This is a genomic window from Bradyrhizobium sp. CCGB20, from assembly GCF_024199855.1.
Taxonomy (GTDB): Bacteria; Pseudomonadota; Alphaproteobacteria; order Rhizobiales; family Xanthobacteraceae; genus Bradyrhizobium.
The window spans coordinates 3,878,673-3,935,282 of sequence record NZ_JANADN010000001.1; the positions used below are offsets into that span (position 1 = coordinate 3,878,673).

The following is a 56,610-nucleotide window of genomic DNA, read 5'->3' on the forward strand; positions in this document are numbered from 1 at the left end:
TGTGCAGTATCGGGACATCACATCGGAAGGGCTGTTGCGCGCCAGCTCCTTCAAAGGACTTAGTCGCAAATAGGAACGGTGGCTGCCGGACGACGTTTTGTCGTCATGTATATGGGCAGCATGATCGAGGACTCGTTCAACATTGCCTGGGGCTTCCTTGAGAGGTCAGGGGAGCTTGGCGAAGTTGATGCATGCACGAGCTTTCTGGTTCGGTTCATTGAAGAGGAGATCAGAGGCGGCGAGCGTCGACCCATGATGATCGTCAATCGCGCGATCGACGCGTATCGCGCCAAGGCTCTGAGAGCTGCATCGGTTGAAAAGGCGCGGAGCCTTTGGATTGCCTGATAAGGCTGCCGTCGTGTGTAAGAGGCGCGCGCTGTGCTTGCGACGAGAGCGAGGCCCGCGCGCACTTTTCTCACGGGGGTTGACGTGAACAACGAAGAGCGTGCGTCGCTGCTCTTCCTTGTCGATCTCGGGATAGCGGTGTCGCTAGCCGGACTCATCGTGACAATCCTGATGTTCGTAGTAGGATCGATATGACCAATCCTAAATGTCCGGTCTGCTTCGGCATTGGCTTCGTATGTGAAAACCATCCGCAGCGGGCATGGAGCGAGATATTCGGCTGTCCGTGCGGAGCCGGCATGCTTTGCAAATGCAATCACGGTGACAGAGTCGAGCCTGTCGCGAGCGGCGTACTGGTCGAGATCATGGAGAATCCGACCACCAAGCATCGACTCCGTTGACGCGGGTTCGCCAAACAATCTCCTGGAGCGTAAGGCCACCAACGGAGGCCTTATTTTTCTTCCAAGGCGCGAATATCGTCCAGGAGCTCCGCCTCGATCTCCCGAATGTGCTCCGCCGTCGGGCCTTGCGCAAAGTCCTTGGCGAGCTTTCGGCAGCGCTCCAGGCGCTCTCGCAATATCCACGCGTCCCGCTCTCGGTTCATGGGATACAGATTAGCCATCGTTACACCTTCCGAAGGTCCAAAAGTGCACTGCCGATTAGGTGAAACTGTAGCGGCCTTACATCAAGCCCCACGTTGCGCGGAATTGTCTCAGGCCGCGCCGCGCAGGGGAAGTGCGAGTTGTTCTTCGAGAGAGCGCGTGCTGTTCGCATTGATGAAAGCTCGCAGCGCTGGTGAGACTTCCAGCCCTTGACTGCCGACGCGTTGCGCGAGCTCGTCGGCAAGGTCCGACGTCGCATCCCTGGATCTGCCTTCGATCGCGTTGAACGCAACGATACGAATGGGATAGGCGTAATTGCCGGACAGAATGTCCCGGATGATCGTCTCCCGGTCGGTGTCATCCTCATCCGTCTCGCGCCAGGCGCAGCCTGCACGCGCGCCGAAGTCCTCCAGCACCAGATAGATATCGCGGTCGAGCCGATCAGCCGGGACAATCGAGGGCGATGGACGCATACACTACTCCGATACTACGTGGCGGAGAGACGGCCCCGGCTGCAGGTGGGTACAAGGGTTAGTTCGGGGCCGCTCCGCCAGCTCGGCGGCGAGCCGGCGACGACTCAAATGTCAGCGCGCCAATGTCGTTCCTTTTGGGCGCGAGGCGCTCGCTAAAGAAACGGTCCCAGCACCCCTACATGCCGGGACCGTTGGAGGCCTTGGCGGTATGAGGATCGCCAAGCACCTCGAGCCTAGGAAAAGTAGGCAATCTGTTCTGTTCACTTTTGAACATTGGCCATAGGGTTCTGTTGGCGGGACCGGAGTAGCTGCAATGAAAGATATGCAGGCTCAGTTGGAAAAGCGCCGCAAAGATGCGGCCGAGTGTGCGCTGATCCGAGATCTGGCGACCGATCGAAAGAAGCGAGAACTGTTTACTTGGCTGGCAGATCACCTGAGCGTGCTCGCCGCCGAGGTCGAGCGTGCGGTTGCGGAGCGCATGAAACGCAAACAGGTGAATATTTCTCCACACCCACGAGCGGCAGTCGCTCGCGCTCGTTTGTTACAGGTCGCAAAAAAAATGGCCCCAGCACAACTAGATGCCGGAGCCATTGGAAGCCTTGGCGGTTAAGGGGGCGCCAAGGTGTACAAAATGTCTAGGAAGATTCGGCAATCAGGTCTGTATGCCTTCCGACATAGGCGGCGCCACTTGTGCCGCACTGCACACCAAGAACCACAATGCCGATAAAGCTTCTCGTTCAGGTTGACATTTGATGTTGCGGGAACTTCCGGCACTTCGCTACATTGGTGCTGCCCAATCGTAAGCTGTCGTCGGATTCGAGGATCTGTCGTTGAACCGGGAATTGAAGGAATTCCGCCGGCTCGAACGTGCGTGCAGAAAGCACGCAGCGATTGCTTCATTCGAACTTGAGCGCGAGGGTCTTCTCAAGGTGGCCGAGGATTACCGGAAAGCTATCGAAGCTTTGCAGCGCCATTCCACCGCGGACACTCGCCCGTAAATTGCCAAGGAAGGCCCCGCCACCGTGAACCGGCGAGCGCTGTCACAGGCCTGTGGCACGACCATTGCTCAATTGAAACCAACTGGGATTTCAGGGCTCAGTTTGAGGATAAATGCTGCCGGGACGTGTATTTCGAGCCCGGCAGCGTTCTAATTTGAGACGAATGGAACACCCGCCGGCGGGAATCGGCGGTAATGAGGCTCCGCCGACTTTAGCTAGGAACCTCCGCGCTGAGCGCCGAACCGGAGTCCGATTCGCGAAGGAAGTCCGCCTCGGTCGCAGCGCGTTCCCGCGGAGAGGCCCTCTCTACCGGGCGAGAAGATCCTCGCCAGACGGAAGCAGCTTACATACGTGCCGCTCTCGTGGAGTATCAGCCAACCACGATCAACTGCGTACCGAATGCCGGCACCGAACTCGCTGCCGCTAGCCTTCAGCGTGAAAGGGAAGGGTGCGTTGATGCGCTCGATATAGATGCGGCCGTCCTGGATCGCCTCGATGCTCGCGGCGAGCTCGACGAGCTTCCGCGCGGCCGCCTCCGGGGCGGCGTAGGGGCGCTCAGCGGTAAACTTTGTCACGCGGTGCGAGGCCCAATGCTCGAAGAGTTTGCGTGCAGCGTGGTGCGATCCCCAGTGATCGCTTCCACGTAGTCGTCAATCGCATCAATTAGCGGGGGCGTATGGCCGAGCGTCCACTTCTATATGAGATAGGTGCGAAGCCGATCCAACTCGACGAGTTCAGCTTTGACAGCCTCAGTCCGAGCAGCTTCACTGCGCTGCCGTTCGCGCCCTTCGTGCCATACCTTCGCGGCCGCTCTATTCTCAGCTTTGGTCATGCCGCAAAGATAGCGGCGAGTCGGCGCGCCTGAACAGCCGCAGGGTCTTGTGGGATACGGGTGCGTCGGTCGCAACTGGTTGGTCAATACACTCAATAGTTCGGATGAATGAGCTTTGCTCTAATTTCGAAATACCGAAAATTGCGCTTGTGCCGTCGGGCAAAACAGGAGTTTATAGGCCGCTGGCTCTAACGGTTTGAGAGGAACCAGCCATGGCGGATGAAGTGGAAGGCACTTCCGAGCTGTCGAAGATTGCCAAGCTCAACGGAGACTTCCGGAAGAATTACGGCCTATTGCTTGGCGCGATTCTGTATCTGCGCTCGATCAGCGCGACGCGCAGGGCTTCCCACTGGGGAGGACTAATCGTGGCCCTTGCGACAGCCGTTCTGACCTGGATGGCGAAGAAGTATGGATGGACATGGAGCCCATCATGAAGACGTGAATTTGTCGATCTGGCCGGGCCGTTCTAGGTTGCACGAGCGCGATGCGTTGGAGCCTCGGTCGATGGTCAATGCACTCGTTCCGCACAAAATCTGGCTGCCAAAGGCACAGCGGGCACGTCGTGCAGCCCAGTATGTTAGGATGTCGACCGACTACCAGGAATATTCAATCGTGAATCAGATGGCGGCAATCGCCGCGTACGCGCAGAGATCCGAGTTGGAGATCGTGCGGACCTACCGTGACGACGCCAAAAGCGGGCTTCATATCAAGAATAGAAAGGGTCTCTTAGATCTGATCGACGACGTTCAGTGTGGGCGCGCGGACTTTGGCTACATACTTGTCTACGACGTCAGCCGTTGGGGGCGTTTCCAGGACATCGATGAGAGCGCCTATTATGAGTTCTTGTGCAAGCGTAACGGTGTGCGCGTTGAGTACTGTGCAGAGCTGTTCAAGAACGACAGCAGCTTTGTTTCGAGCATGGCGAAAAACCTAAAGCGAGGCATGGCGGCCGAATGGAGCAGGGAACGATCCGAAAAGGTTTACGCTGGAGCATGCCACGTGGCTCGAATGGGTTTTCGTTTAGGAGGACGCCCCGGCATCGGTCTGCGCAGGGAGTTGATTGATTCGACCGGACGCTCCCGCGGCGTGATGCAAAACGGTGAAAGAAAATTCCTCCAAACAGATCGAGTCATTCTACGGCCAGGACCGCCGGAGGAGGTCGAATTAGTCCGCTCGATCTTCCGGCAATTTGTGATCGATCAGAGGGGGGAGACCAAAATAGCGCGGCGGCTAAATACCGCCGGCATCAAGTGCCCAACAGGCCGCCCCTGGTCTGAAGGGATTATCCGTTACATGCTAGCGAACGAGAACTATATCGGCAATTTGCTTTACGACCGGCATACATGTCGACTTCGAGAGTACAACAAACCAAACCCACCCGAGCGCTGGATACGCAAAGTCGGTGCGTTCGAGTCCGTCATTAGTCCCGAGCTGTTCGCGAAAGCGCGGGCGATTATCGCTGCTCGTAAGAGTACCAAAGGGCTCTCTAACGAAGAGATGCTAAAGCGACTTAGGCTTTTGTTGAAGAAAAAGGGGCGGCTTAGCAGCGAAGTCATACGAGATGCGCCAGGCGTACCGAGCCCTGGTCTTTTTCTTTTTCGCTTTGGTTCCTTGCGGAATGCATATCGATTGATTGGCTATGTCTCGTCCCGAGATTGTCAGTACATCGACTCGCGCGAAGATCGTCATGCCATGATTGAAGAGCACGCTGTGAAACTCGGAGCAGCTCTAGCAGTTTTGGGTGAAGACATCAGGTACGATCAAGTCCATAGAACCCTGGCGATACGAGGTCTCCTCGTTTCGTTGCGCGTAGCCCGCAGTACTCACGACGGCAACGAAAGGCACTCTCCGACTTGGACGGTCGAGCACGGCCAACATTTGCCTCCTGGAGTAATCGTCGGCATCAGGCTCGACGCCTCAAATCTCGCGGTGCGCGACTACTTTTTGATGCCTGCATCGAAACTTGTCGATCGCCTAAGGTTCACCGAAATGAGCGCCAAACGTTACGGCCTGCGCTGGTTTAGCTCAGTCGACGACATCGTTCCGGCGATCAAGAGGCACCTCGGAGCCACTGAACGTAAGGCGAAGGGAAATGATCGAATTGGCTCCTCTCCGGGCGAGAGTGAATAGGCATTGAATGAGGAGCCGGTGCTTGGCTCGGATGGTGCCCCGGTGGCCGGGGCGCCACGTCCCGCCCTGAAAAGGGAACACCTAGTTATTGCTTCCAGATGTTTCTGGTGGTGTTAGTGCTGAAGCATATACCATGGTCAGCGCTGAGCGGCGGTGTCCTTAGGATCGAAGCCGACGACGACAGCCGAAAGTCCTTGCCCGCGCTGAGGCCGGTATCGGCCAGCGTGTTCGACACAATTGAGATTGCCGGTCCGCACAGCGTTTCGCAGGTGTAATCGGCGAGAATCCAGACGGTCGGAGCGCCTCCGAGCCAATGCTGCAATGGCGCGCTGCGCTCGTTCAGGTCGCTCATCGGAGTTTGCAGGGGCAGCTGCGCATTAAGGCGAGGCGCAAGGACAACCTGTTCAAGCTGCGAGCTGGAAAGGCCCGCCTGGGCGGGGAGCGGCATCGCGACCAACCTCGTGAGCGTCAAAAGCCATCCAGCGATCTGCCCGCGGGGCTGCCTTGTGGGTTTGTAGATCCAGCACGGGAAATGCAAGATGTGCCTCATATCCTGCAATCATTGGAACGAACCGGCGCGCTAGGTAATGGTTCCAAGGCGCCGCATCTCAGGATCGACGGAGCCTCGAGCCGGTTATCTGTTCGAAGGCATTGGCAGCAAATCATGGACGACAAGGTTTACAAGCTGGAGCAGGGCGCCAGGCAATCGGCTACCGGATCTGTCAGGGTGCGCGGTGCGCGCGAGCACAATCTCAAGAACGTCGATGTGGATATCCCGCGTGATGCGCTGGTGGTGTTCACCGGCGTCTCCGGCTCGGGAAAATCGTCGCTGGCCTTCGGGACGCTGTATGCGGAGGCGCAGCGGCGGTATCTGGAATCCGTGTCGCCCTACGCCCGCCGCCTGTTCCACCAGATGGCCGTGCCTGAGGTCGACGAGGTCGAGGGGCTGCCGCCGGCGGTGGCGCTCCAGCAGCAGCGGGGATCTCCGACCACGCGGTCCAGCGTCGGCAGCGTCACGACGCTGTCGAACCTGTTTCGGATGCTCTATTCGCGCGCCGGTGATTATCCAAAGTCGCAGCCCCTGCTGTACGCCGAGTCCTTCTCGCCCAATTCGGCGGAAGGGGCCTGTCCGAAGTGTCATGGCCTAGGCCGCGTCTACGACGTGACCGAATGCTCGATGGTGCCCGACGATACGCTCACGATCCGTGAGCGCGCTGTCGCGGCTTGGCCAACGGCATGGCACGGCCAGAACCTGCGCGATATCCTGACAACGCTGGGCTATGACATTGATACGCCTTGGCGCGAGCTTCCCAGGAAGGACCGCAACTGGATCCTGTTTACCGACGAGCAGCCCACGGTTCCGGTCTATGCGGGCTATGACCTCAAGGAGGTCCAGCGGGCGCTGCGGCGGAAGGAGGAGCCGAGCTACCAGGGCACCTTCACCGGCGCCAAGCGCTATGTGATGGAGACGTTCGCCAACACGACCAGTGCAATGATGAAGAAGCGCGTCTCGCAATTCATGCTGAGCACCGAGTGTTCGGCTTGTCACGGCAAGCGCCTGAAGCCGGAGGCGCTGTCCGTCAAATTTGCCGGCATGGATATCGCCGACATGGCGCGCGTTCCGTTGAAGCAATTGGCGGCGCTGATGCGGCCTTATTGCGAGGGCAAGGCCGGCCGGCAGGACGCGCACCCGGAGAAGACGATCGTCGTGCGACGGATCGCGCAGGACCTGGGCGCGCGGCTTGGTGTGCTGCTCGATCTCGGTCTCGGCTATCTCACGATGGAGCGGAGCACGCCGACCTTGTCTCCGGGCGAGCTTCAGCGTCTGCGCCTGGCGACGCAGGTCCGCTCCAACCTGTTTGGCGTGGTCTATGTGCTCGACGAGCCGTCTGCCGGTCTCCATCCCTCCGACACTGAGGCGCTGCTCCGCGCGCTCGACCGGCTGAAGGCGGCCGGAAATTCACTTTTCGTCGTCGAGCATGAGCTGGACGTCGTGCGCCACGCCGATTGGATTGTTGATGTCGGACCCGATGCCGGCAGGCATGGCGGCGAAATCCTCTACAGTGGCCCCATTGACGGATTGAAAGCCGTCGAAAGATCGCGCACCGCAAAATACTTGTTCGGCCAGGCCGTTCCGCCGCAGCGGCGGCAGCGCTCGCCGCAAGGATGGCTCAAGCTGAGCGATGTCACGCGGAACAATCTCAGGGGGATCGACGTCGCATTCCCGCTGGGTGTGCTGACAACGGTCACCGGCGTGTCCGGCTCAGGCAAGTCCAGCCTGGTCAGCCAGTTCCTCGTCGAGGCGCTGAGTGGGCATTTTGGACAGTCGCATGCGACCGACGAAGACGGCAAAGACGTTCTTGAACGCGCGCCGGTCGAGACCTCGAGTGGCAAGATCACCGAAGGGCTCGATCGCCTGAAACGGCTGGTGGTCGTGGACCAGAAGCCGATCGGACGGACCCCTCGTTCCAATCTGGCGACCTACACCGGTCTGTTCGACGATGTGCGAAAGCTGTTCGCGCAGACGAAAGATGCGCGCCGGCGCCGCTTCGATGCCGGGCGATTCTCCTTCAACCTGCCGAAGGGCCGCTGCCCGAATTGTCAGGGAGAGGGCTTTGTCTGTGTCGAATTGCTGTTCCTGCCGAGCGTCTATGCGCCGTGTCCGGAGTGCCAGGGCGCGCGCTATAACAGGGAGACGCTCCAGATCAAGCTCAACGGAAAGTCGATCGCCGACGTGCTTGAAATGACCGTCGATGCGGCCCATGCGTTCTTCGCAGACAACGCCCACATCGCGAGGTCGCTCGATGTGGTCCGGCAGGTCGGGCTTGGATATATCCGCCTCGGTCAGCCCGCGACCGAGCTGTCCGGCGGCGAGGCGCAGCGGGTCAAGCTTGCCGCCGAGCTGCAACGCACCCAGCGCGCGGGAAGCATCTACATCCTCGATGAGCCGACCACGGGTCTGCATCCCTCGGATGTCGAGAAGCTGACTGTCCAGTTGGATGGGTTGGTGGAGGCGGGGAGCACCGTGATCGTCGTGGAGCATGACATGAGCGTTGTCGCGGCGAGCGATTGGATGATCGACATCGGGCCGGGCGCCGGCGACGAGGGCGGTCAAGTCGTCGCAGCCGGACCGCCGGCGGAGATCGCGCGACGTAAGTCGAGCCGCACGGCGCCCTATCTCGCGCGGGCGCTGGACGAACATCGGTTGCGATCATGAGCAGCAAGTCGGAGGTCGCCGAAATCCGGGATGCCGTGCACCTTTGCATCGACATGCAAAATATCTTTGCACCGGGCGGCCTCTGGGAAACTCCCTGGATGGAGCGGGTCTTGCCCGCGATCGCATCGATCGTGTCGCGCTACCAGATGAGAACCGTCTTCACGCGTTTTATCACCCCCCAGACACCCGAGGATCGACCCGGGCAGTGGCAAAGTTATTTTCGGCGTTGGCAGCTGGCCACGCGCGGCCAACTCCCGCCGTTCGCTCTCGACCTGGTGCCCGCGCTGGCGCGCTATGTTCCGCCGGTCCGCATCATCGACAATCCCGCCTATTCCGCGTTCAGCAATCCTGCCCTGGCAAGCCTGCTCATCGAAAAGGGCGTAAGCACCGTCGTCGTCACGGGCGCCGAGACCGATGTCTGCGTGCTCTCGACGGCGCTGAGCGCGGTCGATCTCGGCTTCAGGGTGGTCATCGTGGAGGATGCACTGTGCAGCTCGTCCGACATCGGGCATGACGCGCTGATGACGATGTATCGCACCCGCTTCTACGGTCAGGTTGATCTGGTCACGGCGGATGAACTGACAGAGTATTTGCCCGAATGACTACACGACCGGCTGCTTGTCCTTGCGTAGCTTTTCGATCACTGCGCGGTCGATGTTCAAGTGAGCCGCAACCAGCTCGGGCGGGGTTAGCGCCATCCATTGCGCGAGCGAGATATCCATGAAGCGGGGTGACTTGAAGAGTTCGAGGAAGCGCAGCGGTTCGTCGCCGGTGTTCTCGATGAAATGGCTCATCGACATCGGGACGTAACCGACGTCGCCGGCCCGGTAGTCGAAGGTTCGCGCCCTCGCTTCCGCCGCGAACACGGTCATCCGCGCCTGACCGGAGATGTAATATTGCCATTCGTCGGCGTTCGGATGCCAGTGCAGCTCCCGCATGTGGCCGGGATTGACCTCGACCAGCGCTGCCGCCACGTCCGTCGAGATCTTGAAGTTGCGGGTATCAGCGATGCGGACGTTGCCGCCAGGCGATTGCGTCGGCGGCTGCTGCGTCAGATGGAACACCATGTCGAGCGGAACGGCGCCGAGCGCGTCGTGCACCGCGTCTGTCTCGAGCTGCGGAGGCGGCGGCTCGGCCTGAAAGATGAAGCGCTCCTGCTTGGGAAGCTGATCGAGCGCCTTGGCGTCGATGGAAAGGTTCCTGGCCAACACGCCGGGGTCATTGTGAGCAAAGAGATCGGTGATCGCAAACGTGCTGTCCTCGGAGAACTCACCATCTGGAAACGCCAGCAGGAATTCGCAGCCATCGTCCGGCAGTCCCTGGATCGAGTGGGGAATGCCTGATGGAAAATACCAGAGGTCACCAGGACCGACATCGGCGATGAAATTGTGGCCATCATTGTCGACCGCTGTGATGCGGGCTTTGCCGGCCAGCATGAACGCCCATTCGGCCTGCTTGTGCCAGTGCAGCTCGCGAACACCGCCCGCTGTCAGGCGCATGTTCACGCCGGCCATCGTGGTCGAGATCGCCAGCTCGCGCTGCGTAACCTCGCGCGACCAGCCGCCGGTGCGGATCTTCATATGCGCGTCTGCAAATGAGAACCGCAGGTTCGGCACCGAGCCGTGGTCGGTGGAGGGTGGCCGCAATATGTCCGGGTTCTGCAATTCCCGCTCCGGGTTGCGCGGGCCCACGATCGTGGCGCCCTTGTCGCCGATGACGGGCTCGTTGCGCGGTTGGGCCGAGGCGGCTGCGGTGGCGCCGAGCGCGGCCGCAGCAGCGAGCAGGCTACGCCGGTTGGTCGTGTTCATGAGACGCTCCCGCTTAGCCGCATGTCAGCACGACCTTGCCGGCCGTATGACCGCGCTCCACGGTCGCCAGCGCCTGTGCAGCCTGCTCGAGCGGGAAGGTGGCCTGAATGTGCGGCTTCAGCTTGCCCGCATCGGCCAGCCTTCCGATTTCGGCCAGCTCTTCGCCATCGGGCTCGACCGTGTAGCGCATGGCCGTGACGCCAAGCGCCTTGGCGCGGTCCTCCGAGGGCGCGGTCAACGTCGAGACCAGACGCTCGCCTTTCCTGAGCAGCGCCCAGGAGCGCTCGCGAGTCTCGCCGTCGATCAAGTCGAAGACCATATCGACATCCTTGGCAACCTCCTCGAAGCGCTGCGTTTTGTAGTCGATCACCACGTCGGCCCCGAGCGATCGCGCGAAGTCGACGTGCTCGGTCGAGACGGTCGTTAGCACGCGAGCACCCATGGCCTTGGCGAGCTGGATTGCGAAATGGCCGACCCCGCCGGAGCCGCCATGGATCAACACCGTCTCGCCTGCCTTGAGCTTGCCGCGTCGAAACAGGCCTTGGTAGGCCGTCTGCCCGGCCAACGGGATGGCCGCCGCCTGAACATGATCCAGCCCCACGGGCATGTCGGCAACCGCGCGTTCGTCCAGGACGACGCGCTCGGCGTAACCGCCGCCGAATACGGGGACCATGCCGAAGACGGCGTCGCCCGGTCGAAAGCGTGTTACTTGCGCGCCGCAGGTCTCCACAACTCCGGAAACGTCCCGTCCTGGCGTATAGGGCAGGCGGTCCTTCTTCACTGAGGGATATTTGCCAGACCTGATCTTGAAATCGACGGGATTGATGCTCGCTGCGCGGACCGAGACCAGGATCTGGCGCGCGTCGGGGCCCGACTGTTCGAGCCGTTCTACGCAAAGATCCCCGCCAAATTGGTGAAATCGAACCTTGATGAATTCTGCCATGACGGCTGACGCTGCAACGAAGAGAGAGTTCCTAATTTTGCGCGCGCGGCGGGAGGCGGAATTTTCACATAGCCTAATGCGAAAAGCAGATGACCGGGTAAAATCCTCGTTAGGTAGAGGGTTACGATAGCGATGGATCGCGTCGAAGGGGTTTTGCAATCACATGGATGATTCTGAGCTGACCGGTTGGGACGCCATACTTAGGCGCGTGGCGCTGCCGTATCTTGCGATTATCGTCTGCATCGCGCTCGCGGTTTGGCTGACTTGGCGCCATTTGATCTAGGCCATGTACCTATGAACCACAGGCAATGTCCCGCTTTGAGCCGATCCCGACCTCTCTTGCGCGGTCGCAGAAAATGACGCGATGGCCAGAAGCGGAAGTCAGTCCGTCGATGAATGAAAGGGCCGCCAACTGAGGCGGCCTTAAGGATAGACGCTCACAAGCACTCCGGCGACGAAGATCACAAAGCCAACGATGGCGACGCCAAGGCAAACGCGCGCGTAAACTGACTGAGTTTTCTTGAAACGGCGCCGATGCTTGACCATGGCACGCTCCTTCGTTTGAGGAAGGTGGGAGCGCTGTGATGGCGTTCTCATCACCGATGAATACTTGGGGCCGAGCGCGCATTGCCGCAAAGCGAGTACCAGACCGCTGGCGGGCGAGAGTTAGATCATGTGTTAGAGTTCGGAAAATCCTTGACATGCGGATGCCCGGATCGACGGGAAATCTGGATTGTTTTGCGCAGTGTCCTTATGTCGAGTGCGATTGAATTGATGTGGATGGCTACCTCGGGATCAACGACTGTCGATCCGCCGGGAGGGCGACGCGCGCGGGAATTGTACGCCGGAAGATGAAGAAACACTGAATGCGAAGCCTTCGAATCCAACGCAAGTTTCGAATAGGGCGTCAAGAAGCTTAGCGTCGGTTCACTTTACCGAGATGAATCCTCATCATCCATCGTTCGGGAAAGTGAGCGCAACGAGATCGTATCATTTGGGGTTTTCCAGGCTGAACGTCTCCGACTGCTCGTTATAGGCGAAGAGCTCGGCATAGCGCCCCCAGGACACCACCGTCTTGAGCGTCTCGTCGGCATAGTCCTCGGACATGTAGTCCTCGAGCTCGTTGCGGAACCGCGCCGCAGGGGCGGCATGCGAGGGGCGCTCGTCGAGCACGCGACGGATCAGTCCGATCAGGGGCACGTGAGCGGTGAGATGGTCGGCGAAGAGCGTCTTGCGGGCGTCGGTCGCAAGATGGGCGAAGCACTTGCCAGCCTCGGTGAGCAGCAAATCGCCTTCGCTGAGCTGAGCGAAGCGCAGGAGCTGGAGGGATTCGCCGAGGTGGAGGATTTCGTCGGCCTCGAGCTGGAGCTGGCTCGCCAGCACCGGCAGGTCGGCATGTCCGTGATAGGGCGGTCCCGCCAAGGTCTCGATCAGGCCGGACAGCACGTTGGAGGACACGTGGTGCAGGGTCATGCCTACTCCGGCGCTGGGTATATCTTCGACCGAGGGCGGCTTGGGCTCCGCGCGCTGGGTCATGCGGGCGTAGATGCCGTCGACTAGCTGGCGGAAATGCGGATCGAGCCGGTTGCGCGGATGGCCCAGCTCGACCTTGATCTCTGCGGCCACGCGTCCCGGATTCGACGCGAACACCAGGATCCGATCGCACATCAGGACGGCTTCCTCGATATTGTGAGTTACCATCAGGATCGACTTGATCGGTAAGCGGCCCTCGATCCAGAGATCGATCAAATCGGTGCGCAGCGTCTCGGCGGTCAGCACGTCGAGGGCTGAAAACGGCTCATCCATCAACAGCAGGTCCGGATGCACGACCAGCGCGCGCGCGAAGCCAACGCGCTGGCGCATGCCGCCCGACAGCTCCTTAGGGAAGGCGGACTCAAATCCGTCGAGGCCGATCAGGTCGACCGCTGCCAGCGCCCGTTTGCGCCGCTCGATGGCATCGACGCCGAGCGCCTCGAGCCCAAGTTCGACGTTCTGGAGCACCGTCAGCCACGGAAACAGCGCGAACGACTGAAACACCATGGCGACGCCGTTCGGCGGTCCGATGATGGTCTGGCCGCGGCAGCTCGCGCTGCCCGAGGAGGGCGCGACGAGGCCGGCGATGATCCGCAGCAAGGTGGACTTGCCGGAGCCGGAGCGGCCGAGCAGGCCGACGATTTCGCCCGAGCGGATCGTCAGATCGACCTTGTCCAGCACCAGCAGCTCTTCGCCGCTGCCTTTCGGGAAGGATCGGCAGACACCGCGGATGTCGATGAGTGCAGAGGGTTGATCGAGCATGATGGTCTCCTCGTCAGCCGAGCCGCAAGCGCCGCTCGCCGAAGGCGTAGAGCGGTCGCCAGATCAGGCGGTTAAACAACGTCACGAGAATGCACATCGCGGCGATCCCGAGAACGACGCGCGGGAAGTCGCCGGCTTCCGTCGCCGATGCGATATAGGCGCCGAGGCCCATGGCCTTCAGATGGGTGTCGCCCCAGCTCGCGACCTCCGCGACGATTGATGCATTCCAGGAGCCGCCTGAGGCGGTGATCGCACCGGTGACGTAATAGGGAAAGATGCCGGGCAGGATCACCTTGAACCACCACCGCCATCCGCCGAGATGGAGGCTGCTCGCGGCCTCGCGCAGATCAGTCGGAAAGGCGCTCGCGCCTGCGATGACGTTGAAAAGTATGTACCATTGCGTGCCCAGGATCATCACGCAGGGGACACGGCTTGTGGGCAAGTACGATAGCATCGTGGCTTTTGGCCAAAAGCGGGCACTGGTCGTCTGGACACGGCTCATCTTGCCGAACGGAAACTCCATCGTGATCGAGAACCTTCCAGCCACGGACGTCGCAGGCTATGCCGGGCTCGAGGATGAGGTGGACTTCCATACCTGGCAATTGCTCAAGGGCGTCGCCTTGGCGACCTTGATTGGGGTGGGGACACAGCTCTCGATTGGCAGCGACGAGAGCGATCTCGTTAAGGCTTTGCGGGAAAGTGCACAGCAAACGACCAATCGTGCCGGCCAGCGCCTAGTGGAGCGCGAGCTCGACGTGCAGCCCACGATTACGGTGCGGCCGGGCTGGCCGCTGCGGGTGATTGTTTCGAAGGATCTGGTGCTAAAGCAGTATTCGGACCATCAGGCGGCGGCGAAGGGCAGGTGAGGGATGAGGCTTGCAAAACTGCCTGACCGGACGCCGGTGAAGATGAGCGTTGTGTTCACTCCGGCTCTTGCGCAACGGCTCCGAGAGTATGCGGACTTCTATGCAGAGATTTACGGCAACAAGGAGGAGGTTGCCGACCTAGTACCGTTCATGCTTGAGGCATTTCTCGAAAGGGATGGGGCGTTCAAGAGAAAAAAGAGCAATACATAAGTCGCGATTCAAACTACCGTCGCAAATGACCGGCTCGATCATCAGGGCGCGCAGACGGCGTCCTGTTTTTTGATGCATCTACTATTTCATCCAGCGTCAGTTCAACAGGCTGACTCAACTTCAGATTTTTGGAGACTTAACCTGCCTACGCGTTTGCCATCATTCGCATGAATTCCTCCAAGGAGGGCTGTGGCGCCGTTTGGAGCTTATGAAGCTCCTCTGGCCTCAACTTCGTGTAACGCCGCAACGTTCGACAATCTTTGTGACCGGTTACCAATGCGACTTTTTCGATTGGCAACCCTGCTTCGAAGAGGCGACTGGTGCCTTCGTGCCGCAGGTCATGGAAATGCAGATCCTCAATCTTCAGTTCTTCGCAAGCCCGTGCGAATGCCTTGCTAATTGAACGATGGTTATAAGGAAACACGCGGCCCTGGCCCCTTGTGATGATCCGCTGCTGGAGCAGGATCTCCCAAGCATCGTAACCAGTCAGATTAAGAAGCGGCACTTTCTGGTCGTTGCCTTCCTTTTCTCTTGGATCCTTACGATCTCGAATTAATAGGATCCTCTTGTTCATGTCGACGTCGGGCCAACCGGGCCGGCAAATCTCTTCTTGCCTCATCGTCGTCGCGACGGCGTAGCGGACGATGCGCCCCATGGGGATGACTTGGCGATAATTGGACTCGAAGTACATGATGAGCTCGTCAAGCTCATCCTGGGTTGGTCTGCGATCTCGCTCGTCGGACTTTCCAACAAGACCCAGATGTTTGAGCGCCGCCCGCGCGAGGCGAACTTCTTCGGCGGAAACCTCGATGCCATGGACGGCTGCTGCGTGCGTCGCGACGGTCCTAATGAACGACATGTCAATCGCAAGGGTTGCTGGTCCAGCACCTTCCTTTGCTCGCTTTCTGCCATATTCGATTAACCGCGCGCGATCGAGCCTAGGGAGCTTTGTGGATCCGAGGTCGTCCTTCAGCGCTTCCAGGACGGCTGCTTTGGATCGGCGAGGAGGCCGGCCGACCTCGAGCATATCTTCGATGTGCAAATCGATGATATCGGCGAAGGTTTTTGCTCTTACCGCAGCGCGCGGCTTTGGCGATCCCTTCCGATCGATGTTGCATTCCATATCGAGTGCCCATTCCTCGCCGTCCTTGCGCCGGCGGAAGGTCTCTGACACGTAACGGTTCTTGCGGCGGACCTGGACGCGCCAGTTCCCAGAGGGCAACTGAGTGAAGGTGGCCATGGTCGTGTGCACTTCCTAATTCGTGTGCGCTACGTGTGCGCTGAAAGGTCAAAACGGGTACAAACGTGTGCAATTTCGGCTAGTTTGAAGTGCACACGTTCCTGCTTCATCCTATTGAGACTGTAGGGTAAATAATTGAAATCGCAAGACTATCGCTTTTCTGTGGCGCCGATGATGGACTGGACCGACCGGCATTGCCGGGTGTTCCATCGTCACCTGACGCGGCGGGCGCTGCTCTATACGGAGATGTTGACCACTGGCGCCGTCATTCATGGCGACCGGGAGCGGCTGCTTGGGTTCGACGCGGTCGAGCATCCGGTGGCGCTTCAGCTTGGCGGGTCGGATCCGCGCGAACTCGCGCTGGCCGCGCGGATTGGCGAAGAATTCGGCTACGACGAGATCAACCTCAATGTCGGCTGCCCGTCCGACCGCGTGAAGGATGGGCGCTTCGGCGCGTGTCTCATGGCGGAGCCGGAGCTCGTGGCGAGGGGCGTCGATGCGATGAAGCGCGCAGTCGCCGTTCCGGTCACAGTGAAATGTCGCATCGGCATCGATGACCAGGATCCGGAAGTCGCGCTCGATAAGCTTGCGCGCGGAGTGGTTGCGTCCGGCTGCGACGCGCTGATCGTGCATGCCCGGAAAGCCTGGCTGAACGGTCTGTCGCCGAAAGAGAACCGCGACATCCCGCCGCTCGACTATGATCGCGTCTATCGCCTCAAGCGCGCGATGCCTGACGTGCCAGTCATCATCAACGGCGGCATCCCGGGCATTGACGAGGCGAAAGCTCATCTTGAGCACGTCGACGGCGTGATGCTCGGCCGCGCTGCCTATCAGGAGCCGTGGCGGCTGCTCTGCGTCGATCAGGACATCTTCGGTGAGGCGGCGCCGCATGCGACCATGCAGGACGCGTTCGAGGCGATGATGCCGTATATCGAGCAGCAGCTCGCGCGGGGCACGCGGCTGCACGCCATCACGCGGCATTTCGTCGGCGCATTCCACGCCGTGCCCGGCGCGCGCGCCTTCCGCCGCCATCTTGCCGAGCAAGGGGTGAAGCCGGGCGCTGGCGTGGACGTGCTGCGCGATGCCATCGCGCGTGTCGGTGCGCGCGCTCCGGCGGAGGCTGCGGCCTAGCCGCAAGCACGTGAAGAGCCGGATCGTGACATCCGGCTCTTCGTCGATCTGGCTCAGCGGAGCAGATCGAAGTGATAATTCACGCCGACGCGGAAGGTGTGGAATTTGGCGGCGTTCCAGTCCGGCAAATCGTCATGCTTGAATTCGGTGTAGAGATACTCGGCCTTGGCCGACCATTTCGGCAGGAACGCCCATTCGACGCCGCCGCCCGCGGTCCAGCCCATCTTCATCTTGTTGATCGCGCCGTCCTTCAATTCGCCGGCGGCCAGACCCGCGGTCCCGAAGAACAGCAGGCGTGAATCCATCGTCGCGATGCCGGCGCGGGCGCGGCCGGTCATGTACCAGGGCAGGCTGACTGCGGCGCTGTTGAGCGCGTCGTGGTTCTTGATGTCTCCGCCTTCGAAGTCGTTCTCGATGCCGACCACGAACATCGGAGAGAGCTGGTAATTGTAGCCGATCTGCACGCCGCCGACGGCGCCCTTGACCTTGCCGCCGCTCGTGCCGACGAGATTGTTGAAGGCGTCGTCGCCGCTCTCGGCATAGCCGGCGTTGAAGCCGGCATAGAGACCCGTCCACGAATACACCGGCTGCGGCGCCGTATAGGCGGAGGAGGGCGCCGCATAGCGCGGTGACAGGTCCGCAGCACAGGCGCTGCCTGCGGCGAACGCCGTTACAAGGGGCAGCGCGCGCATCGTGCGGCGTAAGGCGGCTCTTGCAGTCATGGTGATCAATCTCCCTCTTGGCCGCATCCTCGGGGGAGCAGCACTCGTCCAACCCAGATCCGGGAATGGACTTCTTATAAGCCGACTGGACGGTTTGTAAATGGCGCAAATGACACACCCACGCGCTTTTGCGGCGCACGGCCTGACGTCACTGGGCCAGGATGAATTGCGGCTGTCGTGAACGGTCTAGTCGACCGCGGTGCGCGAACGGCGGTGATTGCTCAGAAGCTCCGGGTAGCCTGTGAGCATCAGCTTGTCGGCGCGCACGCCCCAGCTCTCCAGGCGGTCGAGGAAGCTCATGCCGAGCAGGTTGGTCTTCATCTGCCCGCGCTGCACGACGAGGGCGGGCACCGATTTCTCGACGAGGTGGCCGACGGAGAGGCGGTCGAGCGTGAGGCGCGCCGCCTTGGTGTGGCCGCCGGCGGTTTCGAGATCGACGTCATATTCGAGCATCTCGAGCGGCAGCCCGATCGCTTTCGCGGTTTCCCAGGTCAGCACCACGGAGGTCGCACCGGTGTCGATCACCATCGGTGCGGCGACGCCGTTGATCTTGGCACGCAACGCGAATTCGCCGCCCTGGCCGCGCTGGATCTGTACGGCGGGAGCGGGCGTTGCTGCCGGTCTGCGAAATATGTGCGAGACCTTGTTGCTCGCGCGCGCGATCTGGTCGGGATCGCCATAGGCGACGACGGCACCGGCCGTGCCGGCGAGCATGACGAGAACGAGCAGGAAGCGGATCATCGCGCGCCTCCGAAGGCACGCAGGCCGATCAGGCGCGCTTCGGCGATCCCGCGATCGGCGCGAGCCCGGCGTCCGCCATGCGTGCCGGCAACAGCGCCATCACCGCGAGCCGTTCCGCGCTCTCCATGGCGTGCCAGCGCGCGATCTCCGGCAGGGTCCGGCCGCAGCCGAAGCACAGCCTGGTCTTGGGATCGATCATGCAGACGGCGACGCACGGCGTTTCTTTGCTCATGTGGACATAGTGGGGGATCGTCGGGCATGTCTGCAAGCATCTCGTTACGAGCCCGTACCCGCGCTCATGATCGGCTTGTGGCGCGGCCGGCGCTTCTCGTCGGGCACCGCGGAACTCTCCGGCTGGAGCGGCGGAGAATCGTCCGACATCGGCGCCAGCGCGCTCATCACGCGCTCCGGCGGGAAGGTGACGATCACCTCGGTGCCGATGCGAAGCTTCGATTTCAGCGTGAACGTGCCGCCATGCAGGTCGATCAGGTTCTTGGCGATGGGAAGGCCGAGGCCTGCACCCTGTTCGGCTGACTTGATCGAGTTGGAACCCTGGCCGAACGAGGCGAGCACGACCGGGATCTCGTCCTCGGGGATGCCGGAGCCGGAATCCCGCACCGAGAGATATTGTCCGCCTGAGGCGGTCCAGCCAGCCTTGAGCCAGATCTCGCCGCCTTGCGGGGTGAACTTGATCGAGTTGGAGAGCAGGTTGAGCACGACCTGGCGGATCGCCCGCTCGTCGGCCCACAGCCGCGGCATGGCCTGCTCGAACACCTCGTGGATGGTGATGCCGCGGCTCGAGGCGCGCAGCTTCATCAGATGATGGCAGTCGGCGACGATGCCGACCAGCGACACCGCTTCCTCGTTGAGCTCGTAGCGGCCGGCCTCGATCCGCGACAGATCGAGGATCTCGTTGATGAGGTTGAGCAGGTGCACGCCGGAATTATGGATGTCCGCCGAGTACTCCTTGTAGACCGGAACCGCATGCGCGCCGAAGATTTCGCTCTTCATCACCTCGGAGAAGCCGAGGATCGCGTTCAGCGGCGTGCGCAGCTCGTGGCTCATCTGCGCCAGGAAGCGCGATTTTGCGACGTTGGCGGATTCGGCGCGGTGGCGCGCTTCGTCCGAGATCGCCTTGGCCTGTTCGAGCTCGCCGATCAGCGCGTCCTTCTCGGCGCGCGCCTCGAGCGTGGCGAAGGTCGAGGAGTGCAGGCGGTGCGCCAGCAGCACGAAATAGCCTTCGGCCGCCAGCGCAAGCGCGGCCAGGATGTAATTGTCGAGCGCGCCGGTCACCGCAAAGCTCAGCGCCATCGCCACTGCGACCGGCGCCGTGGCGGCAAGCGCTGCGATCGGCAAGTTCGCGGCCAGCATGCTCGACACCGCGATCACCAGCAGCATCAGGAACATCATCAGCGTTTCCGTGACCATGTCGAGCACGGGATGGATCAGGATCGCCATCCAGCACAGGCCATAGAGCAGGTCGAGCACGACGAAGCGCGTCCGCCAGGCACGCGTTGCCGCGGGCGAGGAGGCCTCGGCCAGGAAACGGTGGCAGCTGCGGATCATCGCGGCGTGGATGCAGAGCATGCCGGCGGTCCAGGCCGCGGCCGGGATCGGCTGCATCCACAGCCCGAACAGCACGCCGGTGGCGACCACCAGCAGCATCACGACATAGGAGGCCGACAGCCGCGTCTGGGCATATTGGCGCAGCATCTCGGCGTCGAAAGCCGGCCGGGTTCCGCTGGTCGACGTTAACTTGTCGCGCGCCTCGCGCACCCGCTGCGCCGCAGCCCGTCGGCTGCTCGCCGATGGAGCGCTGACCGGCTCGGCCGGAAGCTGTACGACCTCTGGCTTTTCAGCGGGTTTACTCATCGAACAACAACAATTCCTGCCCGCGCGAGACGGGCCTTCTGCATTGTCTATCTCTGGCAAGAAATCCTTAAGAGGTGACTTAAGGAGCTAAAGAATTACGTTAACCCGGCGTTAATTTTGAGCGCGCGCAGGACCGCTCAGTGCAGCGCCGCGTGCTGCGCGACGTAAACCACCGCGCCCGCCAGATAGCCCGCGAGTGCGGGGATGGCGATGCGCCGGGCGTACCAGAGGAACTCGATCCGCTCGAGCCCCATGGCCGCGACGCCCGCGGCCGAGCCGATGATCAGGATCGAGCCGCCGGTGCCGGCGCAATAGGCGATGAACTCCCAGAGGAAGCTGTCGGTCGGGTAATGCGCGAGGTCGTACATGCCCATGGTCGCGGCAACCAGGGGCACGTTGTCGATGACGGCACTGAGGAGGCCGAGCACGACGACGATGATGTCCTGGCGTCCGAAGGTGGCGTCCAGCCATTTCGCCAGCATGGAGAGCAGGCCGGCATGGTCGAGGCACGCGACCGCGAGCAGGATGCCGACGAAGAACACGATCGAGCCCATGTCGATCCGGGTCAGCGCGTGCGCGAGCGTCAGCGGTTGGCGAACATGCTCGTCCTTGTCGCGATGGACGATCTCGCCGACCAGCCAGACGATGCCGAGCCCGAGCAGGACGCCCATGAAGGGCGGCAGATGGGTAAACGTCTTGAAGGCCGGCACTGCGATCAGCACACCGAGCCCAAGATAGAACATCACATTCCGCTCGAACGGATCGACGCCATGCAATCCGCCCTCCTTGGATGGCGCCGCAATGGCCTTGCCGCGCAGCGCCAGGCTGATGAACGCCAGCGGCAGCAGCAAATTGACCAGCGAAGGCAGGAACACCGCGCCCATGATTTTCAAGGGCGAGATCTGCCCGCCGATCCACAGCATCGTCGTGGTGACGTCGCCGATCACGGTCCACGCGCCGCCGGCATTGGCCGCGATGACGATGAGGGAGGCAAACAGCAGGCGGTCGTCGCGCCTGGCGATCAGCCGCTGGATCAGCGAGACCATCACGATGGTGGTGGTCAGGTTGTCGAGGATCGCGCTGAGGAAGAAGGTCACGAAGCCGATCAGCCATATCAGGCGGACCTGGTTCGTCGTGCCGATGCGTGAGGTGATGACCTCGAAACCGTCATGGGCGTCGATGACCTCGACGATGGTCATCGCGCCGATCAGGAAGAACACGATCTGGGCGGTGGAGGCGACGGATTCGTCGAGCTGACGGCCGACCAGCGCATGGTCGCCCGTCGCGATGGCGTAGATGGTCCAGAGCAGGCCCGCGCCTAGCAGCGCGGACGCGCTCTTGTTGACCCCGAGCGGATGCTCGAGCGCGATCGCCGCATAGGCCAGAACGAAGATGACGGCGATCGCGATCAGCAAGGCAGGGGCAGTTCGTCTGGTGTCAGCGATTCAGGCGCGCGAGCAGGCTCGACGTATCCCAGCGCTTGCCGCCCATCTTCTCGACCTCGGCGTAGAACTGGTCGACCAGCGCGGTGACCGGCAGATTGGCGCCGTTGCGGCGGGCTTCGGCCAGCGAGATCGAGAGGTCCTTGCGCATCCATTCGACCGCGAAGCCGAAATCGTACTTGTCCTCGTTCATGGTCTTGTAGCGGTTCTCCATCTGCCAGGACTGCGCAGCGCCCTTGGAGATGGTCTCGATCACGGCGGCGACGTCGAGGCCGCTCTTCTTGGCGAAGTGGATGCCCTCGGAGAGGCCCTGCACCAGGCCGGCGATGCAGATCTGGTTGACCATCTTCGTCAGCTGGCCGGAACCGGCGGGCCCGAGCAGTTTGCACATCCGCGCATAGGCGCCCGTGATGATCGGCTCGGCGCCGGAATAAGCGTCCTGCGCGCCGCCGCACATCACGGTCAGCACGCCGTTCTCGGCGCCGGCCTGGCCGCCGGACACCGGTGCATCGATGAACTTGAAGCCGGCCTTGGTGGCGGCCGCGTCGAGCTCGCGCGCGACCTCGGCGGAGGCGGTGGTGTGGTCGACGAAGGTCGCGCCCTTCTTCATGCCGGCGAACGCGCCGTCCGGGCCGATTGTGACCGCGCGCAGATCGTTGTCGTTGCCAACGCAGCACATCACGAAATCCTGGCCTTCGGCCGCGGCCTTCGGGGTCGCCGCGGTCTTGCCGCCGAACTTGTCCGCCCACTCCTTCGCCTTGGCCGCGGTGCGGTTGTAGACGGTGACCTCATGGCCCCCTTTTTTCACGAGGTGTCCGGCCATGGGGAAGCCCATCACGCCGAGACCGAGGAAAGCGACTTTAGCCATGTGTGTGTCCGTAGCTTGAGTTTTACGGTTGCAGCCGGGCGGGGGGCGCCAGCCGAGGTCCTGAGGTTCCGCCCGAGGGCGGGCCGGGCGCACCATAAACCCTTGCGGCCGGAGGGCAACGGCTTCGTTTGGCGGCCTCCTGTGCTAGGATGGCGGACCTCAAGGACTTCAAAACAAGGGAGCGAAAGCATGGGCGGCGTGAGCGTGGGCGTCCTCGATCATTTCAACATCCGGACCCGGAATCTGGCCGAGACGGTCCGCTTCTACGAGGACGTGCTGGGCCTGGAAAAAGGCGCCCGGCCCAATTTCGCCTTCCCGGGGGCGTGGATGTACAGCGAGGGCAAGCCAGTGGTGCACCTCGTCGATATTTCCCCAACCTCAGAGCCGCAAAAGCCGGATTCCGGCGTTGTCCACCACGTCGCCTTCGTCAGCCGCGGTTTTGACGGCATGAAGCAGCGGCTGACGTCCAAGGGCATGAAATTCGACTCCCGCCAGGTGCCGGGCGGCGACCTCTGGCAGATCTTCGTCCACGACCCCAACGGGGTCATGATCGAGCTGAATTACGAGGCGGCCATGGAGCAGGGGGCGGCCCCCGCCGAGACGGCCGGGGATATCGGCAGGCAGTAGCCTTTTGGCCGTTTCCGCTCTAATGGGGCATCCTGAAGCCTTGGGCATGGTCTTGTGGATCATGCTCCGTTTGGGAGATGCGCTTTGAGCGTGACGCAGCAACAGGTTCTCGACAGCCTCGCCAGGATCAAGTCACCCCGCGGGGTCGCGCTCACCAATGCCAATGTGCTGAGCGCGATCAGCGCGGCCGACGGCAAGGTGTTCTTCTCGATCAACGTCGATGCCGCCGAGGCGCGGGCCTGGGAATCCGTCCGGGCCGAGGCCGAGGCCGCGGTGCGCGCCATTCCCGGCGTCACCACCGTGATGGTGGCGCTGACAGCCGAGCGCAAGGCGGGCGCCGCGCCGCCGCCACCCCCGCAGCCGAGCCGTGGCACGCCGGGCGTGCAGCCGGTCCATGCGCACAAGCCGCCGCAGGGCGGTCAATCGCCGATGGCGCGGCAGTCGGAAATTCCGGGCGTTGCCGCCGTGATCGCGGTCGCCTCCGGCAAGGGCGGCGTCGGCAAGTCGACCACCGCGCTCAACCTGGCGCTCGGCCTGCGCGACCTCGGCCTCAAGGTCGGGCTGCTCGATGCCGACATCTACGGCCCCTCGGTGCCGCGTCTGACCGGCCTGCGCGACAAGCCGGAGCTGAACAACGAGCGCAAGATGATTCCGCTCCGGCGCTTCGGCCTCGCCATCATGTCGATCGGCTTCCTGGTGGAGGAGGAGACCGCGATGATCTGGCGCGGTCCCATGGTGATGTCGGCGGTGACGCAGATGCTGCGCGACGTCGAATGGGGAAGCCTCGACGTGCTCGTGGTCGACATGCCGCCGGGCACCGGCGATGCCCAGCTCACGCTGGCGCAGAACGTGCCGCTGAAGGGCGCCGTCATCGTCTCGACCCCGCAGGACCTGTCCCTGATCGATGCGCGACGGGGGCTTGCGATGTTCAAGAAGGTCAACGTGCCCGTGCTCGGCATCGTCGAGAACATGAGCTACTTCCAGTGCCCGCATTGCGGCACGAAATCGGACATTTTCGGCCATGGCGGCGCGCGCCACGAGGCCGACAAGCTCGGGGTCCCGTTCCTGGGGGAGATCCCCCTGCACATGGCGATTCGCGCCACCTCGGATGCCGGTAATCCCGTGGTTGACAGCGAGCCGGACGGCCCTCATGCGGCGATCTATCGCGCCATTGCGGGGCAGGTCCGGGACCAGCTCAAGGGCGTCATCGCCGCGGCCTGAGCGGTCTTCTGGGGACATGCGACTTTCGTAGAGCCCCGTCATGCCAATGTCGCGTTCCGAAACGGGGCCGTCCGTGTTAAAGGCCCACGGCAGTCAAGCCCCTTCGGTTCGACGCGGGCCAAACGCGTCGCCGGAATGAGCGGCGGCAAAGAGGAAGTTAGGGGAAACGCCCCAGCAAGGAGAGACCTGAAGATGAAGCGTCGTGATTTCCTGAAAGTGTCGGCAGCAGGCGCGGCGGCGACCGCCGCGGTGGCCTCGCCGGCGATCGCGCAGTCCTCGCCCGAGATCAAGTGGCGCATGACGTCGAGCTTCCCGAAGTCGCTCGACACTATCTATGGCGGCGGCGAGCAGGTGGCGAAGTACGTCGCCGAAATGACTGACAACAAATTCCAGATCCAGGTGTTCGCCGCCGGTGAAATCGTCCCGGGTCTCCAGGCGCTCGACGCGACCTCGAACGGCACCGTCGAGATGTGCCACACCGTCTCCTATTACTATGTCGGCAAGGACCCGACCTGGGCGATCTACGCCTCGGTGCCGTTCGGCCTCAACGCGCGCCAGCAGAACTCCTGGTGGTACCAGGGCGGCGGCATGGAGCTCGGCAACGAGTTCTTCAAGAAGTCGAACGTGATCGGCCAGCCCTGCGGCAACACCGGTACCCAGATGGGCGGCTGGTTCCGCAAGGAGATCAAGACCGTTGCCGATCTTTCCGGCCTGAAGATGCGCATCGGCGGCATCGCCGGCCAGGTGCTCCAGAAGGTCGGCGTCGTGCCGCAGCAGCTCGCCGGCGGCGACATCTATCCGGCGCTGGAGAAGGGCACCATCGACGCGGCCGAGTGGGTCGGCCCCTACGATGACGAGAAGCTCGGCTTCGCCAAGGTTGCGAAGTACTACTACTATCCGGGCTTCTGGGAAGGCGGTCCGACCGTCCACGCCTTCACCAACCTCGACAAGTGGAATTCGCTGCCGAAGAACTACCAGGCGATCCTCACCAACGCGATGGCCAACGCCAACAGCTGGATGGCCGCGCGCTACGACATGCAGAACCCGGCGGCGCTGAAGCGTCTGGTCGCCGGCGGCACCCAGCTTCGCCCCTTCACCAACGAAGTGCTGGAAGCCTGCCTCAAGTCGACCAACGAGCTGTGGGGCGAGATCTCGGCCAAGAACGCCGACTTCAAGAAGTCGATCGACGCCATGCAGGCCTACCGCTCCGACGAATATCTGTGGTGGCAGGTCGCCGAATACACCTACGACAGCTTCATGATCCGCTCGCGCACCCGCGGCTGATCTTCGCAAGAATTCGCAAGACGACAGGGCCCGGTCTCGTTCGCGAGGCCGGGCTTTTTCTTTGCCCAGAAGCGGGCGCCAAAACAAAAATATGGAAAACAACCCCATGCACAGTAGGAGGGCGGGGCGGGGACAATGCCCTGTGGAAGCGGTCAACAGTCTGGCGCGCCAAGGCAAATCAGCGCGAAGCGGCAATCATCGTGCAATCAAGGCTGAAATGCGGATTTGAGGCCGGGTGACGGGTTGCGCCTTCCGTCCCTTCCAACGATGAACGGGATGCCCGTTTGACTCGTCGGGCAAAACACGGGCAAAATGGGATCATCGAATAATCCGAAATCGATGCCAACCCGGAGGCGACGATGAGCTTCGATCCCGACGAGGTTCAGAGCGCGCTGCGCAAGGCCTGGTCGTTGTCGACGGCCAGCAAATGGACCGCGAACAATCCGGCGGCAGGGCAATGCAACGTCACCTCGCTGCTCGTTCATGAACTCTTCGGCGGCGAGTTGTTGAAGACGCCGCTGCCGGCCGGCGACCATTTCTACAATAGGATCGATGGGCGGCGGTATGACTTCACGGCAAGCCAGTTCGATCAGCCAATCGCCTATATGGACTTGCAGACAAATCGGGCCGACGCAGAGCTAGGAGCAACAAACGACGAGCTGGCTGAACTCAGAGCTGCCTTTCAAGAGCACCGTACCAAGTCAGGTTAGGGTCACAAGGCCGCCCTCGGCAGCCTGCATGACCTTGGTCGGCTCGCCCCCCGGAAGCAGACGTCATGGTGCTCTGAGCGAAGGTCAGCCGCGGGCCAGCAGGAGACATGGCTCTTGCACATTAGCCTGGCCAGATAACGGGCAACGCCTGAGACATTCGTTTCCACTCAGATGGCAGCTCCGGCCAGCAAGAAAGCGCCGCCTAGCGCGACCATCACAAGTCCGGGCCAGTTCGATTTGATGCTGAAGCCGCCACCCGGTCTTTCAGGCTCCAGCGTGTCCCGCCCGGAGCGAAGCCGCCTTCCACCACTGAGTCGGCCTCGCCAGATGGGCTGAAACGCCATTTGGAGCAAGCCGCCGAAAAAAAGGAGCACACCAAGCCATATGAGGGTCATGCTCGCCTCCTCTTCCCGCGAACGTCGAGAGGTTACTGCGCCGAGACCCGTGGTCCATTCAGCGTCTGTCTGCTGCTCTCGGAATTAGATCGACCTTGAAAGCCGCCGGACGCACCAGCGCGCCGCACGCAGGCTGAGGATCACGCTCTCCGAAAGCTTGGACTATACAAGCACCCTGCTTAGTCTTCATCCGGCTCGCGCACGACCGGCGGTTCGTCGTCGGTTTTGTCCTCTTCTTCGTCTTCGTCGTCGTCCTCTTCGTAGTCATCAGGGTCCCGTGGCGGCATCGGGTTGCCCATGATCGCGAAGTCACGCCGGTCGATCGCAGGAACTAGCTCAGGGCGTAGGGTCATGTTGTGCTCCTCGGAGGTGACCCTGGAGCACTTTACCCCCTTTTTGCGGGGCAGACACGGAATTGGCGGCCGGCGCGGACGAAGTTCGGTTGTCTCTGTCAGACCACCTGGAGGTAAGCGAGTTCGTCGGATCGGGGCCCAATAGGCAACCTCCCGCCGGTTCGCTGCTTTAGAGCGGTTTCACCTGAAATCCGCTTCCTTCTGTCACTCCGTCTTCGTCTTCGGACGTTCAATAAGTTCGTAACTGGGAACGCGGGTGCTTTCCTCCCACGATTCCAGAGCAGCTCCGCAGATTGCGCAGACCGCGTCACCTGTATGCGGCACTAAGAACTTCTCTTCGGTGCGTCTGTACTCAGCACCGCAAGTGCATTGCACAATTGTCACCATCCCCACGATATGTGCTTCGGATCACGGAATTTCCAGTCCGGGCAACCTGTTGTCGGCTTGGGGGCAAGAGCCGCTCGCCGCGCTCCATGCAATCTACCAGTTTAGCCTACAGTTAGCGAACCGGCGGAACTTTCTCGATCAACTGCGTCCGCCCTGACTGCCGCTCGCGCTTGAGGCTGATCGCGTTCAATAGCCGCGCGGTGAGGATCATCATCAGGACACCTGTAAAACTGACCACGATCTGCATCGCAAGCCGCTCGGAGAGGTCGAGCAGCGTAAGGTGGCTAGCGAGCGCCAGAAGGACGCCGAGACAATAGATCGGCAGCGAATTCTCGCCACACCACCTTGCGCAGATCAGTGCCGGCGTTGATAGCGCTCCCCAATTCAGAGGAATGAATCGCAGCACCACAATTGCAAGAGCCACAAAATGCAGCAGCCGTATCGGACTGAGATTCGATTTATCCAATGGAAACACCAGATCCTTCAAAGTTTGCGGTACCAGCGGCTCGATGCTCCAACTCTGTGCAAGGACCAGACCGAAAACCAGATAAAGAACGGCAAGAACAAGCGCCGGGCGCGACATCGTCCATGGCCGGAATTTCCCTCCCTCAACGACGCACCATGCGCCCAGCACGATCAGAAGCTGCCAAGCCAGCGGATTAAAGAACCAGACGCCACTCGGCCAGGCTGGCACACTCCAACCGAAGACGTGCACGAGCGCGTACAGCAACACGGACGCTCCCAGCGTAACGTTCGGCGCTCGCAGCAGCAGCCATAGCAGCGGCGGGAACAGCACGTGAAAAATCACAAAAACCGGCAAGACGTCGGTATTGACAGGCCGGTATTGCAGGATTGCGGCGTGCGCAAGCGTGGCGCCCGGATGCTCGAGCAGAATTCGCGTATTGCTCTCGTCGGCGAGGTCATCGCTGCCCGCAAGGTAGACGAGGACGACGCAAGCGAGCGTGAGCAGCAGAAACGCCGCATAGATGTCCCATCCTCGCCGCAGCGAACGGCCGATCATGCCGCTCCAGCCCTCGCGCTCCCGTGCCCTGCCGTAGGCGAGTGCGCAGGTCACGCCCGAGAGGAACATGAAGATCTCGGCGGCATCGCAGAAGCCGTAGTTGCGCGGTGTCAGCCAGCTCCCGATGTTATTGGGAACGTGATCGAGAAAGATCCACCATAACGCGATCCCGCGACAGATGTCGATACGCAGATCGCGGCCAGCGGCTTTGAACTCCGGCGGAGTTTCGCCGAGCAATCGCGTCGAGGTGTGAGTTCGATCATCCATCTGCCGGCCTGTCTGCGTGCGCTCGCGCTCATGGGGTCGATAGCGCGCGCCAGCTACCCGATGGATGATGGGGGCTCCTTGGTCGCCCAGCTGCTCCTCTGAGCGCCGGGGTCGGCAGGATCATCGTCCTCCCAAGGCACTTGCAAGGTTATGTCGTCCACGCCCCGTATCAAAAGTTGCTTTCGCATTTCGGTGAGACGAGCGCGGCAGTATTCGCGATAAAGCATGTCGACTATGGCGGACATGATCGAATTCCTTCCTGATCACCACGGTTGACCTCCCATGTGACAGATTTCGACCATTTCACCCAGCGGCTGAAAAGGAGCAGTGCCGGGACGTAATTTGCGTCCGACGGACCTCAATGGTGATGCGACGATCAAGGCACGACAGGAAATCGGTAGAGGATAGTCTCGTGCTGCAGAATTTCTGCTCGCGGATCGATGAGCCCGAGCAGTTGCGAGCAGCGTTGTAAGGTTGGACTTGGTCTCGCACCCTGCCAGGGATTTCCAAATTGGATCCGATGGCAGCAATTTGAAATAGAGCCGTCACAATCATCTCCTCTTAAGGGAGATATTTGCACGCGATATTCGCAATCAAAGATTGTCGCATTTTTCTGGTCGCCACGTGAGCCAGTTCACATCAGCATCAATCACAGGTGAACGAGACTAGCAGACAAGTGATGTAGCTTCTTGGAGGCCTGCGTACCTCAAGGGGCGGTCGGTGCGCAAATTGCAAAGTACGGATACCGAAGGCTGGCCTGTCGCTGCAATTGAACCCAAGGTCTTATCAAGGCTGGAGGTCCCCATGTCTACGGACGCAGGCGACTTCGTATCGCATCGATTTTCGACGCGTGAACATCCGGAGCGGATGCGACTTCCACTATGGCGCGAGAGCTTTGTGCGGGGGATAGTCCACGTCGATGTCGAGCCGATTGCGAGCATTCCGTTTCAAGTCGACGCAACGCTGCAAGCGATCCGCGGTTTGCGCAGGCTCGCACTGAAAGGCTCGCCAATGCGCTTCCAGCGCTTGCGGACGAGCATTGCCGACGGTGACGACTCGATCGGCCTGATCGTCTCCTCGCCCGGCAAAAGTCAGCTGACGCAGCGGGGCCGCGACATCGAGCTTCGCGCCGGCGGCGCAGTCTCGATTCTGCATGCGGAGCCCGCCACCGTCACCTATGTCGACGGAATACTATTCGGTTTAGCCGTGCCCCGCGAGGCGCTTGCGCAGCGCGTGGCGGACATCGAGAGCCTCGCTATGCGGCCGATCCCTCGGCGAAATGAACCGCTTCGTCTCCTCATGGCTTATCTGAAGTCGGCATTCAAGGAGGGGGCTCTGGCCGCTCCGAAGCTGCGTGAAGTCGTCATGGCTCACACCTGTGATCTCGTAGCGCTCGCAGTCGGCGAGTGCGCTCCCTTGGGCGAGAGCGATGCGAGTGCGGTCGTGGCCGCGCGCCACAATGCCGTCCTCGACTACATCGCGACACACTTTCAGGAGCCCGGGCTCAGCGTCGAGACGGTCGCTCGTTGCCAGGGCATTTCACCTCGCTATCTGCAGCGCTTGATGGCGCTGTCAGGATCGTCATTCACCGGGCACGTGAATGAGCTGCGTCTGCAACTTGCGCTCAAATTGCTGACCGAGGCACGCGCCGGCGCGCAACTGATTTCCGATATCGCCCTGGAGGTGGGCTTCTCGGACGTTTCGCATTTCAATCGCCTGTTCCGAGCTCGCTTCGGCGATTCGCCGCGTGGGGTTCGCTACATCGGCAGGGATCGCGGCCGAGCCATATGCCCTTGATCGGCCTACACGCGAGATGTTGCTACCGAATGTCCGCTTCGGGTCAAAGGCCGCCCTCGGCAGTTGGCATGACCCTGATCGGCTCGCCTCCCGGAAGCGGACGTCGCGGTGCTCTGAGCGAAGGTCAGCCGCGGGCCAGCAACAGACATAGTGCGAGCATTAGGAAGACGCGAGGCGAGGGCCTTAACGCCCCCGGAGTGTCCCGATCAAGCAGGACGGATACCGCCTGTTCGTGCAGCGCGTGGCTGGGCGAGCCGCTTTCGCTCTGCCCCGCAAATCGGACCACGCGAGAGCCTGTCTGGACTTCGCCTACGGGCCAACAGTTGACATCGGCCGCGTAGCAAGAGACCGCCCGAGGGCGGTCTCGCATTTGACAGAGAAGGCGCCCGTCAAAGATCGACTTGGACGGCAACGTTGGAGCGTACCCAATCCGATTGCCCAGCCTTCAGCCGCTTGGCTTGAAATTCAACGAACGCTGGATCGGCACCCAGTGATGCCAAGGTGCGCCCATAAGCTTCTACGCTATCGAAGCGAGCGACGAAGGCGTAATTCCCGATCTCGCCGCCGATCACCGACCAATAGCTGACATCGGCCCCGTGTTTCCTCCAAAGTGACGCGCCGTCCTTTGCCAGCTGCAAGACGGTCGCAAGATCGCTACCGGGTCTTGGATGCGAAACGAACTGCATAATGACTGCAGGCATTTTCCCCTCCAATAAGCAATGATGGCGCCAAACAACTGTTCTGATCATTTGGCTGGAGGAGAATTCCAAAGAGCGCAGCCTCAAGCTTGATCTGGATCAATTCCATTTCTTGAGCCTGGCGGCATTCTGCCCGTCCTTGCGCTGAATGACGGCACTGCATGGAGCTGGCCATGATGGAGCAGCGCAATCGAGTTGTTCAGGTCAGCCGCTTCGGGGATCCGGAGAGACTGGAGGTTATCGAGGCTCACCTGCCGACCGCCGGCCCGGGCGAGGTGCGCGTTCGCGTACTTGCGTCGAGCCTCAACTACACTGAGGTGTTGATCAGGCGGCATCTCTATCCGCAAACAATGCGCCTCCGGCCGCCGTTCGTAATGGGTTACGACGTGGTGGGGGCAATTGATCAACTCGGCGAAGGCGTGCACGAGTTTCGGATTGGCGACCGCGTGGCCGATATGACGGTGGTTGGGTCGAACGCCGACTATCGCACGCTTCGGGCAAGCAACGTGGCCCGTGTGCCGGTGGACGTCGACCCGGCCGAGGCGGCTGCGCTGATCTTGAGTTGGACGACCGCGCATCAGCTTCTGCACCGCGCGGCCAACGTCCGGCGAGGGCAACATGTGCTCGTGCACGGGGCCGCCGGCGCAGTCGGCCAGGCGCTGCTCGTGCTCGGGAGACTGGCCGGTCTCAAGCTGTGGGGCACTGTACGCCGCGAGCACATGGAACTCGTCCAGGACCTCGGGGCAACGCCGATCGACTACCAGCATGAGGACTTTACGCGGGTTGTGCCGGGTGGGTTCGACGTCATCGTCGACGGCGTTGGCGAAGACGGCTATCGCCGCTCGTACGCGGCGCTCAAGCCAGGTGGCCTGCTCTGTGCCATCGGCTTCTCGGCGAGCGTGCAGGCACAGCGTCGAATGCTCCCAATCTTGATGGAGATCGCGCGTCTCTACCTGTGGAGACTGTTGCCCGGCGGCAAGCGAGCCCGCTTTTACTCGGTAAATGCCATGCGGGCGCGACATCCCACCTGGTTCAAGGAGGACTTGGAGCACCTGTTCGGGCTTCTGGCGACCGGTGCCATCCGGCCGCGCATCGCCGAGCGAATTTCCTTCGAGGAGGTTGCCGATGCCCACCGTCGCCTCGAGGCTGGCGGTCTTGAAGGCAAGCTCGTGCTTTGCCCGGATCTCTCCTTGCGAGGCAGCCGGCGCGCTGCCTGACGCGCGAAGTGGCCAGCCCTGTTCGATCGCCTCGTCAGCGCACGGAAGGAGTTATGCCGACGCCTCCAAGCTAAGGATGCCGGCAGCACACGATCTGGCGATCAAGTCGCACCACGTTTGAGGGGTTGCTGGAATCGTTCGCAAATTTCGGCGAGCGGCGACGCAGGAGGAAGCATACGCCGCAAAGCGTCGCCTTCCTCCACGCGACGCGGCAGATGAAGAATCCGGCATGGCCGTCGAACGACAGCACGAATTCGTTGGCAAATATGTAGTACGGCGTGGAGATGCACGCCCCCAGGGCGCTGATATCGCGCACCACACACGGATGAGTCCCACTCATTTCACCAAATGACAGCCGCGCCGCCCGGTTGATCGGGATGCGCTTCATCGCACGACGTTCCATCATGGCGAGATGCTCCAAATGAAGAGGTGACTTCCAATGCGATCCACTTCACGAAGTCAGTTTCCCGGTCCCGCCGACGTCCGGAAAACAGCAAATACCTGCACGTTGATCTGCGCGGCTCACGCGAACAAGCAGTGTTGTTGTCTTATTAAAATTGGATCGGAGTTGGTGGTTAATTCGGGCGCTTGTCTTATCGCGGGGTTTGTTGGACCGCCATGGGGATGCTCTTGAACCTCGTCTCGGTGGCGGGCGTCTAATTCCGGACGCTTCAGTAGTAGACCGTAGGATGGGTAGAGCGCAGCGAAACCCATCATCTGGTCCCGGGATGATCCAGCGCGCATTGATGATCGCGGCGACCGCGATGGGTTTCGCTGCGCTCTACCCATCCTACGTGCACCACGCGCCGGTCAGTGTTGCCCTGCCTTCCAGTCGCGCTTGATCTTCTTGGCCAGAGACCATTTGTGAACTTCGGTCGGCCCGTCGTAGATCCGGAATGCGCGGATCTCGCGGAAGGCTTGCTCGACGATCGTTTCCGTCGAGACCCCGGTGCCGCCCATCACCTGGACGCAGCGATCGGCGACGCGCATCAGCGCTTCCGACACGGCGACCTTCGCCATGGAGCTTTCGCTGGTCCCGAGCGAGCCGGTGTCGAGCACGCCAGCGCACCAGTCGATCATCAGCTCCGATTGCTGGAGATCGATCAGGTTCTCGGCCAGCATGAAGCCGACGCCTTCGTGATCGACCAGCGGCTTTCCGAACGCCTGGCGGCGGCAGGCGTAATCGGTGGCAATTTCGTTGGCGCGGATCGCAAGGCCCAGCCAGCGCATGCAGTGCGACAGGCGTGCGGGGCTCAGCCGAATCTGGGCATATTTGAAACCCTCGCCGGACGCGCCGAGCATCTGGTCGGCAGGCACGCGAAGATTTTCGATGTCGATCTCGGCATGTCCGCCGGGCATCGAACTGTCGATCGTATCAAGCACGCGCAGCGTGCGGATCGCGGGATTGGGCAGGTCGACGAGGAACATGCACGCGCCGTCATCCGACTTCGCCATGACGATCCCGACCTTCGCGCCCTCGGCTCCGGTGATGAACTTCTTGCGCCCGTTGATGACCCAGTGATTGCCGTCCAGACGGCACGTCGTCTGCATCATCGACGGATCAGATCCGGCTCCGCCCGCATCCGCAGGTTCGGTCATGAAGAACGCCGAGCGCGCCTTGCCCGACACGAGCGGCTCGAGGAAGCGCGCTTTCTGCTCGCGGCTTCCGACCTTGCCTAGCAGATACATATTGCCTTCATCCGGCGCCATGGTGTTGCACGCCAGTGGCCCAAGCGGCGAGAGGCCGGACTTGATCAGCGCCTTTGCGGTCTCGCGTTGGGTGAGATGAGATCCATCGGGGAGAATATGCGGCGTCAGGACGCCAGCCTTGCGCGCCTTGGCGCGCAGCTCCTGCACGAGCTCGTCGCTCGGGCCGTGCGGACCTGTCCGCGGATCTTTCTCGTAGGGAATGACCTCAGTGCGGATGAACGCCTCGATCTTCGCGGCAAGGCTGTCGTCTTGATGGGACATGATTACGAGGACTCCGGTCGACCCCGTCGCGGCGGGATGCTGGCTTTCGATCACCTATAGACGGGTGAGCCGGATTTGAGCAACATCTGCACTGGCGCATCTGCCAGGAGCCAACAGCGGCCCACATGCGTGTGCCGTGACGTGGAAATCAAAAATCAAGCCGGCCGTAGAGTTCGTCGAATGGTACGCACACATGCTCGCGATAGGCGGACCTCGATTGCAGCCGCTCATACCAGCGCTCAACGTTCGGCAAGTTCGGGCGCGGAAGGTCGAGATTGAGGTAGCGATAAAGATGGGTCGCTATCGGAATATCGGCGAGTGACAGGTGGTCTCCCAGCATGAAAGACCTTCCTTTCAACTGATGGTCGACGTGCTTCAGATGGCGGCTGGTTTGTTCCCGAGCTTTGTCCACCGCAGTCAGATTGCGCTGCGCTTCGGGCGTCCTGTACCAGCCCCAAAATACGCCAACCAGGAATGCCGGCTGCAACGCGGTCTGCGACCAGTCCATCCATTGATCCGCCTTCGCGCGCTCATCCGGATTCGTCGGCCAGAACGAGGTTTCGGAAGCGTATTTGGCCGCAAGATACCTCAGGATGGCGTGCGACTCCCAGACGATGATGCTGGAGTCATCAATCACCGGAACGCGGCCATGCGGATTCATGGCCAGGAATTCAGGCGCGTCGAGGCCCCCGAACGAGCCTCCGAGTTCGACATGCTTGTGCGCGACGCCCAGCTCACCGACCAGCCACATAACCTTCTGGAGGTTGAACGACGATTTACGACCGTAAACGGTGAGCATGGGGTAGACCTCAATGGAGATTTTCGCTTTCCGCCGAGAGGGCGGACGTAAGAAGAAACTCGCGTCAATCAGGCAATGGCTGCGCCTTGATGAGGCCGCGTCCTGGTCGAAAATTACCCTGAGCTGCCATCAGCCGTTTCGCGCAATGAAAACGGCAGAGGGCTCCACCTCGATGAGGAACTCGTCCTTGGCGAGGTTTGGCACTCCAATCCAGGTTGTACACGGCGGATTATCACCGAACACCGCCTTGAGAGCGGCGCTGATGGCTTTGCCTTCGTGCATGTGACTCTGCTTGATGTAGAGCCGCAGCGCACCGACCTGATCAAGTTTCCCACCAACCGACGCCAGTGCAATGCCAAGGTTTTCGAGGCTCTTGCTGAGTTGGCGACCGATGTCGCCAGTGCCAATGACGTTCTGATCTGTGTCCCAAGCAACCTGGCCGGACACATACACGACGTCGCCGAACGGTGTGGGGACAGTAGCAACTTGCGCGAAACCGTAGCGCGAGCTGTCGAAGATTCCGACAGGAACATGCACCGATCGGCTCATGAAGGCTCCCTTGGCCAGAGCGCCAGTTAGCGGCGCCACCACCATTAGACCAGAACGCCGGCGAGGGGAAAATCGGCTTGTGGCTCTTCGCCACGTATTGCGATGCCACACGAACCTGGTCACTGTGGGGTCAAGTGGATGTGGCTTTTGTCGCGTCACGCCGCCGGGTTTATGGGGACACGTCCTAGACTTGCACCTCTGCTTTCGTATCGGGGCTGCTCTGACCCAGGCGCGGCTCCGTCCCTGCCAATAGCCGACCAATGTTGGCGCGATGGCGGACGATCACGTAGAGGCCGCCCGCGATCACCAGCAACCGATAGGGCAGCGGTTGCTCAAGAGCGCAGACGAGCACGATGGCCGTCAACGCCGCGAGGATCGAGCTGAGGGACACGAGCCGGGTGCTCGCCAGCACAATGCCAAAGGTCGCTGCTGCGCCCAATCCCACTGGCCATGACATCGCCAGCAGCACGCCAAGCCCGGTCGCAGCGGATTTGCCGCCGGTAAAGTTCAACCAGATCGAACGGCCGTGGCCGAGCAGCGCGGCAATGCCGGCGAGGCAAACCGCCCAAGCCACCCAGGCTTGCGGGTCGAGCGCTGCCGGCGGCGTAGAGGAAAGCTGTGCCGCGAGCCAGGGACAGAACCAGAGGGCGATCAAGATGGCCACAACACCTTTGAGCACATCGATGATGAGCACCGCCAATGCAGGCCATTTGCCAAGCGTCCGCAGGACGTTCGTGGCCCCGGTGGATCTCGAGCCGTGCTCTCGAATATCGATGCCCCTCAGCAGCCTTCCGGCCAGATACCCCGTGGGCGTGGAGCCCAGCAGATAGGCGATCACAAGGCCAAGCGCGCTCGCCGCAAAGAATGCCATCGGTCCATTTCCAGTTTCCGCAATCGGCGTTTTAGCGCCGGCTTTGCCTGACGGCTATGGGCTGGCTCTTGAACCCCATCCCGGGCGGGGACGTCAAACACCGGACGATTCCAGGTGATGACCTTGTCCTCCAGTTTGACCAGCCTCTTCGATGGGCCCTTCCTGATCCTCATATGGGCCTTCACACTCGCCATCGCGGGCGGGCCGCTGCTCTTGAGGTTCCTGAACTACCGGCCGGTGACGCGCTGTGCGGTCTTGCACGCCGTGGCGAAGGTCGTCACGACCGGGTGCTGGCTGACGTTCGGCACCGCCGCGATGAACGCCCACGAGCGCGGTTTGATCTCGGTGTTCACGAGTATCCTCGCCGTGGCGTTCGTGTTTGCTGGCGCGGCCGGTGGCTCGCTCCTGATCGCGCGCTGGTGTCCCGATGAACAGCCTTAGCGCGCGATAGGCGCGATCAATCGGCATCCGTTTGCGCGATCACAGCGCACGCCTCATGCTTCGAGACGACCGCTTCGCGGCCTCCTCAGGATGAGGCTAAGCGGCATCGGTGCCGGTCGAAACGACGGCCGCGCACCCGGTCCTCATCCCGATGGCCCGCCGACGGCGGGCGTCTACAGCTGCGGACCAGATAGTCCAACCTCTCGCTCGGCGCGAAAGACATTGCCATAGAGGCTGCTGATCCATTGTCTTCCGCTCGAGGTCACATTCAGATAGCGGATCGCTATTGGGATTTGCGGTGCGACCTTGGTCCAGTAGAACTGCGGATATTTGTGCACCACGTCCGCGGGCGTGGCGTATCCGAGCGATTTGTTGAGCCCTATCTCTTCGAATTCGTAGAAGAGCGCATTTGATTTCTTCATGTAGTTCGGGTCGCCGAGCTGACCGATCAGATCAGCGGCACGCAGCAGCAAGCCTTCCTCCTCGTCCAGATCATCCTTGAGTTCGTTCGCAGGTGCGTCTGCATAGGGAAAGCGGGTATATTCGATGGCTCGGGCAACGCGAGCGGCGTCGATCTGGTCGACTGCGTCGAGACGCTCCACGGCAAACAATTTCGAGCGATCGACGTGATAGGGCGTAAGGGCTGCATCGGAGGAGCCGATCGGCAGCTCAACCGTCCGACCGGTACCGTCAACGACATAGGCTCCCTCCTGGTCTCCGTGAATGATGCCCCGAACGTAGCCGATGTCGTGGATCAGACAGGCCAGAATGAAATGAGCGTAGTCGTCGGCTGTCGTTGGCCTCAGCAGTGAGCGGCCGATCAGGATGTCGTGCCCCACCAGCGTGACCAGCAGGGTGTGCTCTACGTTGTGGTACAACGCATCGCTGTTGCCGATACACTCCAGGGCCAGCTTTGCTGCGTAGGGCAGCAATTCCGGCAAGCTCGCATGCGACGAGCCGAAGCGGCCTTTTGTCTCCGAGGTGAGGAACGCACCGAGCGCCTGGGACGTCAATTCCGGAATCGTTATCATGAGCAGGGTCCTCACCTTCGTCGGCGAATCTCCAGAAGGGTGACGTCGCCGCCTCGAATGCGGCTGAACATAATTTGAGGCCAAAGGAGGGGTGAGGTTTGACCTAGATCAACGTGGCTGCGGCGCCAGGCTACGTCTGCCCGGCGGCAACCTCGGTTGAAGCCGCCGCCCGCACGCGCGGCGTTCGAATGAACTCCGCGACACGGCGGAGCGACATGTTAGTCTGGGCCATTGCATCTATGTGATTGTACAGGAACCGGAGCATGATTCCGCAAGATCGGTTTCGCGGCCTCTTTCATAAATATCTGCTCGCGCTTTTCGTGGCTGTCGCAGTCCCACTCGCATTCAACGGCGTCATTGAAGCCTGGTTCGGCTATCGCGATCAGCGCGCGAGGCTCGACCAGTGGCTTAGCCTCCAGTCCGCGTCCGCGGCCGCAGAAATCCACGATTTCATCCACGGCATCACAGGCCAGCTTGGCTGGCTGGTCCAGCTCCCGTGGACCGACGAGCCCGACGAACGCCGTCGGACCGACGCGCTGCGCCTGCTTCGACAAGCGCCTGCCATCGCCAGTCTCACGCTTCTCGACGGCAAAGGCCTGGAGCGACTCCACATCTCGCGAATCGGCCTCAATCGAATCGAGAGCCGCACGGACCGATCGGCCGATCCCGCCGTGGTCGGTGCCCGGGCGGCCCAGATCTGGTTCAGCGACGTCCGCTACAATCGAGGCTCCGAGCCGTACCTGACGGTTGCGGTTGTCGGTAATCGAGCGGCCGCCGGCGCCGTCGTCGCCGAAGTCAACCTCAAGCTGATCTGGGACGTGATCTCGTCGATCAAGGTCGGAAGGACCGGCTACGCCTTCGTCCTGGATCGATCGGGTCGCCTTATCGCCCATCCCGACATCAGCCTCGTTCTCCGCGGGGCGGAAGAAGCAACCTCCGGACCATTTCGGGCTGTGCGGGACGCGATAGGGCCGAAAGCGGGCTTCGCAACGAGCCGGGATGCACAAGGACAATTCGTTGCCGCCAGCGCGGCTCCGGTGCAGGGCCCCGATTGGACAGTCGTGGTCGCGCAGCCGCTATCTGAAGCTTACGCGCCGATCTATTCCGCCCTGTGGCGGACGGCAATGCTGCTCGCAATCAGCACCATGCTCGCGGGGATTCTTGCCTATGCGCTGGCGCACCGGATGACGGAGCCGATCAAGCTGCTAGAGGAGGGCACGGAGAGAATTGGTGCGGGGTCCTTCGACCACCGTATCTCAATTCACACCGGGGATGAGTTCCAGCGCCTTGCAAACAGCTTCAACAAAATGGCCTCCGAGCTGGCGCTGGCGCAGCAGCACCAGGAGCGCATCGCCAAGCTCAAGCGTTTCCTTGCCCCCCAGGTCGCAGATCTCGTCGATCGAGCCGGCGATGACAGCGTGCTGGATGGCCACCGCAGGGAAGTCGTCGTTGTCTTCTGTGATTTGAGGGGGTTCACCGCGTTTTCGGCGGGAGCTACGCCTGAAGACGTCATGAGCGTACTGTCGGAATACTATGAGCACCTCGGCAGCGTCATTGCGAAGTTCGAAGCAACGCTGATCAATTTCTCCGGGGACGGGCTGATGGTTTTGGTCAACGCGCCTGTCCCGGTCGAAGAGCCTGCATTGCGAGCCATCGATCTCGCAGTCGACATGCAGAAGAACGTGCAAGCCCTCATCGCCGGCTGGCGACCGCGTGGCTACCAGATTGGGTTCGGCATCGGCCTTGCCAGCGGGCCTGCGACTGTCGGCCGTATCGGATACAAGGACCGGCTCGACTACACCGCCATCGGGAGCGTCGTGAATCTCGCGGCCCGGCTGTGCGCATCTGCCGCAGACAAGGAAATCCTGATCGACGCCGGAATAGCCGCCGTTGTCAGGGGCAGGCGGCCCGTTCAGGATCTCGGGGGGCGCGTCATCAAAGGATTTGACGATGCCATTCCAATCTTCGGAATATCGTTCGAAGCTCTCTAGCCGAGATGGCCGCGCGACCGCCGGCCGCAATCGGTTAGAGACTGTTCGAGCATCCGGGGCTATGCTCCGATAAACGGCTGACGGCAGCGGGTTCGTAGGCATGAGGTGCGCCAACCCTGGAGCAGCAAGGCTAGGCCGACGCGCCAGACGGCGTGATTTTCTTCTTTGGATGGCAGGCGCGGCGACATGGACCACCCTCGCGTACGGACAGAAGCACTCCATGCCGGTCATTGGCTATCTGTGCCCGGAGTCGCCCAAGCTCTTTGCCAGTCGACTTGATGCTTTCCACCAGGGATTAGGGGAGGCCGGCTTTGTCGAGGGTCGCAATGTGGCGATCGACTTTCAGTGGGCCAACGGACAATACTCCCGATTGCCTGCCCTGGCTGCCGAACTGGCCGCCAGACCTGTCGACGTGATCGTGGCCCCCGGTGGGGCTCCCGTGGCCCTTGCCGCGAAGGCTACGGGGACGACCAAGCCCATCGTGTTCGAGATGGGCGGCGACCCCGTTCAGCTGCGCGTGGTGGATAGCTTGTCGCGGCCGGGCGGAAATATCACGGGCGTTTCGAGCCTGAGCGTCGATGTGTCGCCAAAGCGGCTCGAGCTGATGCGCGACCTGTTGCCCGCGGCGACCAGTTTGGGGATTGTCGCCAACCCGACAAGTCCAACCGCAGAATCGCAATTGCAGAAGCTTCGCGCGGCTGCAGAAACCCTGCGGGTTCAACTGCAGATCTTGAACGCGAGCAAGGAGGATGAATTTGAATCCATGTTCGCTGCCGTGGCGAAGGACGGACCAGGCGGACTTGTGTTTACCTCCGATCCCTATTTTGCATTTCGCAGTGCCCGGTTGGCGGCTCTCGCGATGAAATATCAAATACCCGCAATCACGCAGACCCGGGACTTTCCCGTGGCTGGGGGCTTGATGAGCTATGGCGGAGATTTCATGCAGTCGCACCGTCGCGCGGGCATCTATGCCGGGCGCATTCTATTGGGCGAAAAGCCTTCTGATCTGCCAGTTCAACTGGTTACTAAGGTGGAGCTCGTCGTCAATTTGAATGCCGCGAAACTGCTCGGCCATCCGTTCTCCGCGGCCGTGATTGCCGGCGCAGATGAGGTGATCGAGTAGATGTCCGTGCACGAGAGCTCGGTTTTGCCGGCTCTTGCGCCCACCGAAATCGCGCCGGCGCGGCGAAAGAGACGAGCTTCAGTGTTTATCAGACTGCCGGGGGAAGCGGTGTCCGGCCGGATTTGCCAACGCGATGCTTCGCCATCTCCCGCCATCGCTGAAAGGTCACGTACAGCAACGGCACCAGGAAAATGCCGATCGAGCTTGCCGCGAGCATCCCGCCGAACACCGCGGTGCCGACCGCGCGGCGGCTGATTTCGGCCGCTCCAGTCGCGACAACCAGCGGCACCAGGCCGAGGATGAATGCGATCGAGGTCATCATCACGGCTCGGAACCGCATTTGTGATCCCAGCACCGCCGCATCTTCCACCGATCGACCGGATTCACGCTGCTCCTTTGCGAATTCCACGATCAGAATTCCGTTCTTCGCAGCGAGCGCGATCAACACGACGAGCCCGATCTGGCCGTAGAGGTCGAGATTGAGCCCGGCGATCTTGATCGCCACATAGGAGCCGAGAACACCCACCACGACGGCCAGCAAGACGGGGACAGGAATGGTCCAACTCTCATAGAGCGCCACCAGGAAGAGATATGCGAACAGCACTGCCAGTCCGAGGATGACGCCCGTTTGGCCCGACGCCGCCTGCTCCTGATAGGCGGTGCCGGTCCATTCGAAGGAATAGCCCGCCGGCAACGTGGATTTGGAGAGCTCCTCCATCGCAGCGATCGCCGTGCCTGAGGAAACGCCGGCCGCAGGTCCGCCATTGATGGTGACCGAGCGGTAGTTGTTGTAGCGCGTGATCACCTGCGGCCCGGTCACGATCCTGATGTTCGCGATGGAGCGAATCGGTACCATTTCGCCGGTGCTGTTGCGAACGTAGATTTGCCAGATGTCTGACATGTCACCGCGATTGGCCGCTTCGCCCTGCACATTGACCTGCCAGGTACGGCCGAACAAATTGAAGTTGTTGACATAGAACCCGCCGAGGGTTGCCTGCAACGCCGTGAACACGTCACTCATGTTGAGGCCAAGGGCCTGGGCCTTTGCGCGGTCGATATCAAGATAGATCGATGGATTGGTCGCGGTGAAGGTCGAAAACACGCGCGTCAGCCGCGGATCGCGGTTCGCCACGCTGATCAAGCCACTCACCACGCTGCCGACCGCCGCAGGATCCTGCCCCTCGAGCGCCTCGAGTTGATATTCGAACCCGCCTGAGGTCGATAGACCGATAATCGGCGGAAGATTGAACGGCAGAATGTTGGCCTCGCGGATTTGCGCGCCGGCGTTGAACGTCCGCCGGATAGTCGCCTGCACCGAATCCGAGGCTGCCGTGCGATCCGCGAATGGCTTCATTCGCGCGACGATGAAGGCCGAATTCGGCTGGTTGCCACCATCGAGCAACGAAAAGCCGATGATCGAGAGCACGTGTTCGATTGCGGGAATCTGCTTGAGCAACGTTTCGACCTGCCTGGTCACCTCGCTGGTACGCGCGACCGACGCCGCGTCGGGCAGTTGCACCGCAATGAAGAACGCGCCCTGGTCCTCCTCGGGCAGAAACCCGGTCGGAGTGATGCGCGACACGCCAAAAATTCCGCCCGCGAACACCAGCACCGCGACAAGCGACAACAGCGCCATGCGCAACAGGCGGCGCACGATGCCGGCATAGCGGTCGCGAACCCAATCGATTCCGCCGAGCACGCGCGCCATGATGCCGCGCCGTGGTCCAGTGTGGCGCAGGAACGCCGCACAGAGCGCCGGCGACAACGTGAGCGCGTTTAGCGCCGAGATCACCATCGCCGCGCTGATCGTGACCGCGAACTGGCGAAACAACGTTCCCGAGATTCCCGGGATGAACGCGATCGGCACGAACACCGATAACAGCACCAGCGAGATCGCAATGATCGGCGCGGTGATCTGCGCCATCGCTTTTTTGGTCGCATCGGCGGGCGAAAGATCCGGTTCCTCCTCCATCACGCGTTCGACATTCTCGACAACGACGATCGCATCATCAACCACGATGCCGATAGCGAGCACCATCGCGAGCAGGGAGACCGTGTTGGCGGAGTAGCCGAGCGCCAAGAGGACCGCGAAGGCGCCGATCAGGCTGACGGGAACGGCGACGGCCGGAATCACGGTCGCGCGCAAATTGCCGAGGAACAGGAAGACCACGATCACGACGAGCACGAAGGCTTCGCCGAGCGTCTTCAGCACTTCCTTGATCGTATCAGTAACAAAGGTCGTCGAATCGTATTGCACGAGGTACGTCAACCCGGGCGGAAACCGCTCCGACAATCTGGTGAGCGTAGCCTGCACGGCTCTCGCCGTCGTCACCGCATTTGCGCCTGGGGCGAGATAGATGCCCATGGGTACGCCGGCCTGCCCGTCGATCCGAGATTCGCTGTCCATATTTTGCGCGCCGATCTCGACGCGGGCGACGTCCTTGATCCGCAATACCGAGCCGTCGGGGTTGGCGCGCAGCAGGATATCGCCAAACTGCGTCGAGGTGGTCAGCCGACCTTGCGTCTGCACATTGAACTGGAACTGCTGGTCGTCGCTGATCGGGCGGGCCCCGATGCGGCCGACCGGTGCCTGCACGCTCTGTGTGCGGATCGCCGCGATCACGTCAGACGGCGCCAGATTGAGGCTGGTAAGGCGCTGCGTATCGAACCAGATGCGCATGGAGTAATTCAGCTTGGCGAACAGCGTCGCCTGGCCGACGCCGGGTGTGCGAGAAATCGCATCGAGGACGTTGATAATGGCATAGTTGGTGATGAACAGCGGATCCTGCTCGCCGTTCTTGCTGTAGAGCACGATAAACTGCAGCACCGCCGAGGATCGCTTCTGTACCGTCAGACCCTGAGCCTGCACTTCGGTCGGCAGTTGCGCGAGCGCGCTCTGCACGCGGTTATTGACATTCACGGTATTGATGTCGGGATTGGTGCCGAGCGCGAACGAGACAGTCAGCGTATAGCTGCCGTCGTTGCCGCTGGTCGACTTCATGTAGAGCATCTTGTCGACGCCGACGACCTGGGCCTCAAGCGGTTGGGCGACGCTCGATTCCACCACCTCGGCGGACGCGCCCGGAAAGTTGGCGCTAACGGTGACCTGCGGCGGTACGATGTCCGGGAACTGTGCCACCGGGATCTGCAAGAGCGCAAGCGCACCCGCGATTGTGATGACAAAGGCGATCACAATCGCCAGGCGTGGACGATCCACGAAGACCGACGAAATCATGGGGCTGCGCCCGTCGGTTTCGGGCCGATCCCGCCGCCGCGTTTCTGGATGCTGCCACTATCCGCGCTCGCATTCATGCTCGACTGCAGCAGCGCGCTCGCGGGTCCCGGCGCCACAGGCCGGCCGGGCTGCACCCGTTGCAGGCCCTCGACAATCACCTTTTCGCCTAGCGAAAGTCCGCTTGTCACAGATGCAACCGTCGGCGTTGATTGGCCAAGCTGAATTCGCTGCTGTTCGGCTTTGTTGTCAGCGCCCAGGACAAAAACATACTCGCCTTGCTGATCCGAGAGCACGGCGGAACGCGGGATCGCCACCACATCGACCGGCTCCGCGCCTTCGAGCAGCACCGTGACGAATTCGCCGTCGGTAAGCTCGCGCACGGTCAGGCGGCCGCCCGACAGATGCGGCAAGGTCGGATTGGGAATAGTGCCCCGCAGCATGATCGTGTCGGTGCTCTGCGCCACCGTGTTATTGACAAAGTTGAGCTTGCCTATCTGGTCATATAGACGGCCGTCCGTTAGCCGAAGGCGAATAACGACTGCGTTGAAGCCGCCTCGTGGCGCGTAACGTTCGCGCAGATCCAGCGCTTCGCGGAGCGACACCGGAAAAGTGACATACATCGGGTCCTGACTGACGATGGTTGTCAGCGCGTTCGAACTCGGGCTGACGACGTTGCCTTCAGTGACGGACGTGCGTCCAATCATGCCGTCGATCGGCGAGCGAATTTCGGTGTAGTCGAGATTGATCTGCGATAGGTCGACCTGCGCCTGCGCCGCTTGCACTTGCGCTTCCAGGCTCTGCTGGTTGGCGACTGCAGCATCATAGGTGGATTGCTGGCCGGCCGGCCCGCTCAGCAAAGTCCTCGCCCGCTCGGTTGTCAGCTTGGCGTTGACCAGGGTTGCCTGGAGCTGCGCGACCTGCGCCTGCTTCGACTTGAGGTCGGCCTCGAAGGGACCGCGCTCGAGCTTGTAGAGCAGATCGCCGGTCTTGACTTCGGTGCCTTCCGCAAAGTTGCGCTGCTCCAGAAAGGCGGTGACGCGCGCGACCACATTGACTCGGTTGGTCGCTTCGATACGTCCCAGAAATTCGCTGGATTGGATGATGGGCCGCTTGACCGCTTCCATCACGCCGACGGCCGGAGGTCCCGCTGGCCCGACCTGGGCGTCGGCGCTCGCGATCATTCCGAAACCGATGGCGCCCAGCATGACGGCGCTTACCAGCGTGCCGCTCGCTGCTTTATCAAGGTGCATGTCCTTGTGCGCCTTCCACTTTTCAGGTCTTGATCTGCTATCGTGGCGGTAGAACGCAATCACATTCATAGCAGGACCGTGGCATGACGTCGACGACCGGCCATTTCTCACTTCTGACCAGCCAGGCGTCGCGACCACGATGGAGCGGAACCGTTCCTGGGCTGACGACAAGAACATGCCCTAAACCAAAGGGGCATGGCCGAGAGAGACGACCTGGGTCGCCATTTTGAGTGGCGGGTCCGTTGTGGGGCAGAAGCGGCAATGTTTATTCAATCGCGGGATTTCTGCTCTCGCGCCGCAGCAGCCGACATCCGCTGCCCTATGAGGACGCGTCGCAATCAGCTTACATTAACCTGACAGGAGAGACCGGCCTGCCAGGTGCTTTTTCGCTGGCCGAGGCGGCCGGAATGGTGGAAGAAATCCGGCAAGCGGCGCGAGCCGCGTGGTTGCTCCGGAACATGCCGCGGACATGCGATGCGCCTTCTGATCGTCGAGGACAATGCCGAGCTGTCGCGGCTCGTTGCCGGCGGGCTGGCGGCGGCCGGCTATGAGAGCGACATCGTCGGCACCGCGGCCGAGGCGCGTGAGGCGGTGAGCAGCGTCAGCTACGCGGCGATGATCCTCGACCTCGGCCTGCCCGACGGCGACGGCCTGTCGGTGCTGCGCGAGCTGCGCCGGCAGATGGAGCCGCTGCCGGTCCTGGTGCTGACCGCGCGCGGCGGCTTGCAGGACCGCGTCAGTGGCCTGCGCAGCGGCGCCGACGACTATCTCGCAAAGCCGTTCGCGATGGAGGAGCTGGTGGCACGGCTGGAGGCGATCCTGCGCCGGCCCGGCCAGCTGCTCGGCCGCTCGCTGCGGCTTGCCAATCTCGTCTACGATACCGAAAGCCGCCAGATCTTCGTCGACGACCAGCCGCGGATCATCTCGTCGCGCGAGACTTCGGTGCTGGAGATCCTGCTGCGCCGGCAGGGGCGGGTGGTGCCGAAGAAAAACGTCGAGGACCACATCTTCGGGCTCGAAGGCGAGGTCGCCTCCAACGCCGTCGAGGTCTACGTCTCGCGGCTGCGCAAGCAGCTCGCCGAGCACGGCGCCAAGGTCGTGATCCATACCATCCGCGGCGTCGGCTATCTCATGGCCGAGGAGAAATAGCGTGGCTGCCGCCGCCTCCTATGGCAGGTCGCCGACCTTCAAGTCGCTGATCTGGCGGATCGTGTTCCTGCACATCGTCGCGGTCGCGGTGGTCGCGATCTTCCTGCCGCTGGTGCTGTTCTGGCTGCTCAATTCGGAAGTGGACCAGCTGCACCGGGATGCCATGCGTGCGCAGGCCGAGGTCCTGGCGGAGCGCATCGTCGCCCAGCCGGACGGCCTGTTGACGTTCAACCTGCCGGACAGCCTGCGGGGTCTCTATTCGGAAGCCTACGGCCGCTATCTCTATGACATCCGCGATGCCGAGGGCCGCTTGCTGTTTTCGTCCCGCCGCAAGACGGGCGCCGCCGCAGCCGCGCCGCCGCCGCTGTCCGAGACGATTTCCGGCGCAGGCGTCACCCGGATCATCGACGGCAAGATCATCCGCATCCGCGTCGCCGAGGACCTCGCGCACCGCGACGTCATCATCGACGACATCATCTCGAACTTCTTCCGGCGGGTCGGGTGGATCACCATTCCGATCCTGCTGGTCCTGCTCGCCACCGACATCATCATCTTCCGCCGCGCGATCGCGCCGTTGTGGAAGGCCTCCGAGGAGGCCAGCAATATCGGCCCGGCGCGCACCGACATCCGCCTGCCGACGGAGCAGATCCCGCGCGAGATCATGCCGCTGGTCACCGCGGTGAACCAGGCGCTCGACCGGCTCGAGGACGGCTTTCGGGTGCAGCGGCAGTTCACCGCCGACGCGGCGCATCAATTGCGCACGCCGCTCACGATCCTGCGCACGCGGATCGAGACGCTTCACGACGGCGCCGCAAGGCAGGCGCTGCATGACGACATCGAGAGCATGAGCCGCATCGTCGCCCAGCTGCTGGAGATCGCCGAACTCGACACCCTGGTGCTCGATCCCGGCGAGACCGCCGACCTGCGCGCCGTCTGCGCCGAGGTGGTCGCCGCCATCGCGCCGTTCGCGATCGCGCAGCACAAGGACATCGCGCTGAGGGGCACCGACGCGCCGGTGCTGATCCACGGCAATTCCGAGATGCTGCAGCGCGCGATCTTCAATCTCGCCGAAAACGCCATCAAGTTCACGGCCAAGGACACGTCCGTCGACGTCGAGGTGCGCGAGAACGGCGAGGTGCGGGTGCGCGATCGCGGCCCGGGCATCAAGGAAGGCGAGCGCGAGCTGATCTTCCAGCGCTTCTGGCGCGCCGACCGCCAGCGCAGCGACGGCGCGGGATTGGGGCTCTCGATCGTGCGCGCCGTTGCGGATGATCACGCGGCGACGATCGCGGTGGAAAATCTCCCGGGCGGCGGCGCGGAGTTTACGCTGCGGTTCACGCCGGCGGAGAAGACGGTGTCTTTACCCTCTCCCCTTGTGGGAGAGGGTGGCTCGCCGCGGTAGCGGGCAGACGCCGCTATTTCAGCTTGCCGGTCGACAGATCCATGATCATGCGCGTGGCCAGATAGAGGCGCGGCACGATGCTGTTGAGCTGCACATATTCGGCATCGTTCGAATGCGCGCCGAAGCCCGACAGGCCCATGCCTTCGACCACGGCCCCGTTGGTCTTGAGCGCGGCAAACGCGGCGTCGGTGCCGCCGCCGGTGGCCTTCTCGTCGACCTTGAGGGCCAGTCCGATCTCCCCATAGATCGTCTTGCCGTAGGCCGCGACGCGGCGCGAGGCGTCATTGGCTTCGAGGGGCGGGCGACGCACCTCGAATTTCAGGTCGACTTTGGAGTCGGGCAGCAGGCGATTCTTGATCTTGTCCTGAAGCGCCTTCTCCAGCTCGTCGAAATCGGCCACCTTGAGCGCGCGCGCATCGGCCTGGGCCGTGGCGTCGGCAGGGATCACGTTGCGGTTGGTGCCGGCCTTGGACACCGTCCAGTTCAGTTTCAGGCCCTGTTCGGGCTTCGACAGGTCCTTCATCTGGAGCACCTGGTGCGAGAGCTCGTACAGCGCGTTGACGCCGCCCTCGGGCCGAGCGCCCGCATGCGACGACTTGCCATGCACCGTGAGATAGGCCGAGCCGATGCCGCTGGTGGCGAGGCGCAGCGTGCCGTCGGTGCCGCCGCCTTCGAACGAGAACACCACGTCCTGATCCGCGGCAAAGCGGGTGATGGTGCTGCGCCAGCCCGGCGAGGAGATCTCCTCGTCGCCGTTGGTGAGCACTGTGAGCGTGCCGTAATCCCTGAAGTTCAGCTTCTGGAGCAGTGCCACGGTGTGCAGAATGAGCGCGACGCCCTGCTTGTCGTCGGCAATGCCGAGGCCGTAGGCCTTGTCGCCATCGATGCGGAACGGCTGGTCCTTCAGCATGCCCTTCAGGTACACCGTGTCCATGTGGGCGATCAGCATGATCTTCCTGCTGCCGGTGCCCTTGAAGACGGCGTGCACGGCCGGGCCGATCTTCTCGGGCGTGTCGTCGAGGCGATAGATGTCGTTGGCTTGCAGGATCTCCACCGTGCCGCCGAGCTGCTTGAGCTGGCCGGCAACGCGCTCGGCGATCTGGTTCAGGCCCTCGATGTCCTTGCTGCCGGATTCGATATTGACGAGATCGCGCAGGGTGTCGAGCAGCGGCTGCTGCTCCTTTTGCGCCAGCGCATGGACATCGGCGACCGGCTCGGCCTGCGCGATGGTCGCCGCACAGGCGAGCCAGAGCGAAGCGATCAGCGGACGGGCGAGCGATAGAGCAGGGTGCGGTCGGGACATGCGGGAGGCCATCCATGGGGTTGGAGGATGGCCCGGTATGCCCATGTTTGTGACGCTTGTCACGCGCGGGTCGCTTCACCCTCTCCCCTTGCGGGAGAGGGTGGCTCGCCGCGATAGCGGCGAGACGGGTGAGGGGTTGTCTCCGCGGGGTCGAACTCTCATTCGAGTGCGCGGAGACAACCCCTCATCCGGCGCTTCGCGCCACCTTCTCCCGCAAGGGGAGAAGGAAGAAAGCGCGCCTCGCTATTTCTGCGGCGGGCCGAGATCCAGCGGCGGCAGGTCGATCTGCGGCACTTCGATCTTGACCTTGTCGAGGTCGACGTTGAGCGGCTTGTCGAGCAGGCCCGTCACCGTGACCGGGAAGACGATCACGAGCAGCACCATGATCATCTGGAGCCCGATCCAGGGGATCGCACCCCAATAGATGTCGGAGCTCTTCACTTCCTTGGGCGCGACGCCGCGCAGGTAGAACAACGCGAAGCCGAACGGCGGATGCAGGAACGAGGTCTGCATGTTCACGCACAGCATCACGCCGAACCAGATCAGCGCCGCGTCCGGTCCCACCACGGGGGCGAGGACCTTCTGCGCGATCGGGGCGATCATCGGCAGGATGATGAAGGCGATCTCGAAGAAGTCGAGGAAGAACGCCAGGAAGAAGATGAAGAGGTTGATGAAGATCAGGAAGCCCCAGACCCCGCCGGGCAGCGAGGTCAGGAGATGCTCGAGCCAGACGCCGCCGGAGACGCCGAGGAACACCACCGAGAAGCAGGTCGAGCCGATCAGGATGAAGGTGACCATGCAGGTGAGGCGCATGGTCGATTCGTAGCCCTGCTTGATCAGGTCGCGCAGGTCCGGGATGCGCGCGGCCTGGAAGCAGATCCAGGCCACCGCCAGATAGGTCACCGCAAAGGCGAGCTTGAAGATCAGATTCTCGCTGTACAGTATCGCGACGATGGTGCCGATGCCGGCCGCAATCACGCCGAGGAAGAGGATCTTGCGGTCGGACGAGGTGAAGTCCTTGTGGTGGATCGCGGCGAGCACGATGGCGCCGACCGCGCCCATCGCGCCGGCTTCCGTCGGGGTCGCAAGGCCCATCATCATGGTGCCGAGCACGACGAAGATCAGCACGGCCGAGGGAATGATGCCCATCAGGCACTTTTTCCACAGCGCCCAGCCGGTCAGCGTGCGCGCTTCCAGCGGCACCGGCGGCACGTGTCCCGGCTTGATCAGGCCGAGCACGAAGGTGTAGCCGGCGAACAGCATGATCTGGAACACCGAGGGGCCCCAGGCGCCGAGATACATGTCGCCGACCGACTTGCCGAGCTGGTCGGCGAGCACGATCAGCACCAGCGAAGGCGGCACCAATTGCGTGATCGTGCCGGAGGCAGCCAGCACGCCGGTGATGTAACGCATGTTGTAGCCGTAGCGGATCATCACCGGCATCGAGATCAGCGCCATGGCGATGACCTGCGCCGCCACCGTGCCGGTGATGGCGCCGAGGATGAAGCCGACGATGATCACGGAATAGCCGAGGCCGCCGCGGACCGGGCCGAACAGCTGGCCCATCGAATCCAGCATGTCCTCGGCGAGCCCACATCTCTCCAATATCGCGCCCATGAAGGTGAAGAACGGGATCGCGAGCAGCAGCTCGTTGGAGAGCACGCTGCCGAACACGCGCCCGGGGATCGCCTGGAGGAAGTTGAGGTCGAAGAATCCGAGATGGATGGCGAGGAAGCCGAAGGAGAGGCCGACCGCGGCGAGCGTGAACGCCACGGGGAAGCCGAGCAGCATCGCCAGAACCAGGCCGCCGAACATCAGCGGCGGCATCATCTCCAGCGTAATCATTGGGTCGGCCTCTCGTACTTGGCGTCAATCGTCACATAGCCCTGGAGAGCCGCGATACGCTTGATGACTTCGGAAATACCCTGGAGCGCCAGCATCACGAAGCCGGCGGGGATCACGAACTTGATGGGCCAGCGGATCAGGCCGCCGGCATTGCCCGACATCTCGCCGACGTTATAGGCCTGCATGAAGAACGGCCAGGACAGATAGGCGAGCAGCAGACAGGAGGGGATCAGGAAGAACAGCGTGCCGATCATGTCGAGCCAGAGCTGGCCGCGCTCGGACAGCATCAGATAGAAGATCTCGACCCGGACATGCTCGTTGCGCTTGAAGGTGTAGGACGCGCCGAACATCACCAGGATCGCGAACATGTACCATTGCAGCTCCAACCAGCCGTTGGAGGAGCTGCTGAAGGCATAGCGGATCATGGCATTGGCCGCGCTGACCAGGCACGCCAGCAGCACCAGAATGTTACAGACGTACCCAATCTTTTCATTGAGGGCGTCGATGGCGTTGCTCACCGCCAGAAATGGACGCATCTTAATTCATCTCCGTCGCGGCCCAACACTTCACGGAAGGCATCGGCGCGCATCACTCGGTCCGCATGCAAGAGGCATGTGGTCACACGGATCGTATTCCGGAGCGATTGCGGCGTCAGTCCTCCCCTCGCGCCTTGCCGTCTTGACCGCGACCGCCAACGGGGCGGGCCGGCTTATTGCTGCCGGGCAAGCAAAGGCGGTCGCACCAAACCAGCGGGTTCACGTGCCGTCAATCGGAAAATGGACAAATTGACGCCGGGTCAAAAGCTTAACACCGCAAAAGCTTGGATTAGCGGCGACCGGCTTGAAAGGCCTTCATCCGGCCGATCAAGAACCTGAGCAACTGGCTGGCCGCGTTCGGCAGCTCACGGCCCAACCGGGTTATGATCTGGGCTTCTGCCGATGCGAGCAGCACGTTTTCGACCGGGATGGCAACCAGCGATCCATCCTCCAGGTCGGCCGCAACCGAGAAGGCCGGAAGCAAGGTCACGCCAAGACCGGAGCGAACGAAATGTCGGAGGATGCTGATCGAGGTCGTCGTCAGCTTCGGCGAGAGGCCGACCTTCTCGGATGTTTCAGCCATCGCGAGCAACTGGCGCGTGCCATAGCCCGCGTACATGATTCCCAGCGCGTGTTTGGCAATCTCCCGTAGTTTGACGGGGCGACGGAGCTTCGCAAGCGGATGGTCGGGGCGCGCGATCAGGCAAATCGGCTGGCGGATCGCAGCGCAGGAGCGAATCCGCGGGTCCTGAGGCGGATGATAGACGAGCCCGATATGGCAGCGGTCGTCCGCGATGGCACGTATGACCTCGCTCGTGCCCGCAAGCTCCAGCGAAATGGTCAACCGCGGATGTCGGCGCCAGAACTCGCCGAGCGAGCCTCCCATGAGATCCGCGACAAAGCCTTCGCCCAGCACGAGGTCGATGTGACCGCGATGCAGTCCCTGGAGTTCCCGCAACCTTGCGAGGGTGTCGTCGCGGTCCACGGTGTGGCGGCGGTAGTGCTCGATCAGCAGCTCGCCGGCTTCGGTGGGCCGCACCCCGCGGCTGTGCCGGTCGAGGAGGGCGGCGTCGAGCTCCTGCTCCAGCAAGGCGATCTGGCGACTCACCACCGATGGGTTCACGCCGAGCGCGTCGGCTGCGGCGCGCACGGCGCCGTAGCGTGCCGCCTCGAACAGGTAGCGAAGCCGGTTCTCGTCGAGAGCATTACCCAGGCCCGAATTACTCATGCCCAAGTGTTGCCCATGAGGCAACATTAGGCAACCGCACCGCTGATGCCCAGGCCGGGCTCTGCTGCCTATGGTTTCCCGGCAATATCAGGGGTGAGGGACAAGAAATGGCGGTCGTCGGCGTCGTAGGGCTCGGGAATATGGGGCGCGGCATGGCGATCTCGCTGACGCGAGCCGGCCATGACGTGCTTGGGACCGACACGTCGGACGCGGCGCGCGCGGCGCTCGCTGCGGCGGGTGTTGCGGTTTTCGACGGTCTTGCACCGCTCTGCACCCGCGCGGATCTTCTCATCCTCTCCCTGCCGACCGCCGAGATCGTCGAAGCCGTCGTCACCGGCAAGGACGGTATCATTGCCCATGCGAGGCCAGGCCTGCGTGTGGTCGATACGTCGACATCCAATCCCGAGACGACCCGCCGGCTCGCCGCGGCTCTTGCGGCTCAGGGCATGGCGATGATCGATGCGCCGGTCAGCGGCGGTCCGAAGGGCGCCATCACCGCAACCATGACCATGGTGATCGGCGGCGCGGATGACGATGTCGCCGCAGTCGAACCTGTTCTCAGCGACATGAGCGCGAAGCGGGTCCATGTCGGATCGGTCGGCGCCGGGCATGTCTGCAAGATCATCAACAATCTGCTCTGCGCGGCGCATTTGCTGACTGCCGCCGAGGCGATGCGCATCGCGCGTGACGCCGATGTCGATCCGGCCCGCCTGCTTGAAGGCCTCAACGCGGGCTCCGGCCGATCCGGCGTCACGCAGGTCAATTTGCCGACCTGGGTCCTGAACGGCGCCTTCGATTCCGGCTTCACGATGGCGCTGATGCGCAAGGATGTCCGTCTTGCCGCTCAGCTCATCGCCAAGCTCGCGCTCGATCTGCCGATCGCCCGGGAGACCGCGCGGGTCTGGTCCGACAGTGCCGCCTCGATCGGCGATGGCGAAGACTTCAACAGGATCGTCGAGCTTCAGCTCGGCAGGATGTGAGCGACACCATGACCCCCTTCATCGAAACGCGGCTGCGTGATGCGCTCACCCCGTTCTGGCCCGACTGTGCGGCGATCGGCTCCCACGTGGCGGGCCGGATCGTTCCTGGTCGCGGCGAGCTCATCACGATCGACGATCCCGCAACCGGCGCGCCGCTCTACGCCTACCATGATGCCGGCGAGGGCGTGGTCGCCGAGGCGGCAGCGGCGGCTGTCGCGGCGCAAGGCGCCTGGGCACGGCTGACCGGTGCGGCCCGCGGCCGCGTCATGCAGGCGATCGCGCGTGCAATCCAAGGCAAGGCGGAAGAACTGGCGCGCCTTGAGTCGGTGTCGGCCGGCAAGCCGATCCGAGACACGCGCGTCGAGGTCGCCAAGGTTGCCGAGATGTTCGAATACTATGCCGGCTGGGCCGACAAGTTTCATGGCGACGTGATTCCGGTGCCGTCGAGCCATCTCAACTATACGCGGCGCGAGCCCGTCGGAATCGTGCTCCAGATCACGCCCTGGAACGCGCCGATCTTCACCTGTGGCTGGCAGGTCGCCCCCGCCATCGCCATGGGCAACGGCGTGCTGTTGAAGCCGTCGGAGCTGACGCCGCTCACCTCCATGGCGGTCGCGCACCTCGCCGAGCAAGCCGGATTGCCGGTCGGTCTTGTCAACGTGCTCGCGGGATATGGCCACACGACCGGTCAGGCCGCGCTCGGCCGGCCGGCAGTCAAGAAGGTGGTCTTCGTCGGGTCGGTGCCGACGGGAAGGCTGATCGCGGAAGCCGCCGCCAAGCGCCTGTTGCCTTGCGTTCTCGAGCTCGGGGGAAAGTCCGCCAACATCGTGTTCGCCGACGCCGACCTTGCACGCGCGGCGATCGGCGCCCAGGCTGCCATCTTCGCCGGCGCCGGACAAAGCTGCGTCGCAGGCTCACGGCTTCTGGTCGAGCGATCGGTCTACGACCGCTTCATCAAGATGGTCGCAGACGGTGCTGCGAAGCTGAAGGTCGGCGCGCCCAATGCGACAGACACCGAGGTCGGGCCGATCAACAATGCCCGGCAATACGCCCGCGTGCTTGCGATGGTGAAGCAGGGCCTCAGCGAGGGCGCGACGCTCGCCACCGGCAGCGACGGCAGCCCCAGCCAGGGTGGATTCTTCGTTGCTCCGACCGTCCTGCGTGACGTCAGCAACAGCATGGCGGTTGCCCGCGACGAAATATTCGGACCTGTCGTCGCTGCGATCCCGTTCGATACCGAGGAGGAGGCCGTCGCGATCGCCAATGACAGCGATTTCGGTCTCGCCGGCGCGGTCTGGACTCGCGACGTCGCGCGCGCGCACCGGGTCGCCGCGCAGGTCAGGGCCGGGACGTTCTGGATCAATTCCTACAAGACGATCAACGTCGCATCGCCGTTCGGCGGCTCTGGCATGAGCGGCTACGGCCGTTCGAGTGGCGTCGAGGTTCTCTCCGAATACACGGAGGTCAAGAGCGTCTGGGTCGAGACCGCGGCCGAGCCGGCCGTGGGCTTCGGCTACGCACCGGGCGTCCGGGAGTAGCGTCTCAAAGTTATCAATCTCATCGTGGAACGGGGGCTTCGCATGAGCAATTTCACATCCGCATCACCGGCCGGAATCGATGCAGGCCGGGTGGGCCTGTCCAAGGTCTTCGTCGGCGTCGGCCTCACCGTCCTGCTCGCTGAACTGATCGGCGCCGTCACGGTCCCGCTCGGTGGGACCTACAAGGTCGTGCTGCTGCCCTTGCTCTGGGCGTTGCTGATCGGCGCGGCCTGGGGGCTTGCGAGCCCGCGTCTGCCAGCGGTGATGCGCTTCGACGCTCGCACGCAGGCGCTCGCAGCTGCTGCGCTCCAGCCGGCCTTGCTGCTGTTCGTCGCCAAGCTCGGGCTGCTGGTCGGCGGGTCGCTGCCGAAAATCCTCACCGCAGGCTGGGCATTGGTGTTCCAGGAGTTCGGGCATTTTTTCGGCACCATGGTGTTCGGCCTGCCGGTTGCCCTGCTGCTCGGCATCAAGCGGGAGGCGATCGGCGCCACCTTTTCCGTCGGACGCGAGCCAAGCCTCGCCATCATCGGCGAGAAGTACGGGATGAACAGCGCTGAGGGCCGCGGCGTTCTCGCGGAGTACATGACCGGCACGATCTTCGGCGCTGTCTTCATCGCCATCTTCGCGGGCGTTGTCACCGGTCTCGGCATCTTCGACCC

General features: G+C 62.4%; 50 protein-coding genes and 3 pseudogenes (2 of these 53 running past the window's edge). 24 read left to right on the forward strand and 29 right to left on the reverse strand.

From position 1 onward, the window contains the following. Positions 1 to 73, forward strand: the 3' end of a protein-coding gene (gene ligD, locus NLM15_RS17720) for a non-homologous end-joining DNA ligase (RefSeq protein WP_309143650.1). Its footprint begins 731 nt before the window's first position; 73 of the gene's 804 nt are visible here — the last part of the coding sequence; the start codon falls outside the window, past its left edge; the stop codon is at positions 71 to 73. 32 nt (positions 74 to 105) lie between these two features. Next, complete coding sequence (locus tag NLM15_RS17725; protein ID WP_254118358.1) at positions 106 to 345, forward strand: hypothetical protein; 240 nt, start codon at positions 106 to 108, stop codon at positions 343 to 345. Positions 346 to 793: 448 nt separating this feature from the next. Here NLM15_RS17725 and NLM15_RS17730 read toward each other — a convergent pair whose 3' ends face one another. Both NLM15_RS17730 and NLM15_RS17735 read right to left on the reverse strand, forming a co-directional pair. Beyond that, positions 794 to 964, reverse strand: a complete 171-nt coding sequence (locus NLM15_RS17730) for a hypothetical protein (RefSeq protein ID WP_254118359.1) — start codon at positions 962 to 964, stop codon at positions 794 to 796. Between the two features lie 90 nt (positions 965 to 1,054). Further along, positions 1,055 to 1,417 (reverse strand): hypothetical protein, encoded by a 363-nt coding sequence (locus NLM15_RS17735; protein ID WP_254118360.1) that lies wholly within the window; start codon positions 1,415 to 1,417, stop codon positions 1,055 to 1,057. A gap of 313 nt (positions 1,418 to 1,730) precedes the next feature. On the opposite strand from NLM15_RS17735, the gene NLM15_RS17740 reads away from it, so the two are divergent. From NLM15_RS17740 to NLM15_RS17755, 3 genes are all read left to right on the forward strand, one after another. Continuing rightward, on the forward strand, positions 1,731 to 2,027 hold the full coding sequence (locus tag NLM15_RS17740) for a hypothetical protein (RefSeq protein ID WP_254124756.1): 297 nt from the start codon (positions 1,731 to 1,733) through the stop codon (positions 2,025 to 2,027). A gap of 1,432 nt (positions 2,028 to 3,459) precedes the next feature. Then, the gene (locus NLM15_RS17750; protein ID WP_254118361.1) at positions 3,460 to 3,681 is read left to right on the forward strand and encodes a hypothetical protein; all 222 of its coding nucleotides are present in this window, start codon (positions 3,460 to 3,462) and stop codon (positions 3,679 to 3,681) included. 70 nt (positions 3,682 to 3,751) lie between these two features. After that, on the forward strand, positions 3,752 to 5,377 hold the full coding sequence (locus NLM15_RS17755; protein ID WP_254118362.1) for a recombinase family protein: 1,626 nt from the start codon (positions 3,752 to 3,754) through the stop codon (positions 5,375 to 5,377). An 85-nt stretch (positions 5,378 to 5,462) separates the two neighbouring features. Here NLM15_RS17755 and NLM15_RS17760 read toward each other — a convergent pair whose 3' ends face one another. Further along, complete coding sequence (locus NLM15_RS17760; RefSeq protein WP_254118363.1) at positions 5,463 to 5,825, reverse strand: hypothetical protein; 363 nt, start codon at positions 5,823 to 5,825, stop codon at positions 5,463 to 5,465. Between the two features lie 216 nt (positions 5,826 to 6,041). Between NLM15_RS17760 and uvrA the strand changes: the two genes are divergently transcribed. Continuing rightward, on the forward strand, positions 6,042 to 8,594 hold the full coding sequence (uvrA, locus tag NLM15_RS17765; RefSeq protein ID WP_254118364.1) for an excinuclease ABC subunit UvrA: 2,553 nt from the start codon (positions 6,042 to 6,044) through the stop codon (positions 8,592 to 8,594). Further along, the gene (locus tag NLM15_RS17770; RefSeq protein WP_256565455.1) at positions 8,591 to 9,196 is read left to right on the forward strand and encodes a cysteine hydrolase; all 606 of its coding nucleotides are present in this window, start codon (positions 8,591 to 8,593) and stop codon (positions 9,194 to 9,196) included. The genes uvrA and NLM15_RS17770 overlap by 4 nt, the downstream gene beginning before the upstream one ends. Here the strand turns inward: NLM15_RS17770 and NLM15_RS17775 are convergent, their stop codons facing one another. The 4 genes and pseudogenes from NLM15_RS17775 to NLM15_RS17790 form a co-directional block, all read right to left on the reverse strand. Further along, a complete protein-coding gene (locus tag NLM15_RS17775) occupies positions 9,197 to 10,402 on the reverse strand; it encodes an oxalate decarboxylase family bicupin (RefSeq protein WP_254118365.1) in 1,206 nt (401 codons plus the stop codon). Between the two features lie 13 nt (positions 10,403 to 10,415). Then, positions 10,416 to 11,504 carry an NADP-dependent oxidoreductase gene (locus NLM15_RS17780; protein ID WP_254118366.1) on the reverse strand — a complete coding sequence of 363 codons (1,089 nt, stop codon included), beginning with the start codon at positions 11,502 to 11,504 and terminating at the stop codon, positions 10,416 to 10,418. An 831-nt stretch (positions 11,505 to 12,335) separates the two neighbouring features. Further along, a complete protein-coding gene (locus tag NLM15_RS17785) occupies positions 12,336 to 13,640 on the reverse strand; it encodes an AAA-associated domain-containing protein (protein ID WP_254118367.1) in 1,305 nt (434 codons plus the stop codon). Between the two features lie 13 nt (positions 13,641 to 13,653). Next, positions 13,654 to 14,058 (reverse strand): annotated as a pseudogene (locus NLM15_RS17790) (ABC transporter permease subunit); the annotation flags it as partial. Here NLM15_RS17790 and NLM15_RS17795 point away from each other — a divergent pair. Then, positions 14,051 to 14,506: pseudogene (locus NLM15_RS17795) on the forward strand (TrbI/VirB10 family protein); the annotation flags it as partial. The pseudogenes NLM15_RS17790 and NLM15_RS17795 sit on opposite strands and share 8 nt — an antisense overlap. A 3-nt stretch (positions 14,507 to 14,509) precedes the next feature. Beyond that, positions 14,510 to 14,716, forward strand: coding sequence for a DUF2274 domain-containing protein (locus NLM15_RS17800; protein WP_254118369.1), 207 nt, complete (start codon positions 14,510 to 14,512; stop codon positions 14,714 to 14,716). A gap of 145 nt (positions 14,717 to 14,861) precedes the next feature. Here NLM15_RS17800 and NLM15_RS17805 read toward each other — a convergent pair whose 3' ends face one another. After that, complete coding sequence (locus tag NLM15_RS17805) at positions 14,862 to 15,956, reverse strand: site-specific integrase (protein WP_254118370.1); 1,095 nt, start codon at positions 15,954 to 15,956, stop codon at positions 14,862 to 14,864. A gap of 135 nt (positions 15,957 to 16,091) precedes the next feature. Between NLM15_RS17805 and dusA the strand changes: the two genes are divergently transcribed. Next, positions 16,092 to 17,087 (forward strand): tRNA dihydrouridine(20/20a) synthase DusA, encoded by a 996-nt coding sequence (dusA, locus tag NLM15_RS17810; RefSeq protein WP_256565457.1) that lies wholly within the window; start codon positions 16,092 to 16,094, stop codon positions 17,085 to 17,087. 53 nt (positions 17,088 to 17,140) lie between these two features. On the opposite strand, the gene NLM15_RS17815 is transcribed toward dusA, so the two are convergent. From NLM15_RS17815 to NLM15_RS17840, 6 genes and pseudogenes are all read right to left on the reverse strand, one after another. After that, positions 17,141 to 17,809, reverse strand: a complete 669-nt coding sequence (locus tag NLM15_RS17815) for an outer membrane protein (RefSeq protein WP_254118371.1) — start codon at positions 17,807 to 17,809, stop codon at positions 17,141 to 17,143. Between the two features lie 186 nt (positions 17,810 to 17,995). Then, positions 17,996 to 18,550, reverse strand: a complete 555-nt coding sequence (locus tag NLM15_RS17820) for a TIGR02281 family clan AA aspartic protease (protein WP_254118372.1) — start codon at positions 18,548 to 18,550, stop codon at positions 17,996 to 17,998. Between the two features lie 28 nt (positions 18,551 to 18,578). Next, a complete protein-coding gene (locus NLM15_RS17825; protein WP_254118373.1) occupies positions 18,579 to 18,782 on the reverse strand; it encodes a DUF1289 domain-containing protein in 204 nt (67 codons plus the stop codon). Positions 18,783 to 18,826: 44 nt separating this feature from the next. After that, entirely contained in the window at positions 18,827 to 20,422 is a 1,596-nt protein-coding gene (locus NLM15_RS17830) for a HAMP domain-containing sensor histidine kinase (protein ID WP_254118374.1), read from the reverse strand. 137 nt (positions 20,423 to 20,559) lie between these two features. Next, a complete protein-coding gene (gene nhaD / locus NLM15_RS17835; protein WP_254118375.1) occupies positions 20,560 to 21,837 on the reverse strand; it encodes a sodium:proton antiporter NhaD in 1,278 nt (425 codons plus the stop codon). Between the two features lie 22 nt (positions 21,838 to 21,859). Further along, positions 21,860 to 22,756: pseudogene (locus NLM15_RS17840) on the reverse strand (NAD(P)-dependent oxidoreductase); the annotation flags it as partial. Positions 22,757 to 22,921: 165 nt separating this feature from the next. On the opposite strand from NLM15_RS17840, the gene NLM15_RS17845 reads away from it, so the two are divergent. From NLM15_RS17845 to NLM15_RS17860, 4 genes are all read left to right on the forward strand, one after another. Next, positions 22,922 to 23,359 (forward strand): VOC family protein, encoded by a 438-nt coding sequence (locus tag NLM15_RS17845; RefSeq protein WP_254118376.1) that lies wholly within the window; start codon positions 22,922 to 22,924, stop codon positions 23,357 to 23,359. Between the two features lie 84 nt (positions 23,360 to 23,443). Then, positions 23,444 to 24,580 (forward strand): Mrp/NBP35 family ATP-binding protein, encoded by a 1,137-nt coding sequence (locus NLM15_RS17850; RefSeq protein ID WP_254118377.1) that lies wholly within the window; start codon positions 23,444 to 23,446, stop codon positions 24,578 to 24,580. A 192-nt stretch (positions 24,581 to 24,772) separates the two neighbouring features. Beyond that, entirely contained in the window at positions 24,773 to 25,864 is a 1,092-nt protein-coding gene (locus NLM15_RS17855) for a TRAP transporter substrate-binding protein (RefSeq protein ID WP_254118378.1), read from the forward strand. Between the two features lie 359 nt (positions 25,865 to 26,223). Next, the gene (locus NLM15_RS17860; RefSeq protein WP_254118379.1) at positions 26,224 to 26,574 is read left to right on the forward strand and encodes a hypothetical protein; all 351 of its coding nucleotides are present in this window, start codon (positions 26,224 to 26,226) and stop codon (positions 26,572 to 26,574) included. Positions 26,575 to 27,148: 574 nt separating this feature from the next. On the opposite strand, the gene NLM15_RS17865 is transcribed toward NLM15_RS17860, so the two are convergent. Next, positions 27,149 to 27,322 carry a hypothetical protein gene (locus NLM15_RS17865; protein WP_254124758.1) on the reverse strand — a complete coding sequence of 58 codons (174 nt, stop codon included), beginning with the start codon at positions 27,320 to 27,322 and terminating at the stop codon, positions 27,149 to 27,151. Between the two features lie 499 nt (positions 27,323 to 27,821). Further along, positions 27,822 to 28,997, reverse strand: a complete 1,176-nt coding sequence (locus tag NLM15_RS17870; RefSeq protein ID WP_254118380.1) for an OpgC family protein — start codon at positions 28,995 to 28,997, stop codon at positions 27,822 to 27,824. Between the two features lie 804 nt (positions 28,998 to 29,801). Between NLM15_RS17870 and NLM15_RS17875 the strand changes: the two genes are divergently transcribed. Then, positions 29,802 to 30,794: an AraC family transcriptional regulator gene (locus NLM15_RS17875; protein WP_254118381.1), complete on the forward strand. Its 993-nt coding sequence runs from the start codon at positions 29,802 to 29,804 to the stop codon at positions 30,792 to 30,794. Between the two features lie 389 nt (positions 30,795 to 31,183). Here NLM15_RS17875 and NLM15_RS17880 read toward each other — a convergent pair whose 3' ends face one another. Then, positions 31,184 to 31,495, reverse strand: coding sequence for a hypothetical protein (locus NLM15_RS17880; RefSeq protein WP_245473470.1), 312 nt, complete (start codon positions 31,493 to 31,495; stop codon positions 31,184 to 31,186). 170 nt (positions 31,496 to 31,665) lie between these two features. On the opposite strand from NLM15_RS17880, the gene NLM15_RS17885 reads away from it, so the two are divergent. Next, on the forward strand, positions 31,666 to 32,709 hold the full coding sequence (locus tag NLM15_RS17885; protein WP_254118382.1) for a medium chain dehydrogenase/reductase family protein: 1,044 nt from the start codon (positions 31,666 to 31,668) through the stop codon (positions 32,707 to 32,709). A gap of 70 nt (positions 32,710 to 32,779) precedes the next feature. On the opposite strand, the gene NLM15_RS17890 is transcribed toward NLM15_RS17885, so the two are convergent. From NLM15_RS17890 to plsY, 5 genes are all read right to left on the reverse strand, one after another. Then, entirely contained in the window at positions 32,780 to 33,115 is a 336-nt protein-coding gene (locus tag NLM15_RS17890) for a PilZ domain-containing protein (protein WP_254118383.1), read from the reverse strand. 404 nt (positions 33,116 to 33,519) lie between these two features. Beyond that, the gene (locus NLM15_RS17895; protein ID WP_254118384.1) at positions 33,520 to 34,680 is read right to left on the reverse strand and encodes an acyl-CoA dehydrogenase family protein; all 1,161 of its coding nucleotides are present in this window, start codon (positions 34,678 to 34,680) and stop codon (positions 33,520 to 33,522) included. A gap of 148 nt (positions 34,681 to 34,828) precedes the next feature. Further along, on the reverse strand, positions 34,829 to 35,479 hold the full coding sequence (locus NLM15_RS17900; RefSeq protein WP_254118385.1) for a glutathione S-transferase family protein: 651 nt from the start codon (positions 35,477 to 35,479) through the stop codon (positions 34,829 to 34,831). A 129-nt stretch (positions 35,480 to 35,608) separates the two neighbouring features. After that, positions 35,609 to 36,028 carry a RidA family protein gene (locus NLM15_RS17905; protein ID WP_254118386.1) on the reverse strand — a complete coding sequence of 140 codons (420 nt, stop codon included), beginning with the start codon at positions 36,026 to 36,028 and terminating at the stop codon, positions 35,609 to 35,611. A 184-nt stretch (positions 36,029 to 36,212) separates the two neighbouring features. After that, positions 36,213 to 36,899, reverse strand: coding sequence for a glycerol-3-phosphate 1-O-acyltransferase PlsY (gene plsY, locus NLM15_RS17910; protein WP_254118387.1), 687 nt, complete (start codon positions 36,897 to 36,899; stop codon positions 36,213 to 36,215). Positions 36,900 to 37,016: 117 nt separating this feature from the next. Between plsY and NLM15_RS17915 the strand changes: the two genes are divergently transcribed. Further along, positions 37,017 to 37,340 carry an archaellin/type IV pilin N-terminal domain-containing protein gene (locus NLM15_RS17915; RefSeq protein WP_254118388.1) on the forward strand — a complete coding sequence of 108 codons (324 nt, stop codon included), beginning with the start codon at positions 37,017 to 37,019 and terminating at the stop codon, positions 37,338 to 37,340. Between the two features lie 173 nt (positions 37,341 to 37,513). Here NLM15_RS17915 and NLM15_RS17920 read toward each other — a convergent pair whose 3' ends face one another. After that, complete coding sequence (locus NLM15_RS17920) at positions 37,514 to 38,371, reverse strand: metal-dependent phosphohydrolase (RefSeq protein WP_254118389.1); 858 nt, start codon at positions 38,369 to 38,371, stop codon at positions 37,514 to 37,516. A 263-nt stretch (positions 38,372 to 38,634) separates the two neighbouring features. Between NLM15_RS17920 and NLM15_RS17925 the strand changes: the two genes are divergently transcribed. After that, positions 38,635 to 40,362, forward strand: a complete 1,728-nt coding sequence (locus NLM15_RS17925) for a cache domain-containing protein (RefSeq protein WP_254118390.1) — start codon at positions 38,635 to 38,637, stop codon at positions 40,360 to 40,362. A gap of 169 nt (positions 40,363 to 40,531) precedes the next feature. Then, a complete protein-coding gene (locus tag NLM15_RS17930) occupies positions 40,532 to 41,485 on the forward strand; it encodes an ABC transporter substrate-binding protein (RefSeq protein WP_375166847.1) in 954 nt (317 codons plus the stop codon). A gap of 88 nt (positions 41,486 to 41,573) precedes the next feature. Here NLM15_RS17930 and NLM15_RS17935 read toward each other — a convergent pair whose 3' ends face one another. Together NLM15_RS17935 and NLM15_RS17940 are read right to left on the reverse strand one after the other, a co-directional pair. Further along, complete coding sequence (locus NLM15_RS17935; protein WP_254118392.1) at positions 41,574 to 44,720, reverse strand: efflux RND transporter permease subunit; 3,147 nt, start codon at positions 44,718 to 44,720, stop codon at positions 41,574 to 41,576. Beyond that, positions 44,717 to 45,925: an efflux RND transporter periplasmic adaptor subunit gene (locus NLM15_RS17940; protein ID WP_375166941.1), complete on the reverse strand. Its 1,209-nt coding sequence runs from the start codon at positions 45,923 to 45,925 to the stop codon at positions 44,717 to 44,719. The genes NLM15_RS17935 and NLM15_RS17940 overlap by 4 nt, the downstream gene beginning before the upstream one ends. A gap of 519 nt (positions 45,926 to 46,444) precedes the next feature. On the opposite strand from NLM15_RS17940, the gene NLM15_RS17945 reads away from it, so the two are divergent. Beyond that, positions 46,445 to 47,119: a response regulator transcription factor gene (locus NLM15_RS17945; RefSeq protein ID WP_254118393.1), complete on the forward strand. Its 675-nt coding sequence runs from the start codon at positions 46,445 to 46,447 to the stop codon at positions 47,117 to 47,119. Position 47,120: 1 nt separating this feature from the next. Beyond that, positions 47,121 to 48,521: a HAMP domain-containing sensor histidine kinase gene (locus NLM15_RS17950; RefSeq protein ID WP_254118394.1), complete on the forward strand. Its 1,401-nt coding sequence runs from the start codon at positions 47,121 to 47,123 to the stop codon at positions 48,519 to 48,521. A 13-nt stretch (positions 48,522 to 48,534) separates the two neighbouring features. Here NLM15_RS17950 and NLM15_RS17955 read toward each other — a convergent pair whose 3' ends face one another. From NLM15_RS17955 to NLM15_RS17970, 4 genes are all read right to left on the reverse strand, one after another. Then, the gene (locus tag NLM15_RS17955) at positions 48,535 to 49,824 is read right to left on the reverse strand and encodes a M20/M25/M40 family metallo-hydrolase (protein ID WP_254118395.1); all 1,290 of its coding nucleotides are present in this window, start codon (positions 49,822 to 49,824) and stop codon (positions 48,535 to 48,537) included. Between the two features lie 243 nt (positions 49,825 to 50,067). Beyond that, positions 50,068 to 51,669: a TRAP transporter large permease subunit gene (locus tag NLM15_RS17960; protein ID WP_254118396.1), complete on the reverse strand. Its 1,602-nt coding sequence runs from the start codon at positions 51,667 to 51,669 to the stop codon at positions 50,068 to 50,070. Next, positions 51,666 to 52,205, reverse strand: coding sequence for a TRAP transporter small permease subunit (locus NLM15_RS17965; RefSeq protein ID WP_254118397.1), 540 nt, complete (start codon positions 52,203 to 52,205; stop codon positions 51,666 to 51,668). Before NLM15_RS17965 ends, NLM15_RS17960 begins: the two co-directional genes overlap by 4 nt. Before the next feature lie 289 nt (positions 52,206 to 52,494). Further along, a complete protein-coding gene (locus NLM15_RS17970; RefSeq protein WP_375166848.1) occupies positions 52,495 to 53,433 on the reverse strand; it encodes a LysR family transcriptional regulator in 939 nt (312 codons plus the stop codon). Between NLM15_RS17970 and NLM15_RS17975 the strand changes: the two genes are divergently transcribed. The 3 genes in view from NLM15_RS17975 to NLM15_RS17985 are tightly spaced (at most 42 nt apart) and all read left to right on the forward strand, a layout consistent with a single transcriptional unit that may run on beyond the window. Then, positions 53,319 to 54,413, forward strand: coding sequence for an NAD(P)-dependent oxidoreductase (locus NLM15_RS17975; protein WP_256565458.1), 1,095 nt, complete (start codon positions 53,319 to 53,321; stop codon positions 54,411 to 54,413). The two genes, NLM15_RS17970 and NLM15_RS17975, sit on opposite strands and share 115 nt — an antisense overlap. A gap of 8 nt (positions 54,414 to 54,421) precedes the next feature. Continuing rightward, positions 54,422 to 55,951 carry an aldehyde dehydrogenase gene (locus NLM15_RS17980; protein ID WP_254118399.1) on the forward strand — a complete coding sequence of 510 codons (1,530 nt, stop codon included), beginning with the start codon at positions 54,422 to 54,424 and terminating at the stop codon, positions 55,949 to 55,951. A gap of 42 nt (positions 55,952 to 55,993) precedes the next feature. Further along, positions 55,994 to 56,610, forward strand: the beginning of a protein-coding gene (locus NLM15_RS17985) for a DUF3100 domain-containing protein (protein ID WP_254118400.1). It continues 745 nt past the right edge of the window; the window shows 617 of its 1,362 coding nt (coding positions 1-617); it begins with the start codon at positions 55,994 to 55,996; the stop codon falls past the right edge of the window.

Coding starts and splice junctions, on each gene's coding strand:
- NLM15_RS17820 (WP_254118372.1), bottom strand. CDS start 18,550: ATGATCCGCTTCCTGCTCGTTCTCGTCATGCTCGCCGGCACGGCCGGT.
- NLM15_RS17940 (WP_375166941.1), bottom strand. CDS start 45,925: ATGCTGGGCGCCATCGGTTTCGGAATGATCGCGAGCGCCGACGCCCAG.
- NLM15_RS17945 (WP_254118393.1), top strand. CDS start 46,445: ATGCGCCTTCTGATCGTCGAGGACAATGCCGAGCTGTCGCGGCTCGTT.
- NLM15_RS17750 (WP_254118361.1), top strand. CDS start 3,460: ATGGCGGATGAAGTGGAAGGCACTTCCGAGCTGTCGAAGATTGCCAAG.
- NLM15_RS17980 (WP_254118399.1), top strand. CDS start 54,422: ATGACCCCCTTCATCGAAACGCGGCTGCGTGATGCGCTCACCCCGTTC.
- NLM15_RS17775 (WP_254118365.1), bottom strand. CDS start 10,402: ATGAACACGACCAACCGGCGTAGCCTGCTCGCTGCTGCGGCCGCGCTC.
- NLM15_RS17770 (WP_256565455.1), top strand. CDS start 8,591: ATGAGCAGCAAGTCGGAGGTCGCCGAAATCCGGGATGCCGTGCACCTT.
- NLM15_RS17755 (WP_254118362.1), top strand. CDS start 3,752: ATGGTCAATGCACTCGTTCCGCACAAAATCTGGCTGCCAAAGGCACAG.
- NLM15_RS17965 (WP_254118397.1), bottom strand. CDS start 52,205: ATGCGTCCATTTCTGGCGGTGAGCAACGCCATCGACGCCCTCAATGAA.
- NLM15_RS17900 (WP_254118385.1), bottom strand. CDS start 35,479: ATGCTCACCGTTTACGGTCGTAAATCGTCGTTCAACCTCCAGAAGGTT.
- NLM15_RS17735 (WP_254118360.1), bottom strand. CDS start 1,417: ATGCGTCCATCGCCCTCGATTGTCCCGGCTGATCGGCTCGACCGCGAT.
- NLM15_RS17870 (WP_254118380.1), bottom strand. CDS start 28,997: ATGGATGATCGAACTCACACCTCGACGCGATTGCTCGGCGAAACTCCG.
- NLM15_RS17905 (WP_254118386.1), bottom strand. CDS start 36,028: ATGAGCCGATCGGTGCATGTTCCTGTCGGAATCTTCGACAGCTCGCGC.
- NLM15_RS17800 (WP_254118369.1), top strand. CDS start 14,510: ATGAGGCTTGCAAAACTGCCTGACCGGACGCCGGTGAAGATGAGCGTT.
- NLM15_RS17890 (WP_254118383.1), bottom strand. CDS start 33,115: ATGATGGAACGTCGTGCGATGAAGCGCATCCCGATCAACCGGGCGGCG.
- uvrA (WP_254118364.1), top strand. CDS start 6,042: ATGGACGACAAGGTTTACAAGCTGGAGCAGGGCGCCAGGCAATCGGCT.
- NLM15_RS17825 (WP_254118373.1), bottom strand. CDS start 18,782: ATGAGCAAAGAAACGCCGTGCGTCGCCGTCTGCATGATCGATCCCAAG.
- NLM15_RS17955 (WP_254118395.1), bottom strand. CDS start 49,824: ATGTCCCGACCGCACCCTGCTCTATCGCTCGCCCGTCCGCTGATCGCT.
- NLM15_RS17785 (WP_254118367.1), bottom strand. CDS start 13,640: ATGCTCGATCAACCCTCTGCACTCATCGACATCCGCGGTGTCTGCCGA.
- NLM15_RS17855 (WP_254118378.1), top strand. CDS start 24,773: ATGAAGCGTCGTGATTTCCTGAAAGTGTCGGCAGCAGGCGCGGCGGCG.
- NLM15_RS17960 (WP_254118396.1), bottom strand. CDS start 51,669: ATGATTACGCTGGAGATGATGCCGCCGCTGATGTTCGGCGGCCTGGTT.
- NLM15_RS17805 (WP_254118370.1), bottom strand. CDS start 15,956: ATGGCCACCTTCACTCAGTTGCCCTCTGGGAACTGGCGCGTCCAGGTC.
- NLM15_RS17935 (WP_254118392.1), bottom strand. CDS start 44,720: ATGATTTCGTCGGTCTTCGTGGATCGTCCACGCCTGGCGATTGTGATC.
- NLM15_RS17725 (WP_254118358.1), top strand. CDS start 106: ATGTATATGGGCAGCATGATCGAGGACTCGTTCAACATTGCCTGGGGC.
- NLM15_RS17815 (WP_254118371.1), bottom strand. CDS start 17,809: ATGACTGCAAGAGCCGCCTTACGCCGCACGATGCGCGCGCTGCCCCTT.
- NLM15_RS17830 (WP_254118374.1), bottom strand. CDS start 20,422: ATGAGTAAACCCGCTGAAAAGCCAGAGGTCGTACAGCTTCCGGCCGAG.
- NLM15_RS17875 (WP_254118381.1), top strand. CDS start 29,802: ATGTCTACGGACGCAGGCGACTTCGTATCGCATCGATTTTCGACGCGT.
- NLM15_RS17930 (WP_375166847.1), top strand. CDS start 40,532: ATGGCAGGCGCGGCGACATGGACCACCCTCGCGTACGGACAGAAGCAC.
- NLM15_RS17860 (WP_254118379.1), top strand. CDS start 26,224: ATGAGCTTCGATCCCGACGAGGTTCAGAGCGCGCTGCGCAAGGCCTGG.
- NLM15_RS17975 (WP_256565458.1), top strand. CDS start 53,319: ATGGGTTCACGCCGAGCGCGTCGGCTGCGGCGCGCACGGCGCCGTAGC.
- NLM15_RS17865 (WP_254124758.1), bottom strand. CDS start 27,322: ATGACCCTACGCCCTGAGCTAGTTCCTGCGATCGACCGGCGTGACTTC.
- NLM15_RS17970 (WP_375166848.1), bottom strand. CDS start 53,433: ATGAGTAATTCGGGCCTGGGTAATGCTCTCGACGAGAACCGGCTTCGC.
- NLM15_RS17885 (WP_254118382.1), top strand. CDS start 31,666: ATGATGGAGCAGCGCAATCGAGTTGTTCAGGTCAGCCGCTTCGGGGAT.
- NLM15_RS17845 (WP_254118376.1), top strand. CDS start 22,922: ATGGGCGGCGTGAGCGTGGGCGTCCTCGATCATTTCAACATCCGGACC.
- NLM15_RS17760 (WP_254118363.1), bottom strand. CDS start 5,825: ATGCCGCTCCCCGCCCAGGCGGGCCTTTCCAGCTCGCAGCTTGAACAG.
- NLM15_RS17730 (WP_254118359.1), bottom strand. CDS start 964: ATGGCTAATCTGTATCCCATGAACCGAGAGCGGGACGCGTGGATATTG.
- NLM15_RS17740 (WP_254124756.1), top strand. CDS start 1,731: ATGAAAGATATGCAGGCTCAGTTGGAAAAGCGCCGCAAAGATGCGGCC.
- NLM15_RS17925 (WP_254118390.1), top strand. CDS start 38,635: ATGATTCCGCAAGATCGGTTTCGCGGCCTCTTTCATAAATATCTGCTC.
- NLM15_RS17920 (WP_254118389.1), bottom strand. CDS start 38,371: ATGATAACGATTCCGGAATTGACGTCCCAGGCGCTCGGTGCGTTCCTC.
- NLM15_RS17895 (WP_254118384.1), bottom strand. CDS start 34,680: ATGTCCCATCAAGACGACAGCCTTGCCGCGAAGATCGAGGCGTTCATC.
- NLM15_RS17880 (WP_245473470.1), bottom strand. CDS start 31,495: ATGCCTGCAGTCATTATGCAGTTCGTTTCGCATCCAAGACCCGGTAGC.
- NLM15_RS17915 (WP_254118388.1), top strand. CDS start 37,017: ATGACCTTGTCCTCCAGTTTGACCAGCCTCTTCGATGGGCCCTTCCTG.
- plsY (WP_254118387.1), bottom strand. CDS start 36,899: ATGGCATTCTTTGCGGCGAGCGCGCTTGGCCTTGTGATCGCCTATCTG.